The 57671-nt window shown below is 32.0% G+C and carries 55 protein-coding genes, 1 tRNA gene and 1 pseudogene (2 of these 57 only partly in view); 32 read left to right on the plus strand and 25 right to left on the minus strand.

What is annotated here, in order from left to right:
* A protein-coding gene (locus LW133_RS00685; protein ID WP_233075504.1) for a menaquinone biosynthesis decarboxylase crosses the window boundary here: on the plus strand, positions 1–1101 show its 3' portion. It extends 750 nt beyond the left edge of the window; 1101 of the gene's 1851 nt are visible here — the last part of the coding sequence; the start codon falls outside the window, past its left edge; its stop codon occupies positions 1099–1101.
* Positions 1101–1781 carry a YggS family pyridoxal phosphate-dependent enzyme gene (locus tag LW133_RS00690; RefSeq protein ID WP_233075505.1) on the plus strand — a complete coding sequence of 227 codons (681 nt, stop codon included), beginning with the start codon at positions 1101–1103 and terminating at the stop codon, positions 1779–1781. The genes LW133_RS00685 and LW133_RS00690 overlap by 1 nt, the downstream gene beginning before the upstream one ends.
* Before the next feature lie 537 nt (positions 1782–2318).
* On the opposite strand, the gene LW133_RS00695 is transcribed toward LW133_RS00690, so the two are convergent.
* From LW133_RS00695 to LW133_RS00740, 10 genes are read right to left on the minus strand one after another with little or no spacing between them, the layout of a single operon-like run.
* Entirely contained in the window at positions 2319–2540 is a 222-nt protein-coding gene (locus tag LW133_RS00695; protein WP_233075506.1) for a hypothetical protein, read from the minus strand.
* Positions 2527–2907: a flagellar export chaperone FliS gene (fliS, locus tag LW133_RS00700; RefSeq protein WP_233036941.1), complete on the minus strand. Its 381-nt coding sequence runs from the start codon at positions 2905–2907 to the stop codon at positions 2527–2529. The genes LW133_RS00695 and fliS overlap by 14 nt, the downstream gene beginning before the upstream one ends.
* A 9-nt stretch (positions 2908–2916) precedes the next feature.
* On the minus strand, positions 2917–4953 hold the full coding sequence (fliD, locus tag LW133_RS00705) for a flagellar filament capping protein FliD (protein ID WP_233075507.1): 2037 nt from the start codon (positions 4951–4953) through the stop codon (positions 2917–2919).
* Positions 4954–4967: 14 nt separating this feature from the next.
* Positions 4968–5327 (minus strand): FlaG family protein, encoded by a 360-nt coding sequence (locus LW133_RS00710; protein WP_269843698.1) that lies wholly within the window; start codon positions 5325–5327, stop codon positions 4968–4970.
* Between the two features lie 48 nt (positions 5328–5375).
* Entirely contained in the window at positions 5376–6575 is a 1200-nt protein-coding gene (locus tag LW133_RS00715; protein ID WP_233075508.1) for a murein hydrolase activator EnvC family protein, read from the minus strand.
* Between the two features lie 2 nt (positions 6576–6577).
* Positions 6578–7387: a cell division protein FtsX gene (locus tag LW133_RS00720; protein WP_233075509.1), complete on the minus strand. Its 810-nt coding sequence runs from the start codon at positions 7385–7387 to the stop codon at positions 6578–6580.
* Positions 7374–8045 (minus strand): cell division ATP-binding protein FtsE, encoded by a 672-nt coding sequence (locus LW133_RS00725; protein WP_233075510.1) that lies wholly within the window; start codon positions 8043–8045, stop codon positions 7374–7376. The genes LW133_RS00720 and LW133_RS00725 overlap by 14 nt, the downstream gene beginning before the upstream one ends.
* Complete coding sequence (gene trmB / locus LW133_RS00730; protein WP_233075511.1) at positions 8046–9191, minus strand: tRNA (guanosine(46)-N7)-methyltransferase TrmB; 1146 nt, start codon at positions 9189–9191, stop codon at positions 8046–8048. It abuts the gene before it with no gap.
* Positions 9192–10451: a hypothetical protein gene (locus tag LW133_RS00735; protein ID WP_233075512.1), complete on the minus strand. Its 1260-nt coding sequence runs from the start codon at positions 10449–10451 to the stop codon at positions 9192–9194.
* Positions 10408–11388, minus strand: coding sequence for an RluA family pseudouridine synthase (locus LW133_RS00740; protein ID WP_233075513.1), 981 nt, complete (start codon positions 11386–11388; stop codon positions 10408–10410). The genes LW133_RS00735 and LW133_RS00740 overlap by 44 nt, the downstream gene beginning before the upstream one ends.
* Before the next feature lie 56 nt (positions 11389–11444).
* On the opposite strand from LW133_RS00740, the gene LW133_RS00745 reads away from it, so the two are divergent.
* Positions 11445–12611: an FtsW/RodA/SpoVE family cell cycle protein gene (locus tag LW133_RS00745; RefSeq protein WP_233076165.1), complete on the plus strand. Its 1167-nt coding sequence runs from the start codon at positions 11445–11447 to the stop codon at positions 12609–12611.
* Positions 12573–12649: transfer RNA gene (locus LW133_RS00750), tRNA-Ile, on the plus strand. The genes LW133_RS00745 and LW133_RS00750 overlap by 39 nt, the downstream gene beginning before the upstream one ends.
* 33 nt (positions 12650–12682) lie before the next feature.
* Here the strand turns inward: LW133_RS00750 and LW133_RS00755 are convergent.
* From LW133_RS00755 to recG, 5 genes are read right to left on the minus strand one after another with little or no spacing between them, the layout of a single operon-like run.
* Positions 12683–13855, minus strand: a complete 1173-nt coding sequence (locus tag LW133_RS00755) for a GDSL-type esterase/lipase family protein (protein WP_233075514.1) — start codon at positions 13853–13855, stop codon at positions 12683–12685.
* A gap of 16 nt (positions 13856–13871) precedes the next feature.
* On the minus strand, positions 13872–14786 hold the full coding sequence (locus LW133_RS00760; RefSeq protein ID WP_233075515.1) for an SGNH/GDSL hydrolase family protein: 915 nt from the start codon (positions 14784–14786) through the stop codon (positions 13872–13874).
* Positions 14786–16180, minus strand: a complete 1395-nt coding sequence (locus tag LW133_RS00765; protein WP_233075516.1) for an MBOAT family O-acyltransferase — start codon at positions 16178–16180, stop codon at positions 14786–14788. The genes LW133_RS00760 and LW133_RS00765 overlap by 1 nt, the downstream gene beginning before the upstream one ends.
* Positions 16180–16464, minus strand: a complete 285-nt coding sequence (locus LW133_RS00770; protein WP_233075517.1) for a hypothetical protein — start codon at positions 16462–16464, stop codon at positions 16180–16182. Before LW133_RS00770 ends, LW133_RS00765 begins: the two co-directional genes overlap by 1 nt.
* Positions 16465–16517: 53 nt before the next feature.
* Complete coding sequence (gene recG, locus LW133_RS00775) at positions 16518–18389, minus strand: ATP-dependent DNA helicase RecG (protein WP_233075518.1); 1872 nt, start codon at positions 18387–18389, stop codon at positions 16518–16520.
* Between the two features lie 46 nt (positions 18390–18435).
* Here recG and queF point away from each other — a divergent pair, with 46 nt between their 5' ends.
* The 9 genes and pseudogenes from queF (at position 18436) to LW133_RS00820 (ending at position 28509) form a co-directional block, all read left to right on the plus strand.
* A complete protein-coding gene (queF, locus tag LW133_RS00780; RefSeq protein WP_233075519.1) occupies positions 18436–18912 on the plus strand; it encodes a preQ(1) synthase in 477 nt (158 codons plus the stop codon).
* Between the two features lie 158 nt (positions 18913–19070).
* Positions 19071–19340: pseudogene (gene groES, locus LW133_RS00785) on the plus strand (co-chaperone GroES); the annotation flags it as partial.
* A gap of 29 nt (positions 19341–19369) precedes the next feature.
* Entirely contained in the window at positions 19370–21007 is a 1638-nt protein-coding gene (gene groL, locus LW133_RS00790) for a chaperonin GroEL (RefSeq protein WP_233036918.1), read from the plus strand.
* A gap of 88 nt (positions 21008–21095) precedes the next feature.
* Entirely contained in the window at positions 21096–22517 is a 1422-nt protein-coding gene (locus LW133_RS00795; RefSeq protein WP_233075520.1) for an MBOAT family O-acyltransferase, read from the plus strand.
* Complete coding sequence (locus LW133_RS00800; protein WP_233075521.1) at positions 22492–23322, plus strand: hypothetical protein; 831 nt, start codon at positions 22492–22494, stop codon at positions 23320–23322. The genes LW133_RS00795 and LW133_RS00800 overlap by 26 nt, the downstream gene beginning before the upstream one ends.
* A gap of 140 nt (positions 23323–23462) precedes the next feature.
* Positions 23463–23966 carry a Rieske 2Fe-2S domain-containing protein gene (locus tag LW133_RS00805; RefSeq protein ID WP_233075522.1) on the plus strand — a complete coding sequence of 168 codons (504 nt, stop codon included), beginning with the start codon at positions 23463–23465 and terminating at the stop codon, positions 23964–23966.
* A gap of 9 nt (positions 23967–23975) precedes the next feature.
* Complete coding sequence (locus LW133_RS00810; RefSeq protein WP_233075523.1) at positions 23976–25208, plus strand: cytochrome b; 1233 nt, start codon at positions 23976–23978, stop codon at positions 25206–25208.
* Positions 25208–26125 (plus strand): c-type cytochrome, encoded by a 918-nt coding sequence (locus tag LW133_RS00815; protein WP_233075524.1) that lies wholly within the window; start codon positions 25208–25210, stop codon positions 26123–26125. Before LW133_RS00810 ends, LW133_RS00815 begins: the two co-directional genes overlap by 1 nt.
* 185 nt (positions 26126–26310) lie before the next feature.
* Complete coding sequence (locus LW133_RS00820; protein ID WP_233075525.1) at positions 26311–28509, plus strand: NADP-dependent isocitrate dehydrogenase; 2199 nt, start codon at positions 26311–26313, stop codon at positions 28507–28509.
* Positions 28510–28779: 270 nt separating this feature from the next.
* Here the strand turns inward: LW133_RS00820 and LW133_RS00825 are convergent, their stop codons facing one another.
* Both LW133_RS00825 and LW133_RS00830 read right to left on the minus strand, forming a co-directional pair.
* The gene (locus tag LW133_RS00825; protein ID WP_233075526.1) at positions 28780–29538 is read right to left on the minus strand and encodes a HugZ family heme oxygenase; all 759 of its coding nucleotides are present in this window, start codon (positions 29536–29538) and stop codon (positions 28780–28782) included.
* 70 nt (positions 29539–29608) lie between these two features.
* Positions 29609–31822, minus strand: a complete 2214-nt coding sequence (locus LW133_RS00830; protein ID WP_233075527.1) for a TonB-dependent receptor — start codon at positions 31820–31822, stop codon at positions 29609–29611.
* Between the two features lie 283 nt (positions 31823–32105).
* Here LW133_RS00830 and LW133_RS00835 point away from each other — a divergent pair, with 283 nt between their 5' ends.
* The 4 genes from LW133_RS00835 to LW133_RS00850 are packed head-to-tail and all read left to right on the plus strand — an operon-like array spanning position 32106 to position 36454.
* Positions 32106–34151 (plus strand): carbon starvation CstA family protein, encoded by a 2046-nt coding sequence (locus LW133_RS00835; RefSeq protein ID WP_233075528.1) that lies wholly within the window; start codon positions 32106–32108, stop codon positions 34149–34151.
* Positions 34138–34332 carry a YbdD/YjiX family protein gene (locus LW133_RS00840; protein WP_233036899.1) on the plus strand — a complete coding sequence of 65 codons (195 nt, stop codon included), beginning with the start codon at positions 34138–34140 and terminating at the stop codon, positions 34330–34332. Before LW133_RS00835 ends, LW133_RS00840 begins: the two co-directional genes overlap by 14 nt.
* Positions 34333–34375: 43 nt before the next feature.
* On the plus strand, positions 34376–35185 hold the full coding sequence (gene proB / locus LW133_RS00845) for a glutamate 5-kinase (RefSeq protein ID WP_233075529.1): 810 nt from the start codon (positions 34376–34378) through the stop codon (positions 35183–35185).
* Positions 35186–35203: 18 nt separating this feature from the next.
* A complete protein-coding gene (locus LW133_RS00850; RefSeq protein WP_233075530.1) occupies positions 35204–36454 on the plus strand; it encodes a glutamate-5-semialdehyde dehydrogenase in 1251 nt (416 codons plus the stop codon).
* Between the two features lie 33 nt (positions 36455–36487).
* Here the strand turns inward: LW133_RS00850 and LW133_RS00855 are convergent, their stop codons facing one another.
* The 8 genes from LW133_RS00855 to tgt form a co-directional block, all read right to left on the minus strand.
* Complete coding sequence (locus tag LW133_RS00855) at positions 36488–37351, minus strand: damage-control phosphatase ARMT1 family protein (RefSeq protein WP_233075531.1); 864 nt, start codon at positions 37349–37351, stop codon at positions 36488–36490.
* On the minus strand, positions 37348–37809 hold the full coding sequence (locus LW133_RS00860) for a DUF3972 domain-containing protein (RefSeq protein ID WP_233075532.1): 462 nt from the start codon (positions 37807–37809) through the stop codon (positions 37348–37350). The genes LW133_RS00855 and LW133_RS00860 overlap by 4 nt, the downstream gene beginning before the upstream one ends.
* Positions 37809–38585 carry a flagellar motor protein MotB gene (gene motB / locus LW133_RS00865; RefSeq protein ID WP_233075533.1) on the minus strand — a complete coding sequence of 259 codons (777 nt, stop codon included), beginning with the start codon at positions 38583–38585 and terminating at the stop codon, positions 37809–37811. The genes LW133_RS00860 and motB overlap by 1 nt, the downstream gene beginning before the upstream one ends.
* A gap of 3 nt (positions 38586–38588) precedes the next feature.
* Positions 38589–39359: a flagellar motor stator protein MotA gene (gene motA, locus LW133_RS00870; RefSeq protein WP_233075534.1), complete on the minus strand. Its 771-nt coding sequence runs from the start codon at positions 39357–39359 to the stop codon at positions 38589–38591.
* 659 nt (positions 39360–40018) lie between these two features.
* A complete protein-coding gene (locus tag LW133_RS00875) occupies positions 40019–40720 on the minus strand; it encodes an energy transducer TonB (protein ID WP_233075535.1) in 702 nt (233 codons plus the stop codon).
* Positions 40686–41069 (minus strand): TonB system transport protein ExbD, encoded by a 384-nt coding sequence (gene exbD, locus LW133_RS00880; protein WP_233076167.1) that lies wholly within the window; start codon positions 41067–41069, stop codon positions 40686–40688. The genes LW133_RS00875 and exbD overlap by 35 nt, the downstream gene beginning before the upstream one ends.
* A complete protein-coding gene (exbB, locus tag LW133_RS00885) occupies positions 41056–41484 on the minus strand; it encodes a TonB-system energizer ExbB (protein WP_233075536.1) in 429 nt (142 codons plus the stop codon). The genes exbD and exbB overlap by 14 nt, the downstream gene beginning before the upstream one ends.
* Positions 41485–41805: 321 nt before the next feature.
* Entirely contained in the window at positions 41806–42930 is a 1125-nt protein-coding gene (gene tgt / locus LW133_RS00890; RefSeq protein ID WP_233075537.1) for a tRNA guanosine(34) transglycosylase Tgt, read from the minus strand.
* Positions 42931–42987: 57 nt separating this feature from the next.
* On the opposite strand from tgt, the gene LW133_RS00895 reads away from it, so the two are divergent.
* The 15 genes from LW133_RS00895 to atpA form a co-directional block, all read left to right on the plus strand.
* Positions 42988–44427, plus strand: a complete 1440-nt coding sequence (locus tag LW133_RS00895) for a COG3400 family protein (protein WP_233075538.1) — start codon at positions 42988–42990, stop codon at positions 44425–44427.
* On the plus strand, positions 44417–45463 hold the full coding sequence (gene aroB / locus LW133_RS00900; RefSeq protein WP_233075539.1) for a 3-dehydroquinate synthase: 1047 nt from the start codon (positions 44417–44419) through the stop codon (positions 45461–45463). Before LW133_RS00895 ends, aroB begins: the two co-directional genes overlap by 11 nt.
* Positions 45460–47052 (plus strand): mechanosensitive ion channel domain-containing protein, encoded by a 1593-nt coding sequence (locus LW133_RS00905; RefSeq protein ID WP_332908882.1) that lies wholly within the window; start codon positions 45460–45462, stop codon positions 47050–47052. The genes aroB and LW133_RS00905 overlap by 4 nt, the downstream gene beginning before the upstream one ends.
* On the plus strand, positions 47052–48299 hold the full coding sequence (mtaB, locus tag LW133_RS00910) for a tRNA (N(6)-L-threonylcarbamoyladenosine(37)-C(2))-methylthiotransferase MtaB (RefSeq protein ID WP_233075540.1): 1248 nt from the start codon (positions 47052–47054) through the stop codon (positions 48297–48299). The genes LW133_RS00905 and mtaB overlap by 1 nt, the downstream gene beginning before the upstream one ends.
* The gene (locus LW133_RS00915; protein WP_233075541.1) at positions 48286–49866 is read left to right on the plus strand and encodes an AAA family ATPase; all 1581 of its coding nucleotides are present in this window, start codon (positions 48286–48288) and stop codon (positions 49864–49866) included. Before mtaB ends, LW133_RS00915 begins: the two co-directional genes overlap by 14 nt.
* Before the next feature lies 1 nt (position 49867).
* The gene (locus LW133_RS00920; protein ID WP_233075542.1) at positions 49868–50323 is read left to right on the plus strand and encodes a hypothetical protein; all 456 of its coding nucleotides are present in this window, start codon (positions 49868–49870) and stop codon (positions 50321–50323) included.
* Between the two features lie 423 nt (positions 50324–50746).
* Positions 50747–51808, plus strand: coding sequence for a GTPase ObgE (gene obgE / locus LW133_RS00925; protein ID WP_233075543.1), 1062 nt, complete (start codon positions 50747–50749; stop codon positions 51806–51808).
* On the plus strand, positions 51808–52710 hold the full coding sequence (gene fmt / locus LW133_RS00930; protein ID WP_233075544.1) for a methionyl-tRNA formyltransferase: 903 nt from the start codon (positions 51808–51810) through the stop codon (positions 52708–52710). Before obgE ends, fmt begins: the two co-directional genes overlap by 1 nt.
* A gap of 13 nt (positions 52711–52723) precedes the next feature.
* Positions 52724–53338, plus strand: coding sequence for a biotin--[acetyl-CoA-carboxylase] ligase (locus LW133_RS00935; RefSeq protein ID WP_233075545.1), 615 nt, complete (start codon positions 52724–52726; stop codon positions 53336–53338).
* Between the two features lie 15 nt (positions 53339–53353).
* Positions 53354–54145: a ParA family protein gene (locus tag LW133_RS00940; RefSeq protein ID WP_233036873.1), complete on the plus strand. Its 792-nt coding sequence runs from the start codon at positions 53354–53356 to the stop codon at positions 54143–54145.
* 2 nt (positions 54146–54147) lie between these two features.
* Positions 54148–55011 (plus strand): ParB/RepB/Spo0J family partition protein, encoded by an 864-nt coding sequence (locus LW133_RS00945; protein ID WP_233075546.1) that lies wholly within the window; start codon positions 54148–54150, stop codon positions 55009–55011.
* A gap of 62 nt (positions 55012–55073) precedes the next feature.
* Positions 55074–55499, plus strand: coding sequence for a F0F1 ATP synthase subunit B family protein (locus LW133_RS00950; RefSeq protein WP_233075547.1), 426 nt, complete (start codon positions 55074–55076; stop codon positions 55497–55499).
* A gap of 13 nt (positions 55500–55512) precedes the next feature.
* Positions 55513–56019 carry a F0F1 ATP synthase subunit B gene (locus LW133_RS00955; protein WP_233075548.1) on the plus strand — a complete coding sequence of 169 codons (507 nt, stop codon included), beginning with the start codon at positions 55513–55515 and terminating at the stop codon, positions 56017–56019.
* Positions 56020–56550 carry a F0F1 ATP synthase subunit delta gene (locus LW133_RS00960; RefSeq protein ID WP_233075549.1) on the plus strand — a complete coding sequence of 177 codons (531 nt, stop codon included), beginning with the start codon at positions 56020–56022 and terminating at the stop codon, positions 56548–56550.
* 17 nt (positions 56551–56567) lie between these two features.
* Positions 56568–57671, plus strand: partial view of a F0F1 ATP synthase subunit alpha gene (gene atpA / locus LW133_RS00965; protein ID WP_233075550.1) — the 5' portion only. It continues 408 nt past the right edge of the window; the window shows 1104 of its 1512 coding nt (coding positions 1–1104); the start codon lies at positions 56568–56570; its stop codon lies beyond the right edge, outside the window.

A 57671-nucleotide genomic window follows, 5' to 3' on the forward strand; every position in this document is an offset into this window, starting at 1 on the left:
CAGGTGGCACAATGTTTTAGCAATCCTTTGTATGTGCCTAGCGATGTAGATATTGTGATTGAGGGCTGGGTAGATCCTAATATTATGCGTTTAGAAGGACCTTTTGGGGATCATACAGGGTTTTATACACCTATTGAACCTTATCCGGTTTTGGAGGTCAGTGCGATTACGATGAAAAAAAATCCAATTTTTCCTGCTACGGTGGTAGGAAAACCACCTTTGGAGGATAAATATATGGGGGCATTAACTGAGCGGATTTTTCTTCCTTTGTTGCAAAAAACTGCTCATGGTTTGCTGGATTATTTTATGCCAGAAAATGGAGTATTTCATAATTTAATTTTTGCAAAAGTTGATGCTAAATACACAGGACATGCCAAGCAATTAATGCATAGTTTTTGGGGTGTAGGACAAATGAGTTTTGTAAAGCATGCAATTTTTGTAGGTAAGGACGCTCCTAGTTTTAGTGACTATGAAGCATTATCAATGTATATTTTAGATCGTTTTGATGTGAAAAATTTGATAATTAGTGAAGGAGTGTGTGATGCTCTTGATCATTCTTCTAATGATTTTGCTTATGGTGGAAAGCTTGGTGTAGATGCTACACAAGGTATATGTAAGCGGGATTTTATTCTTAGAGATTCACAAGATTTATTATTTGCATTGCAGAAAAATATACCTGAGGTTATAGATTTGCAGCAATATTTTATTGATAGCAATACGCCTATTTGTGTAGTGGGAATCAAAAAAGATCAAGTGAGTGTTTTAGAATTGTTAAAAAAGATTGATCAAGAAATCTTATATTCCCTAGGGATTGTGTTTTTTGTAGATTATTATAAAAATGATTTAAAGAATCCTTATATGTTGATTTGGCGGATTACAAATAATATTGATGCAAAGAGGGATTTGCAAATTATGGAAAAAACCTTGTTTGTTGATGCGACAGATAAAGGAGTTATGGATGGATATCATAGAGAATGGCCTAAGGAGACGGATTGTACACCTAGTGTATTGCAAAATTTAAAATCCTATGGGGTGTTAGAAGGGGTTAGTGAGAAAATGCTAAAAAAATTCCATATTTGCGGATTTAAAAAGGAAGAATGATGCAGGGATTGAGAGAAAAATTAGACTTTGTTTTACAAAAAATTGAGCGTGCTAGAATTGCGTATAGTCGACATCATATCATTAAACTTGTGGCAGTTTCAAAATATAGCGAAGTAGAAAAAATTACAGAGCTTTATCATTGTGGTCAAAGAGCTTTTGGGGAAAATAAAGTTCAGGATTTAAGAGATAAAAAGCAAGAAATGACACTTTTTCCAATTGAATGGCATTTTATTGGAAATCTTCAACGCAATAAAATTAATCTCTTGCTAGATCTTAATCCTTTTTTAATACATTCTGTAGATAGTTTAGAATTGGCACAAGAAATTGAAAAAAAATGTGCTTTACAAAACAAAAGTGTTCGTATTTTATTACAGGTTAATAGTTCTTATGAAGAAAGTAAAAGTGGTGTGTCACCAGAAGAATGCGTGGAGGTTTATCATCAGATTTTGCAAAAATGTCCACATTTGAAATTAGAAGGATTGATGTGCATGGGTGCACATAGCATAAAGATTGATGCAATTGAAAAATCTTTTAAAATCACCAAAGATTTATTTGATTCTTTACAGGGTGTTGGCGCAAAGACACTTTCTATGGGGATGAGTAATGATTATGAAATTGCCATTGCTAATGGTGCAAATTTATTACGTATCGGATCTGAAATTTTTAAAAGTTCATTTTGAATATTAAACAGCTAAAAAGCCTTCTTTTTTAGAAAAAACAAAAGAGACAAGAAACGGCATAGTAGAATGTAATTAAAGATTTGAAGGAATTTGGATTAATCTACAAGCAATTAGTAGAATAATATAGGGTGTAATAGAGATAGTATTAATACTATGGCAGGAAAAAGTGATAATGAATTAAGCGGGACTATTAAAAAAATCTATCAAACTCTATAGGGAAGTTTTAATCTTTAACAACAATTATAAAATACTCAGATGCTTAAAAATGCAATTAAGGTATCACTCACAGATGAGTAATATAAAGAAGAAACCATAAGATAGGATATTAAAATATCCTTCTAAATATAAAAATATTGATTAAGGGATTGGAGTTGTTAATAAGCTAATAAAATGTAATTATTATGGCTTAATGATTCTATTTATGATATTAAGATTATATTTTTTAGAGCACTTGGCAAATACTTAGAGTAGTAAACATTAAAAGGCTTGAAAAATTAAAAACTAGCTATGAAAAAAGCTTGTTAATGGGTTTAGATTTTAATCTAAAAATTTTTTTGCAAGTTTTATTCTCAACATTTGTTTTTGTAATTCTTCTTTATCTTTTTCTAAAAGCTCTATCCCTTGAGAAATTAGTTCTTGTGCGCTTAGGAGATCTTCCATTGTCGTGAGATTTTCTGTAGGTACTTGAGTGATAAGATCAAAGGCTTTTTGGGTGTTTTTTTCTAAAATAGCAATTTTTAATTGATCATGCCAATTCATTATTATGAATTTCCTTCCAAGCTTCTAAAAGACCGCGTGTAACATTGACAACAGTTTTAATTTTTTCAGCATCATGTTCTACATTTGCTTGAGTTAGGAGTTTGATTTGATGTGTGTATAATCCCGTGAGATATACTGCAACCTCTCCTCCTTTTTCATAATCTAAAATGTTTAATAATTCCGTAAAAATATCTGTGATTCTATTGATATAATAGATCTTCCCTTCAATATCATCAGATTCTATAGATCTTTGCACAAGACCTGAGAATCGTAAAATTCCCTCATAAAGCATCTCAATCAATTTAGCAGGAGATTCGATAGCGACAGAATTTTGTTGATATAAATTATAAGCATTAGCAATTTTCATAGATTACCTTTATTTCTTTTTTCCATTTCCAGCTGCTTGATCAATCATCATTTGTACAGCATTGAAGGAGTTGTTTGCTTTAGCAATTTGTTCATCATAGGCAGCAAATCGCCCCGCCATAATATCATAGCGACTTTTTAATCTTTCATTAGCTTGCATTTTATCTTTATCAAGATTTTTTGCATCTCTTGATAGAGAGTCTTGATAAAGCGTTAATTTTGCGTTACTACCATCCACAAGAGATTTGATAAAGTTATTGAAATTTACAAAGATACCATCCACATGTTCTTCTTGTCCAAAACGATTTTTATTATCAAAACCATAAAATGCATCGATAGCTTTTTGAGAATCTTGAGAAAGCATGGAATCTAGTGTTGATTCATTTAATGACATCTGGCTTTTTTCATTGATCGTAAGACCAAAATCAATAAGACTGTGGCCTGCACCTACGCCAATAGGGCGCGAAAAAAGAGCATTGAGTTGTGATCTAATAGTTCTAATATCTCCCACTCCATTAAAGATGCCTGCAATTTTTGTTTCAGGGTCAAAACGCGTAACTTCATCAAGTTTGGGGACAAGTTCATTGTAAGCTTTTACAAACTCCCGCACTTGTTCTTTGATGGCCTCTGTATCTCTACCTACACTGATAATAGCAGGTTTATCGGGCTCTGTAGTATGGATTAGTGTAAGGTTTACACCATTAATAACATCATTAATTTCGTTTGTAGGGCGTGTGATACTGACGCCATTGTAGGAAAATCTTGCATCACTGGCTTTTTGTAAACTTTTAAAATTAAAAATTTGTTCTTGTAGTTTTATATAATTCTGGAACAATCCACCTTTCATATCCATAGCGCTAAGAAATGCTTCACCTTTAGCATCATTAGCAGTGATTTTGACTTCACCAATTTCAGAAGTAATGATGAGTTTACCATTAGCATCTGTTTTGGCATGCAATCCAGCAATATTATCAATTGCTTGTGCAATAATTTTTGCATTTTCTTCACTAGTGTTGTTTTTATTTGTCATTTTTGCAAGATCTAGAGTAATGGTATCAATATTAATACTACCTTCAATTAATCCCGCAGTAATCGGTTTTTTTGTATTAAAAAGACCATCTTCTTTGGAGCGTGCAGAGGTAATACCTAGAGTGGAGAGTTTATTGCCTTCTAGCTTGATACCATAACCCCTTCTATCATTAAGAATAATTCTTTTCCCATCTTCTGAAAGTCCTATATTGATTTCTTTTTCTAAAAGTTCTTCTGTAAAATCATCATTTTTTAATGCCTCTGTGATTGCATTTTTAAGTGTTTCTGCTTTGTTTTGACTTTCTGCGGCTTGTGCGTCTAATTTAACACTAATTATTCTTTCATTGTAGTTAGAATCTCTTACTATAATATTAAAATCTCCTTCATCAAGCTCTGTGAGATTTGCAATAGATTCTGTAGAGAGGGTGGAGCCTAGATAGATTCTACTGCCCTCACCTGTACCTTTTGAGTTAATCATAAGTTGATAGGGTTTTTCCCCACCTGTTTTCATTACAATTCCCATAGCATTGCCATCAGTAGTATCCGTGATTTGCTGTGCTACATCATTTAGTGTCATGCCTGCTTTAATATCAATCGTGTAGAATTTATCTTTTGTATAGATATTGAGTTTTACATCTTTGGAGCTAAAAACATCATCTCTAGAAGAGAATTTTTTTCCCACTTCGTTAATATCACCTTGAGCAAGAGACTCTACATCCACTTTAATATCTTGAATCGGGATACCAGAACTTACAGTTGCTTTAATGGCATCACTAGAAACATTAGAGGTTCTGCCTAAGTAAGTGGAGTAATCTGCAAGTGTAGCTACAGGGGATTTTAGGGTATTTATAAGGCCTGTGATTTCTGTGAGTTCCTTTTGTTTTTCAATGTTTTCCTTCATTTTGCGTTCAATAGGAGCAACGACAGCCCTTTCATCAGCTTTTTTTAACTTATCGATAACATCATAATTTAAAACCCCGCTTCCCATACCAAGCGAGCTAAGTTGTCCCATTGCCATTATTTAACCCTCTATCAACCCTTTTTATCAAAAATTAATCCAGTAATAATGCTATGCATTTTTTTCATAAGTTCAATTGCTTCTTTTGAGGGAATTTCACGAAGAATTTTGCTTCCATTATTGTCTTTCACAGTTACAACCAGACCTTGAATATCATCGTTATATTTAAAGCTAATATCTGTATTGATTCTCTTCATTTCTTTATTGAGTTCAGAACTTGCTTCGTGGAGCTGCTGTTTTAATTCTTGTGTGATTTGACTTCTTTGCAACTCTTCTTTTTGACTAGTTAAAGGACTTCCCGCACTAGAAGCGATGTTGATTAATTCTTTTTTTAACATCAAATTATTATCAGTGTTATGAATATTTTCAATCATTTTTACTCCTTTATGAATGTAATATCGGTTAAAAAGAGTTTTTTTAATTTATTTTTGGAAAATTTCCAGTGGATTGATATGTTTGTCTTTTTGTGTAACTTCAAAACTTAGTTTTTGTTCGACACGACCAATAATATATCCTTTTTGTACTTTTAATCCGACTTTGATTGTTGGTGCAATTTTATCTAATTGTGAATAAATTGTATGAATGCCATTAGCATTTTCAATAATAATTACTTTTTTTAAAATCGGAACTTCTTTGGCATATACAACTTTTCCATCAAGTATATTACGCACAACTGCATTTGGAGTTTTTGAAACCAAAATTATAGATTCGTTAAAAACTTTAAGTTTATAGACAGGGTCAAAATAGGGACCAAATTTTTGTTCAATTGTAAAACTTTCTAGGGGAGCAATTGTCTTTGGACCTTTGTATGTAGCAGTAGAGAGAGTCTTATAGGAACTTGCAATTTGTTTAACTTCCAGCGGTGCTTCAAGAGCATTTTGTCTTTTTTGTTCTTCTTCAATTTCTTTTTGTGTTTTTTGTTTGAGGATATTAAGATTACTCAAGATAAGGTCGAGACTTTTGCGTTCTGCATTGATGGTTTCTAGTTTCTTGTTATAGATTGCAAGGTCTTTTTTTAGAGTTTTGATAAGATTTTTTTGCTCTTTTAGCATTAATTTTAATGTATCTCTTCTGTTGGTTTGGGCAGCAATGCTACTGTTGAGATTTTCAATAGTTTGTTTGGTGTCCTTAATTTTTTGATTAATAATTGCCTCTTGCTGTGAGAGAAGAAGAATTTTTTCTTGACCTTGTTTGTTAAGAAGTCTAAAGATTTCTTGCAAGATAATATCATCTGGTGAAACAGGGTTATTTTGATTAAGAATAATTAAAAAAGAAGCATCATTAATAAGCATTTTAGTAATTTTTTGTCGAATTTCCTGCTTTTTGTCTTGAAGATCTTTAAGAATATTTTTATATTGCACGAGTGATTTTTCTTCATTGAGATTTTTATTTTGATTATTACTAATATTATGTTGTAAATGTGTAATTTGAAGATCTATATTTTGTATTTTTTTATATTTTTCATTGATCTGAATTCCAAGTTTTTGCAAGAGATTTGTAATTTGGTTTTTTTCATTTTCTTTTTTCTGTATTTTTTTTTGATTTGCGCTGATGTCTTTATTAATTTGTTGTAAATTAGCACCAAGTAATAAACAAGGAAAAACAAGTAAAAACTTTTTCAATGTTATACCCTTTTTTGTGAAAAAACAACAAATAAAACCGACAAAAGTGAAATGCTAATAGCAAACGAAGTCAGCAATATAAAATCGTCTTTGATATGGAAAATATTATTTTGTATGCCCAGGAGTTCAAAGAATTTTTGAGTGCTAGGGTGTGTGGAGCTATAAAAACTTCCTAATGTGATAACACAAGAAGCAATAAAAGAATCATAGAAAGCAAGTTTAAATAATATTTTGTGTTTCATCCATGCTTTTGCACCTAATAAATCCATAATTTGCATTCTTTTTTGGTGTTCAAAACGCCATATTTGCACTTGACGCATCATGAGAAGTAGGCTAAAAATTGCGAGCAGTGCAGCAAAAACTATAATGATCTTTTTAATAAAATAAAGGAGGTTATAAACTTGGTTATGTGTTTTTGCAAAGGTTTCAATTTTGATGATATAGGGTAGTTTTTTAATATCGTTTTCTAATGCTTCTAGTTGTTTTTGATTGGGAAAAGATTCTAGCTTTATGGAATAAAAATAAGGAAGTTCTTTTTGAATGAGTGTAAGATTTTGCTCATCATTAAAATCTTGCAATCTTTTAAGCAGGGATTTTGTATCAATACTCTCAATACTTTTGATTGCAGGATTGATTTCTTGTATTTGATCAAGAACAATTTCTTTGTTCGAAGCAATTAAAATGGAGTAGCTCTGCAAAAGCTTATCCTCTTTGACAAAAATAGCACGCTCAATTAAAAGATAGCTTTGGAGGCTAAAAAGTAGCGCCAAAAGTGGAATGATTAATGTCAAATGTCTTTTAAGAAAATTCATAAACCTCACCTTCTTGAATATTTAATTTGCGATAAAAAATATTTAGATGTTCGGGGATTCTGTGTGTTACAACAATGATTGTGATTCCTAAATGTTTATTAGCACTTTTTAATAAACTCCAAATCAGTTCACTTGAATAATCATCAAGATTTCCAGTAGGTTCATCTGCTAAAATAATATCAGGTTTATGAGAAATAGCTCTAGCAATAGCTACGCGTTGTTGCTCTCCACCACTCAACTCTAGGGGATATTTATTGTTTTTATGTAATAAATTAATGTGTGAAAGTAGTTCTTTTGCTTGAGATTTGCAAAGATTTTTATTGTAGCCATTAATTAGCATGGGAAGCATAATATTATGTTCTATATCCCATTCTTCAATAAGTTTGTAATCTTGAAAAACAATCCCAGTATGTCTGCGTAAAGCAGCAATCTGACCTTTTGTGGCATGGTGTATAGGGATGTAGTTTACTTCAAGTTCACCAGATGAGATTTTAAGATCTCCATATAGAGATCTTAATAACGTGCTTTTTCCACTACCACTTGCTCCAGAAATAAAAACAAAATCTTTTTTATTGATGCAAAAATTAGCGTCTTTGATGATATTCTCATTTTTTTTATAGCCCAAACATAAGTGACTAGCTTTGATGATTTGCGTCATTTAGCCTCCAAGAATAGCTTTTAATTTTTGATAGGCTTTGATATTGCAAAGCGTTGGAAGGGGTGGATTGCCTACAAAAAAAGTTTGTTTTTTTTGATGATCTATAAGAATAAATTTTGTAGTTGGCCAATTAAAATCCCCAAGATTTACATTTATAAGTATACAATTATTGTTGGTATAAATAGCATTGATATGCACAAAAAAATCATTTTCAATATGTTTTTGCTTTTGTATTTTAGTAATATAGGTGTAGGGGAAGCTAAAATTTTCATTGAACTTTAGTGTAGAATCTATTTTGAGAGAAGTATAATAAATATCATAAATATTTTTTTGTTGTCTTAGCCATCTTGCTTCATATTTACTCACTACTTTTTGTGTTAGATTTTTTTGGACTTTAAAGTTAGATTGTTTTTCATCGAGTGCAAGTTTTAAGGCATCTTGAAAATATTCTTCATCATCGGTGCGAAGATGAAGAATATGATCTGGTTTTAAGATTCTTAAGGCCTGATGCAAAAATTCTTTAGTAAGCACGCGGCGATGAGGTTTTTTATTCCATGGCACAGGAAAGTGCAAAAAGATTCCTTTAGCACTATTGGATTTTAAAATATTTGTAAGAATTCTTGCATCAAGTTTAGTGATATAAAGATTACTTAGCCCTAAAATTTCTATTTGTCGTAAGACTTGTTCAATTGAAGGTGTGTGTATTTCAACCCCGATAATAGGTGTTGTAGGATTTTCTTTTGCGAGATTAAGAATATGTCGTCCCGATCCAAAACCAATTTCTAAAAAATAAGAATCAAAATCTTTGCAAATAAAATCATTGCTTTTTAGAAAATAAGGTGAGAGAACACATTGTTTAGGAGTATTTTTTGAAAGATTGTGGGAATATGTATCACAATGTTTATTTAAAAGCATTAAAGCATCTTTTAAGATTCCTATAGGGTTTGGTTTTGTGGCCTTATGTGCCTTAAAAAGTGTGCCATTTTTGTGTGTAGTTTTGATGATGAAAAATGGCTCATGTTTGAAAGTGGTAAAAATAAGGCTTTGGTCTTTAAAATCTTGATGAATAAATTCTGCATGAAAGGTGTAATCACCTTCAGTAAGGGGAAATGTGAGATTGTGATTTGTGGCAATAAAATGTGGCATTTAAAAACCTAGAGATTGAATAGGTGTAGGAAGAGATTCTAAATTATATTCATCGACACTTCTTACATCATATTGATATTTGATATTGGGTTGCATTTCTTTATCTATGAATTCTTGTTGCATAATATTGTCAAAGCAAATTTGATTTTTATTGTTTTCGCTGCGACATACTTTAAAATTTATAATATTTCTTGTGTCATCTTCTATTTCCCATTTTAAGACTGCCTGATTGTTTATTATGGTTGCGGAGAGGATTTTTGGTGTAGGGGGTGGGGGTAGAGCATTTCCTTGTATTGCACCAATATTCATCTCGCTCTCGATACCATCGGCATCAACACTAATTACCTTATAGTAGCGTATTTCGCCATCTTTTAGATTAAGTACTTTATAGAAATTATCTTGTGTTTGAGCTAGAAAGGAAAATTTTCCATTTAGGGTATGAGAAGTAAAAATTTTGAAATTTTTGATAGAAACATTCAGATTTTCTGGAAGATTCCAAGTAATAAGAATGCTTTTTACAAGATTTGTAGATGCTTGGAGGTTTTGTACACCAAGAGGTTTTTTTCTTGTACTGCCTGTAACTACAGCGCTAGGAAGTGACTTTGCATTTTCATAGCTTTCAGAAATTACACGATAAGAATAAACTTTTCCATCTTCTAGATCTTTGTCAAAAAATTCCACATAAAGTCGGTGTGGCACGATTCCAACTTTTAGAAATTTGCCTTCTTGTGTTTTGCGTTCAATAATATAGCGTTTGATGCTAGGATTATTGTGCGGACTCCAAAAGATTTTAATTTGTTTAGGGAGATCTTTGCTAGCAAAAATATTTTCCACAGGATCGATATAGGAGGTTTTAATATTAATAGGTGGGGATTTTATAGAGATTGTATTATTTTTGCCCAGACTAGCAATTTGGTAGCTGTAGTCAGTTTGTGGTTTGAGTTTTTGTATATAGTAGTGTGTGGCAAAAGGGTTTTTTATTATGGCAATAATTTTTGATTTTGCGGAATTCTCATTTTTCTTTATGGTGTTTTCATAAATTACATATCCACCTATTTCTTCGAGATTTTCAGGCATTTTCCATTCTAATCCTATGGAGGTCACATCATTAATTGTGCGGATTTCTTCAGGAACAGGTAATGTATTATCAAATTTTCTTTTTGCAATATCACTGGTTAAAATCCCGCAACCTTGCAGGGCAATAAGGCCAATAAGACTAAAATAAATGTAGCAAATTTTTAGGATTTTGCAAAAACCCATTAATTTTTTCCTTGTCAAATTTTTTTTCGAGTAATTCTAACATATCATCAAAAACAGGAGCTTGAAAAAGTAGTTTTTTTTGACTTGTAGGATGTGTAAGATAGAGTAAAAATGCATGCAACATAATTCTACCTTGGAAACTTCCTTTGTATCCATAGAGCGTATCTCCTAAAATATGGCGCGATATGCTTTCTAAATGTACGCGAATTTGATGTGTTCTGCCTGTAAAAAGCTTGATGGCAACAAGTTGTAAATCTTGGTTTTTACTCAGAGCTATGGGGATAAAAAGGCTTTTAGAAAATCTGCTTGTTGGAAATCTTTGTGGATTAAGTTTTGACATTTTTAGGCGATTTTTGGGATTTCTGCCCATGTGACATTCTATAAAGGTATTTTCTTTGATAGGGGGATTTATGATTGCAAGATAATAGCGCCCCATTTCACGCGATTTTAATTGTTCTGCTAAATGATTGTGTGTATAATTATCTTTTGCAACAACAATACTACCAGTTGTATCTTTATCAAGCCGATGAACAATTCCATAGCGTTGTTTGCCACTTAGCGTAGAGAGATTGTAATTTTTTGCTTGTAGCCAATCTACTAAGGTTTCTTCTTTGACGCTTGGAGCATGATGAACTACAAGATTTTGGGGTTTATTAAGGACTAAGAGATTTGTATCTTCATAGAGAATCTGGATATGGAGGTTGGTTTTTTTTATAAGGGGTTTTTGCTCTGTTTGTGGAGCAAGAATAGTGATAATATCTTTTGGTTTTAGAGCAACGCCTCCTTTAGTACAAGGTTGCTGATTAAGAAAAACTAAAGAATTTTTGATAAGCTGTAAAACTTGATTTTTAGGGATATTTAGTTGTTTTGCCAAAAAAGAATCTATTCTTTTTTCCGCAGCAATGATTATGATTTCTTGTGTGGCTTGGTTCTGCATTTTTTCCTTATTTTTTTATGCTATGATTGCACAATTAAATTTAGATTTTGGTTTTTTTGATGATTGATAGACGCATTTTAACACATTTTGACTTTCTTTTGATTTTTTTGATTATTCCTCTTATTATTTTGTCATTTTACTTAGTAAATGGTTTTGACGCAGGTAAAGGGGTACGAGAGCTGATTTATATTGGTGTGGGCGTTGTTTTATTTTTTATATTCTTTTTGATTCCGTTTAGAAAACTAAGTCGCAGCATTACGATTTTTTATTGGATTTTTATTGGTATGTTATTGATTATTGATTTTTATGGGGCGGTGCGTTTAGGAGCGCAAAGATGGATTATTATTCCAGGGACAGGAATGTCTTTTCAACCAAGTGAACCAATGAAAATTGCTTTGATTTTAATGCTTGCAAATTTAATTTGCCATAATCCTCCTCCTAGAAATGGTTATCATTTAAAAGATCTTGCAATTTTTAGTTTTTATATTTTATTACCTGTATTTTTGGTCGCTAAACAACCAGATTTAGGAAGCGCAATTGTAATGTTTGTTATGGGGTATGGAATCTTATTTATTGTAGGTATACAAAAGAGAATTATTTTTTGGGTATTAGGACTTTTTATTGTTTCTGCTCCTTTGCTTTATTCTTCCAATATACTTACAAGGTGGGAGTATCAGGCAAAAAGAGTACATGATTTTATTTCTACAACTCCATCACATCAAGTGCAACAATCACTAATAGCAATTGGATCTGCAGGATGGGTTGGTAAAAGCAAAGAAGATATTACGCAAACTAAATTTGGTTTTTTGCCTATTCCTATTACTGATATTATTTTTTCTTATTATGTGGAGAGGTTTGGATTTTTGGGCGCTGCGGCTTTGTTTGTAATTTATATTATTTTGATTTTACATATCCTTTCATTTTGTCTTTTAGATAAGCGAGATTATTTTTTGCAGGTGGTTGCAGGAGGGGTTGCAATTTTGTTGTTTGTGTATATGAGTGTAAATGTTGCAATGACTGTTAATTTGGCTCCTATTGTTGGGATTCCTCTTCCTATTTTAAGTTATGGGGGGAGTAGTTTTGTGACTTTTATGGTTTTGTTTGGAATTTTAGAAAATCTACTTGCTTTTAAATTCGATTTTGAGTATAATTCAAGCCCTATTAACAAAATTCGGGGCAAAAAAGGACCCTTAGCTCAGCTGGTCAGAGCACTCGGCTCATAACCGATTGGTCGTAGGTTCAAATCCTACAGGGTCCACCACTATATTTTACTTTCTACTTTTAATAATATTTTTTATGGTTCAAGTTTTAATAATTCCAAAAGGCTTTTATATACAGAATTTGCTACTAGTCTATATCCCTGTGGCGTGAGATGTACATCTTTTTTTGATAAGACAAGTTTAATCCATTCTTCTTTTTTTCCTGTTTTCCGCATTAATTCATCAAGATCAAAAAACAATAGATTTTCTTCTTCTGCAAGAGTGTAGAGGGCTTTTTTGACAGGAATAAAATTTGGTGTGATAGCATAACTTTGATTTTCTTGTTTGTTAACTACAGTAGGAGGTCCCATAAGCAAAATAACAGCATTTGGGTTATATCTTCTAATTTTCCGAATTAATGATTTGTAATTATATAAAAAACTTGTTTCATCAAAATGGGTGGCAATAGCATCGTTGGAACCATAAGAAAGGATAATGAGATCATATTGTAAAACTTGCATTTCTTTACCAAAAATATGTTGATTCCATTTTAGCCATAAATCACTTCTTGCTCCGTTGATTCCCATGTGATCAATAATATTATTGTCTTCTTTGTTGTAGATAAAATATCCTCCTAGCATACCATTGCGTATAAGAGATTTGATTTGGATAGGAAATGTAAGTTCATATTCTTTGCTGATTTCCCAAAAACCAGGATTTTTGGAACTTAGATGGATGTGGTGTTTTTGGGAATCAATAATCTCAAAGGTTGCAAGTTCATTGGCAGTTTTATAAACAAAACGCATAAAATATTTTTTTTGCGATAAGGTGGTGTCGATTTTGATAAAAGCTCGATTATTTTGTGCTCGTGCGATAATACCTCCCATAGGATAATCATCATAAGGTTTTTTTAAAGAATTAAAAAGTTCAAATCCTTTGCTTTGATAATTTAATAAAATATTTCTATGATAGTTTGGAAATAAGGGATAGGTAAAACCAATGGCATTGGGAGTAAAGATAAGCTTTCTTAGTTCGTCAGAAAAAATATCTGCAGCAATGTGAGAATCACCAAAAATATGGATTTTTAGGTTTTTGTTTTCTTGTATTTTTTTTCTTAGTACAGCAAGATTTTCAGCATTGAAATTGCGTATATGAGATTGCTTGATAATTTTTAGAATAGGTTTTTCATAGTGTTGTAAATTTTCATGAAAAAATAAACTTTGTGCGTGAAGTATTGGTAAAAATAGCAAAAAATAAAAAAACTTCATTATTTTCCTTTGGAGATTATTGCTGTGGGGGTTGTAAATCATTTTTGTCATTATTTGATAATGAAGAATCTAGCTCAAGATCATCTTCTTCCTCATCGGGCAAGATTTCAAGACGCTCTAAAAGGAGATTTGCTAAAATTTTTGCCCCCGATCTTGTAAAATGTATTCCATCGTTTGCACGTAATGAGATACTTTTATTTTCTTCTTGTAAAAAGGCAATATAATTTCCATCTGGTGCAAAGATTTGATTGGTTTGTAAGAAAAGATTATTGCTAGATTCTACATTTTGTTGATAAAGAGAGTTAAGGTAGGGTAATCTTGCGCTAAGTTTTTTATTTTTTACAAGTGGGACTTCATACCATACCACAAGTGCTTGATGATATTTGGCTGATTGTAAAATGGATTGGATTTTGTCTGTGTAGATTGCATTCCATTCTTCTGTTTTAAAATAAATATTACGCTTGATAGTCCAGGGGTCATTTGCACCTATCATTACTACAATAATGTCAAATTCTCTTTCTTGCAATTCTTCTTCTAGTTTTTTAGGCCAGTTGAAAAAATTTGTATAAGTAAGACCTGTGCTTTGTTTTGCTATATTGCTAACTTGCATATTCAATTTTTTGAGCTGTGGGACAAGGCTTATTGCAATGCCTTGCATCATAGAATCTCCGATAAGTAAAAATGAGGTTTGTGGTTTTAAAATAATTTTACCATCTTTGATATGGGGGTATTTTGGTGCAGGTGGAATATCTTGAAGACTTTGTGTTTCTTGGGTCAGTGAGATTTCATTTGATGAATTAGATGGAAAAAATGTAGCTAAAATATTGATGTGGTATTTTTGTTCGATGTAGTTATTGAGGCTTTTGTGAAAAGTGATAATGTTAAAAACAAAAACAACAACAAGAGTTAAGAAAAATCCAAGAAATCTCATTAAAAACTCGCATAAATAAAATTAGGGATACCATTTGGCATGTACTTGAAAATAATAAATAAAACACATGCTATAAAGGCTGGTTTTAAGATATTAGGAATTTTTTCAAGAAGTTTTACACAATGATTTAAGAAATTATCCATAAATTGATAGATGATAAAAAGACAAAAACCAAACAATAATAGATAAATTTCAAAAGTTTCTATTAGTGCGACATTTTTAAAAGATTCTAAAAAGCTAAGTGCATTTGTAAAGTCGGGATAGTAAAAAAATATCCAGCAAAATGTTACATAATTAAAGGTGAGTATTTTGGGTAATAAGGGGATGTTTTTTAGGTGGATATTGTAATATTTTAGTGCGTTTAGTATGACAATTCCAAAGCCATGCAATAATCCCCAAATAAGAAAATTGATTGTATTGCCATGCCAAATTCCAGAGATTCCAAAGGCAATTAAGACAAAAATTTGTGTGGCAAAAAAGCCTTTTTTATTACCACCGAGTGGGATATAGATAAAATCACGGATAAAGGTAGAGAGGCTAATATGCCAACGATTCCAAAAGTCTTTGAGATTGCGCGCAATGTAGGGCATATTGAAGTTTGGAGGTAGAGTGAAGCCAATCATCAATGCAAAGGCACTTACAAGGTTGATGTATCCACTAAAATCACAGTAAATTTGCAGAGAATAACCATAAATTGCTAGAAGGAGTTTTATGGTGCTAAAATCTTGAGGACTTTGTAAAATAGGGGATGTGTAATTTTCAATATGGCTGGCAATGAGAATTTTTTTGACAATTCCAAAAAGTAAAAGTATAAAAATAAGATTAGCATAAGAATTGTTCCATATTCTTTTGGCGCGGAGTTGGGTAAAGAAAAATTCACTACGCATGATGGGGCCAGACACAAAAGTAGGGAAAAATGAAAGGTAAGTAGCTAGATTTTCAAAGCTCTCAAGATGTATATTAAAACCTTTGGTTTTATTATCATATACAGATTTGAGATAGGTGATGGAAGCAAAAGTATAAAAGCTGATTCCAAGAGGGAGAATAATGTTTGTTTGATGAGATAGGTGGATCCCTATAAAAGATAAAATATCTTCTAAAAAGTCTTTTAAGTCAGGATAGTATTTGAAAAAACATAAAATAAGCACAGAAAAACTGATACACATAAGTAAAAAGAATTTTGTCTTGAAATGATTAATAAAAAGTGCGCAAAAATGAATAAAGATGCTATAACATAGAAGCGTAATAGCAACATTAATTCCACCGAATAAAAAAATAATAATATAGTTAAATAAAAGAAGTAGAGTATTTTGCACTACAAGATTTTTGAGATTCCAATAAACTGCTAGAAAAATCAAAAAAATAAGGCTAAATTCTATAGAAAAATAATTCATTAATCTTCCAAATTAATAATTCTGTATTGAAAGCGTAGGCTTTCTAGTTCTTTTTTGAGAAATTTATTTTCTTCATAGAGAAGACTATGTCTTTCTTGGAGTTTTGTAATCTCTCGGCTGGAATAATAAATATGATTTACTAAGAAAATTTTGATTGAAAAAAAGATGACAATACTTATAAAAATACAAAAAGCAAGAAATAAGCTTGCAGGGCTTAAGCCAACAAAATGCAATTCTTCTGCTGCATCAATTGCATCAATTAAAGCCTGACTTTCTTTTTCCATATTACCTCTTTAGTTTCTTTATATACCATAATTATGGGAATTATAGCACAATTTTAGGTATTAAGAATGTTTTGTGCTTCTTGAAGAATCTGCTCATCTTGCTGTAAATCAAAAAAAACAAAACTTGCACCACTTTGTTTTTTCCCAGAGAGTAAGTCCCCTCCACTACGATACTTTAGGTCAATTTCTGCAATATCAAATCCACTAAGATGTGCAGCAAATTCTCGTAATTTTGTAGAACTAGGGGTATTAGTACACAAAAAACAATAGCCTTTTAATCCATTTCTACTTACTCGCCCTCTTAGTTGATGGAGTGTGGCAAGTCCCATTCTCTCGGGTGCAACAATTACAATTGTGCTTAATCTTGGCAAAGAGATTCCCACTTCGATAAGAGTTGTTGCTAATAAAATATTGCCATCATCTCTAAATTTGGCCAATACATCTTCTTTTTCTTTATCTGCCCCAAAAGTTACATAGACTTTTTTAAATCTTTTTTGCCAAAATGTTGCACTTTGTGATAGTGGACGATAGTTTATGTTTTCACTTTCTTCCACAAGTGGATAAACAATAACACTTTGATGATTTTGTTTGATTTCATTTTCTATGTGTTTTATGATAGGAGAGAAATTGTTTTTTTCAATGATAATAGTATCAATATCTTTTTTGTAAGGGAGGTCTTTTATAAAACTAAAATTAATCATATTTGCATTAATCATGCTTAAGGTTCTTGGAATCGGGGTGGCAGAAAATTGTAAATAGTGTGGTTTCTTGGTATTTTTACTCAGAGAATCTTCAGAGGAGACTTCTGCCATTTTTTCAAGATAATGGCGTTGATTTGTGCCAAACCTATGTTGTTCATCTGTCATGATTAATGCGAGATTCTGGCTATCAATTTGGCGATGTAGTAGGGCTTGTGTGCCAATAATAAAATGAAAATTTTGAAATTCTTGTATTTTACTTTTTCCTGTGATGCAAGTAATTTGTATGTAATCTGGAAGGAATTTTTTTGCTTCTTCAAAAATTTGTTGAGCTAAAATTGTAGTTGGTACCATTAATAAAGATTGGTAGGGATATGCCATGACTACGCTTGCAAGAATTACGATTGTCTTACCACAACCTACATCGCCCATAATAATACGTCTTGCCGCGGTATCACTTTGTAAATCTTGTGCAATTTCTGCAATCGCTTGTGCTTGTGAGTTTGTGAGTGTAAAAGGTAGGGATTTTATAAAATCATTATAAGGGGTTTTGCAAATAAATTTTGGTGAAAAAAAATAGCGTTTTTTAGATATTTTTTGAATGTATTGATAGATTTCAAGAAATTTGAGCGCAGTAATGCTTTCTTTTGGGAAGGTTTTTTTTGTATGGAAAAAGTGTAAGAATTTTTTATTGGGGTGAAAAATATCAATAATAGGGGTGATAAATTTTTGTGGGATCTTATGTTTTATGAGATTTTCTGCAGTGATATATTCTTGTGTAATTTTTTGCAATGTGGCACTTTTGATTTTTTGTGTTTTGAAATTTAGTTTGATAATGTCTGTTTTGGTGACAATTTGTGGTTGATTCATAAAAAGTGTGCGATTATAGTTTTGCATTTGTATTTTGCCATAAACAATAAGTTCTTTTCCTGTTTCAAATAAAGATTTGTGAAAAGATTTATAATTAAAAATAGTAAGAGAGAATTCCTCATTATTAAAATCGGGAAGAGAGGTGATAATTTTAAGAATAGGGGTTTTGGAATAAAAGGTGGATGTGATAATTTTTTGTGATTTGACAATAATTTTTAGCGTACCAATGGAATCTAATTTTAGTTGTGTAATAGGTGAGAGATCGGTGTAACCTTTAGGAATACAAAGGCACAAGTCCAAAAGGCTATTGATGCCTATTTTTTCAAGTTTGCTATAATCTTCTTTTGTAAAAAACATGAAAAATATTATAGCATAAACCCAAAAAAATATTAAGGTACTCAATATGAATAAAACGCTTACTTTATTGGGAAATAAGGAGATTAATTATGAGTTTTCTTATAATCCAAAAATTTTAGAAGTTTTTGAAAATAAACACAAAGACAATGATTATTTTGTGAAATTTAATTGTCCAGAATTTACTTCCTTATGTCCTATGACAGGACAACCAGATTTTGCGACAATTTATATCAATTATATTCCCAATGAAAAAATGGTGGAATCTAAATCTCTAAAGCTTTATTTGTTTTCTTTCAGGAATCATGGGGATTTTCATGAGGATTGTATTAATATCATTATGAAAGATTTGATCGAGTTAATGGAGCCAAGATTTATTGAGGTATGTGGAAAATTTTTGCCTAGAGGTGGGATTAGTATTGATCCATATGCAAATTATGGAATCCCAAATACAAAATATGAAAAAATGGCAGAATATAGGTTGTTAAACCATGACTTATTCTTTGAAAAAGTTGATAATCGTTAGAATATTATAAATAGGAATATTAAAAAACTTTAGTGTATTAAACTAAACTAATATAATGCTTTATTTATAAATGTATTGACTTGTTTAATTAAGTAAATTAAAATTCTGTCACTTAAAGATTTAAGTGCTAAAGTATAAAAAAGACGAAGGAGTTGGTTATGAATTTTAAACCACTAGGCAAGAGAATTTTAGTAGCAAGAATGGAAGAAGAAACAAAAACAAGTTCAGGAATTATTATCCCAGATAATGCAAAAGAGAAGCCTTTGATGGGTGTAGTAAAGGCAATTAGTACAAAAGTTGCTGAAGAGTGTCAATGCGTAAAAGAAGGTGATACAGTTGTTTTTGGCAAATATAAGGGTAGTGAAATTAAGCTTGATAATGAAGAGTTTATTGTTTTAGATTTGGAAGATGTTTTGGGAATTATCAACAAATAATAAAATTAAATAAGGAGTAAAAAATGGCAAAAGAAATCAAATTTAGCGATAATGCAAGAAATAAACTTTTTGAAGGTGTTAAACAGCTTAGCGATGCTGTAAAAGTGACAATGGGGCCAAGAGGACGCAATGTTTTGATACAAAAATCTTATGGTGCACCTACAATTACAAAAGATGGTGTTTCTGTGGCAAAAGAAGTAGAATTGACAGATCCTATTGCAAACATGGGTGCACAACTTGTAAAAGAAGTGGCTAGTAAAACTGCTGATGCAGCTGGTGATGGAACAACAACAGCAACTGTTTTGGCTTATAGCATCTATAAAGAAGGTTTGAGAAATATTACTGCAGGAGCAAATCCTGTTGAAGTAAAAAGAGGAATGGATAAAGCAGTAGAAGCAATTATTGCTGAGCTTAAAAATGGTAGTAAAAAAGTTGGTGGAAAAAGTGATATTGCACAAGTTGCTACAATCTCTGCAAATTCTGATGATAAGATTGGAAATTTGATTGCTGAGGCAATGGAAAAAGTTGGCAAAGATGGCGTAATTACCGTAGAAGAAGCTAAGGGGATTAATGATGAATTAAGTGTTGTTGAGGGTATGCAATTTGATAGAGGTTATTTAAGCCCTTATTTTGTAACAAATACTGATAAAATGACTACACAACTTGAAAATCCTTTTATCCTTTTGACAGATAAAAAAATCTCTACAATGAAAGATATTTTACCTTTATTAGAATCTACAATGAAAAGTGGTAGACCATTGCTTATTATCGCTGAAGATATTGAAGGTGAAGCATTGACTACACTTGTTGTAAATAAGCTTCGAGGTGTATTAAATGTGGCTGCAGTTAAGGCTCCTGGTTTTGGTGATAGAAGAAAAGAAATGTTAAGAGATATCGCAATTCTTACAGGCGGTGAGGTAATTAGTGAAGAATTGGGCAAGACTTTAGAATCTGCTAGTATTGAAGATTTAGGACAAGCTGCAAGAATTGTAATTGATAAAGACAATACGACAATTGTAGATGGAAAAGGTAGCGCTGATGCAGTAAAAGAAAGAGTAGCGCAAATTCGTACACAAATTGAAAGCACAACAAGTGATTATGATAAAGAGAAACTTCAAGAAAGACTTGCAAAATTAAGTGGTGGTGTAGCAGTAATTAAAGTGGGTGCTGCAAGTGAAGTAGAAATGAAAGAGAAAAAAGATCGCGTTGATGATGCACTTTCTGCAACAAAAGCAGCAGTGGAAGAAGGTATTGTAATTGGTGGTGGTGCGGCATTGATTCGCGCAGCTCAAAAAGTAAATCTTACTTTAAGTGGCGATGAAGCTATCGGATATGATATTATTAAAAGAGCAATTAAAGCACCTTTAGCACAAATTGCTACAAATGCTGGTTTTGATAGTGGTGTAGTTGTAAATGAAGTAGAAAACAAAAAAGATGCTTTTGGATTTAATGCAAGTACAGGAGAATATGTAGATATGTTTGCTGCAGGCATTATTGATCCATTAAAAGTTACAAGAGTTGCATTGCAAAATGCAGTATCTGTATCAAGCTTACTTTTGACTACAGAAGCTACAATTCATGAAATCAAAGAAGATAAACCAGCTCCTGCAATGCCAGATATGGGTGGAATGGGCGGAATGGGCGGAATGGGAATGATGTAATCCCCCTCCCCATTATTTTAGATTTTGTTAAGTATTACTCCCTTTTTTAGGGGGTATATTATAATGTTTTTAATTTTTTAGGTTTTTGATGCTTTTTAATAGTTTTGCTTTTGTTTTTTTAGTGATAGCAACTTTGCTGGTTTTTTATTCTAAGAGGTTTATAAAATATCAAATTTATATTCTTATAACAGCAAGTTTTATTTTTTATGCTTATAGTCAGCCTTATTTATTTCTACTCTTATTTTTTTCTGCCTCTTTAAATGCTTTTATTAGCTATCAAGTGTTTTGGTTAGAGGACATAAAAAAGCAAAAGAGATATGCTATTTTTGGTGTCATGCTTAATCTTTTTGTTTTGATACTTTTTAAATATTCCCCACTTTTTGGTGAGGTGATGAAAGTGTTTGTACAAAGGGATTTTATAGAAAATTTACTTCTTTTGCCTTTGCCAATTGGAATCTCTTTTTATACATTTCAGGGTATTAGTATTGTTGTGGATTTGTATAAAAAACAAAATTTATGTCAGATTCCCAAAAACTTTTTTCAACATTATTTGCACACAATGTTTTTTATTGCATTTTTTCCAGCACTAATTGCGGGACCTATTATCAAAGCACATCAATTTTATCCACAAATTACTCCGAAATTTTTAAAAAATGTTGATTGGTATGGATGTATCAAAATACTTATACTTGGGTATTTTTTGAAAATGGTAATTGCGGATAATTTAAAAACACAGACTTTTTGGATGGCTTATCCATACTTTGAAATTTATAATTCTTTTTCATTAGCAGTATTTTTGTTTGGTTATAGTATGCAGATTTTTGCAGATTTTGCAGGTTATAGTCTAATTGCTATAGGCGTGGCAAAGCTTTTTGGTTTTGATTTACCAAAAAATTTTAATTTTCCCTATATTGCAAAAAGTTTTTCAGAATTTTGGACTCGTTGGCATATTTCTCTTTCTACATGGCTGAAAGAATACCTCTATATCCCATTAGGTGGCAATAAAAAAGGAAAACTTAGAACTTATTTTAATCTCATGGTGGTAATGGTTTTGGGAGGGTTGTGGCATGGAGCTTCTATGGTGTATTTATTTTGGGGATTTTATCATGGCATCTTGCTTGTAGTGGAAAGAATTTTCCGATATATATATATATATATATATATATTCAAAGAAAATTTCCTTATAAACATTTTAAGAATTTTTTTCGTTTTTTGTGCTGTTAGTTTTTCTTGGCTCTTTTTTGTTTTGAAGGATATGGGGGAGATTGTAGCATATGCAAAGATTTTATTTTCTTTAGAAGGAATTTTTTCTAATGGAATGTTTGCGAAAACGCAAATTGTAATGATCTTTTTATATTCCTTGCCAGTGGTGGTTTATCATTTTAATTATCTTCTTAGTCTTAAAATTTCAAAAAATCTTTTGGATTTTCCTTTGTTTTATGCCATTTTATTGTTTTTGATTTTTACAAATTCAGGAAGTGCTCATGCATTTGTTTATTTTCAATTCTAAAAAACTTTCATCCTTGTTTTTGTTTTTTGTGATTATTTTTGGATTTTATAATGGATTTTTGTATTTTGTGCAGCCAAAAATTAGCGCCTATTCAAGTCAGGATTCTGAAAATATTGCTAGAATAGAGGAGTATTTTTATGATAAAAAATATAAAAAAGTGCTTGTAGGGACTTCTATGTCTTTTAGGATGGATAGAGAAATCTTGCAGCAAAAAGGGATTTTTAACCTTTCTCTTGCTGGAGATAGTGTCTTGACAGGTTTAAGTGTGATTAAAGAATCTCAAAATATTCCAAATGTAATTTATGTGGAGACAAATTTGATTTTTAAGGAATTAAATAAAGAGATGGAAGCAAAATCATCTGAAATTAAAAAATATATTCCTGCATTACAGGAACGATATCAGCTTATTAATATATTTTTTACCATACTTAAAAATCGCTTAAAAGAGCATATTATAAGAAGTGATATTAGAAATGAAAAGGTCTATGAATTGGCTTTGTGTGAAAAAATTAAAGAATATAAGGATTTTAATATCAAATACAAAAAATCTTTAACACAGCTTAGGGAATTATTTGAATTTTTTCAAAAAAAAGGCACCAGGATTGAATTTTTTGAAACTCCTATTGATGAAAAATTGGAAAATAGTTTTTTTATGAAAAAGCAAAGAGAGATTTTAAAAGCAAACTTTGACTTTCCTTATTTGTTTGTATTGGATCAACATACATATTTAACTGCAGATGGGACACATTTACTACCAAAAAGCGCTCGGGACTTTACAAAATTTTTTATAAAACATATAGAGTAGAAAACTTTTTGTGTTGCATATCTTGATTAATTTTTAAAAAATACGGCATATATTTCAGAAAATTTTATACTTAAATATAGTAGAATAGACGAGATTTTGTTTTTTCTAAAATCATAAAACGCATAAACAAGGAGAAGGCAATGGCCGAAATTAAAAGAAGGGACTTTTTAGGAATGACTCTTGGAGGTTTTACCGCAGCTGGTGCGGTAGCTTCTTTGATAGCTATGAAAAAGACTTGGGATCCTCTGCCTAGTGTCGTTTCTGCTGGTAAAACCATTGTGGATATTAGCGGAATGAAAGATGGTGATTTTACGACAACTGAATGGAGAGGAAAGCCTGTTTATATTATTAGAAAAAAAGCGGGTGCAGATTTCAATGAGGCAAGAGATTTTAAAATTGGCGATGGTGTTTTTACACTTGGTATTCAAATTTGTACACATTTAGGATGTATTCCAATTTATAAAGCGGATAAAGAGGAGTTTTTGTGTCCTTGTCATGGTGGAAAATTTGATATTGATGGTGTAAATGTTGCTGGAACTCCGCCACCTAGACCATTTGATATTCCAATGTTTAAAATTGATGGAAATACACTTGTTTTGGGCGAAGCTGGTCCAGAATATGAAGCAATGATCGCAAAAGCATAAGGAGAGAATATGGCAAATATTAGAAAATCAGAGGGCGTAATGGATTGGTTAGATCAACGCCTTGGAGTAAAAAAACTCATTGAAGTAATGATGACAAAATATTGGATTCCAAAAAATATTAATTTTCTTTGGGCGATGGGAGTGGTTTTATTAACTCTTTTTACTCTTTTGTTTGTATCGGGACTATTTTTGTTGATGTATTATAAGCCAGATGCAAAGCTTGCATTTGATAGTGTAAATTACACAATTATGCAAGAGGTTGCATATGGGTGGCTTTGGAGGCATATACATGCCGTGGCTGCTAGTATGGTATTTGTAATTATTTATATCCATATGTTTGTAGCAATCTATTATGGCTCTTACAAAAAAGGCCGCGAGATGATTTGGATTGGTGGTATGCTTTTATTTGTAGTGTTTTCTGCAGAGGCATTTAGTGGGTATATGCTTCCTTGGGGGCAAATGAGTTATTGGGCTGCGGCAGTTATTACAAATCTTTTTGGTGGAATCCCTTTTATTGGTGCTGATGTTGTTGAGTGGATTAGAGGAAATTATGTTGTAGCAGATTCTACGCTAACAAGATTTTTTATGCTTCATGTATGTTTATTGCCGATTGTAATTATTGCTTTGATTGCATTCCATTTCTATTCTCTTAGAATTCCTCATGTAAATAATCAAGAGGGTGAGGAGTTGGATTTTGAAAAAGAGCAAGAAAAGTATCTTGCAGGGAAGGCAAAAGAATCTAAAGTAATTCCTTTTTGGCCAGTTTTCTTGTCAAAAGATATTTTTGTAGTATCAGTATTTATGATTTTCTTCTTTTATTTAGTATGCTATCACTTTGAATTTGCAATAGATCCGATCAATTTTGAACCAGCAGATAATCTTAAAACCCCTACACATATTTATCCAGAGTGGTATTTCTTGTGGAGTTATGAAGTGTTAAGAGGAATCTATTTTAGTGCAGATTTAGGATTGATTGCATTTGGTATTGCACAAGTAGTATTTTTCATTTTACCTTGGCTTGATCGAAGCAATGTAGTAGCACCAGCACATAGAAGAAAGGGCTTTTTTGTATGGTTCTGGCTATTAATTATTGATTTGATTGTATTGACAATTTTTGGTAAATTGCCACCAGAGGGAATGAATACATATGTAGGTTTTGCTGCTTCTATTGGTTTCTTATTCTTAATGTTTATTGCATTGCCTCTAATTACGATTGCAGAAAGAAAAAAAGGAGGTCTATAATGAGAGAGATTAAGATATTAGCAATTTTAATCATTGTAATTGGCACAATTTATTGGGGTGTAGAGCCTTTGGCACATTCTGTTATGCATCCTAAAGTAGCACCAGCAGATTTTAATTTTGAAGATTTAAAAGCTATTGATCTGTCAAAGGCTGATGCACAAAAGGGTAAAGAGTTGACAATGAATAATTGTGCAGGTTGTCATGGAATTAAAAATGCAGGAATGGAAGCGCCGATGGATGCAGAAAGCGCAGCATCTAGTTTTGGCGTAGTGCCTCTAGATCTTTCTAGTGCAGGAGCAATTTTTGATGAAAAATATCTTGCAAATTTTATTGCAGATCCTGTAAAAGCAGCAATTTTGGAACATAAATTTAAGGTTTCTTGTGAGGGGTTAGATGATGCAAATGCAAAAGAATGCGAAAAGTCCAATGAAGGTAAAGCGGATTATCCTATGAGTGCATTTAAAGGAGTTTTAAGTGAGAGTGAAATTGCTGATATTGTTGCCTATCTTAAATCTATTGCATCAAAAGATTTGAGTGATAAGGAAGTATTTATGAATGCTTGCCAAAGATGCCATAGCATGAAATATGATGGTGTAATGGCTGCAACTCCAGATGAAAATTTGAAAAATTATCTTGGCACAAAAGCTCCTGATTTATCTATGATGATTAGAAGCAAAGGCGAAAATTATCTTGATATTTTTATTAACAATCCTCAAAAAGAGCTTGCAGGAACTCCTATGCCTAGAGTCGGGGTTACTCAAGCAGCACAAAAGCAGATTATCCAATATATTGAACAAGTTGGCGATAGTAGTAAAAATGAAAGAAATGCATTGGGAATTAAAATCATGATTTTCTTTGTAGTGCTTTCTGTATTGGCCTATGCTTGGAAGAGAAAAATTTGGAAAGATTTACACTAATTTTTTTAAAATTTTGCTTCGTAACATTTTGAGATGTTGCGAAGTTTATTCTCCTTTATTTTTCCTTTTTATTTTTATTTTGTAAATTTATTGTGATATAGTTTTTTAAAGAGGTTTTCATAGAAACTTTAAATATTTTTTAACATTTCTAGGATAATCTCAAAAAAACTCTATAAGGAATCACAATGAAAATCACTTACACACTCACAGATGAATCTCCGGCATTGGCTACCTATTCTTTTTTACCTATTGTGAAAGCTTTTTTAAGTAATGCAGGTATTGAAGTAGAGACTGCAGATATTTCATTAGCAGGTAGAATTATTGCACAATTTCCACAATTTCTTACTCCAGAACAGCAAATTCCCAATGTGTTGGAGGCATTAGGAGAGCTTGTTAAACGCCCAGAGGCAAATTTGATCAAAACACCAAATATTTCAGCGTCTATTCCCCAACTTAAAAATGCAATCAAGGAATTGCAAGATAAGGGATATAAGATTCCAGACTATCCAGATAATCCTAGCAATAAAGAAGAAGAAAATATCAAAGAGAGTTACCAAAAAATCTTAGGTTCTGCGGTGAATCCCATACTAAGACAGGGGAATTCTGATCGACGCTCTACTAAGGCGGTAAAAAAATATGCACAAAATAATCCCTATAAAGTTGCTAATTTTAATCCAAATTCTAAGAGCATGGTTTCATATATGAAAGAAGGGGATTTTTTTAGTAATGAAAAAGCGGTGCTTATTAAAGAAAATACGGAAGGAAGGATTGAATTTGTTGATGCAAATGGAAATAAGGAAGTGCTAAAAGAGGGAATTAAGCTTGATAAAAATGAAATTTTAGACGCAACTTTTATGAATGTAAAATTACTTGAGAAATTTTATGAAGAACAGATTGCAAAGTGTAAAAATGAAGATATCTTATTTTCTTTACACCTTAAGGCTACAATGATGAAAGTGAGCGATCCAGTGATTTTTGGTCATGCTGTGAAGGTATATTTTAAAGAGCTTTTTGAAACTTTCAAAGAAGAATTTGAAAAATTAGAAATTAATCCAAATAATGGAATTTCTGAGTTATTGAACAAAATTGAGAAATCGGACAAAAAAAATGAAATTTTAAAAAAATATCAAGAAATTTTAGAAAAAAGTGCCAAAATTTCTATGGTAAATTCTGATAAGGGGATCACAAATTTGCATGTTCCAAGTGATGTAATTGTAGATGCTTCTATGCCTGCAATGTTGAAAAATGGGGCAAAGCTTTGGGATAGAGAGGGAAAAGAGTGCGATGGTAATGCGGTAATTCCTGATAAAACTTATGCCACAATTTATGAGGCAGTTTTAGAGGATATGCGTAAAAATGGTGTGTTAAATCCTAGTAAGCTTGGTAGTATGGCAAATGTGGGATTGATGGCAAAAAAAGCACAGGAATATGGATCACATGATAAGACTTTTATTGCTAAAAAAGATGGTGTTTTTAGAATTCTTGATTCTAATGGGGCGATTTTATTAGAACATCAGGTGCAAAAAGGAGATATTTATCGTGCAAATCAAGCTAAATATGATGCAATAATAACTTGGATTGATTTGGGAATTGAGAGAAGTGAAATTAGTAATACTCCAGCAATTTTTTGGCTAGATGAAAAAAGAGAAAGTAATAAAATTATGATTTCTTTGGTACAAAAAAGATTGGAGGAAAAAGGTAAAAAAATAGATATTTTAGAACCAAAACTCGCTTGTTTGAAGAGTTTGGAGATGATTAGAGAAGGTAGAGATGTAATTTCTATTACTGGTAATGTATTAAGAGATTATCTCACAGATTTGTTTCCAATTTTAGAGCTTGGTACAAGTGCAAAAATGCTTTCTGTAGTGCCTATGTTAAATGGTGGGGCAATGTTTGAAACAGGTGCGGGAGGATCGGCTCCAAAGCAAGTAGAACAGGTACTTTTGGAAAATCATTTGCGATGGGATAGTTTAGGAGAATTTTTGGCATTGCAAGCAAGTTTGGAGTTTTTTGCACAGAAAAATAGTAATGCAAAAGCAAAAATTTTAGCAGATGCACTTGATGGAGCAATTGGTAAATGGCTTGATAATAATAAGACTCCATCTCGCAGGGCTAAAGAAGATGATAATAGGACAAGTCATTATTATTTAGCAATGTATTTTGCAGAAGCTTTGGCAGAACAAAATAAAGATTCTTCTTTAAGAGAAAAGTTTATTCCTATCACAAAAGAATTGCAAGAAAATGAGTTAAAAATTAAAAAAGAATTTTTAGATAAAGAAGGTGTTGGGGTTGATTTGGGGGGATATTATAAATTTGACGATAAAAAAGTAGAAAAAATTATGCGTCCAAGTCAGACTTTTAATGCAATCATAGATAAGATTTGATTGCATGATGCATGAGTGCAAGAGGTGATATAAAAGAATTGTGGCAGTACAATGCAAAAAAGTAAATGTAATACTTAGATATTTGGTTTTATTTAAATAATACTAAATAGAAGTTAGAAAATAATTATAGGTAAGGGGGTGGGTATGTTTTTATGTAGATTTTATAGTTTAGATCTAGTTGATTTTATTGAAAAGTTTTATTAGAAAATAGTAAAAAATGATAAAAATATTTGGAGCAAAATTTAAAATATTTTGCTCCTTTATTATGCTTTATTTATGTGCACGTTCGTGTGGGTTCCCTGTGATTCCAATATGTGCTATTTCACCGCTGTCAGAAATCATATAGGCTTGACCAAATCCCTTAACAAACCTACCGCTTTTAAATTTTAATTCTATAAGATGGAAATCTGTAAAATTGCGAATAGTTTTAATTCCACCATCTCCCTGCATATTTTTTTCCAAAGTATCTAGAGCATCTTCAAATTCTTGAGAATCTCTAGGGATAAAAATCGCTTCTGCTTGATAACGCAATCTTTTTCTTAAGATGATTGATTTTGCTTTGCACTCATCTTCTAAAAACATTACTTCTATTTTTTTAGGATTATTTTTGATGTTGTCAAAATGTTCCGCAGTCGCGCTGATGTAGATATAGTTTTTTGTCGTAGTTTGAATAAGAGGTGCATATGAGCTAAGCGGAAATCCTTCTTGATTAGCTGTAGCAAGGATACAAGAACCAAAAGATTTGCGAAACTCTTTGATTTCTTCTTTCACTTTTTCAAATTCCAGTGTTTTTGGGACACTTTGGCATAGCTCAATAATTGCTTGTTTAATAGTATTTGCATCTGCTTTTTGTGGAAATTCTATGCGTAAGGTTTCTTTGTTGTTATACAAAAGATCAATACCGCCAAAATCTACACTCTGCATAATTACTTCACTGACATTTTCCGCATTACCAAATTTTTTACATAAGCCAATCATTTCGGCTTTGTGATGTTCATTCATGTGTTTTAAAATATTTGAAAAATCCATTTTTTACTCCTTTAATTATTTTTTTGCCTACCACCCACCCAAAAGATCAATAAAAACTATTTAATTAAAGTTAAAAAGCATATCGTCCCTCTAGGAAAATACTGCGCCCTTGTGCGTATTGATAATTAAATCCTGTTGTATAATCCGTGGTACTTGAATTATAATAGCTAAAATAGAGCGTGTCAAATAGATTGCGGATTCCAGCCGTGATGGAAAAATGTTTGATTTTATAATCTATACCAATATCTGTTAAAGAATAGGCTTTAATATTTTTTTGCGCAAAATCCTTTTGTGTTCCTATAAAAGAATTTTGTGTCCAAAGTTTTAGATTTTCTAAAATTGCATAGCTAAGACCAAGGGTAACTTTATAATTACTTACATAAGGAATTAAATCCCCTTTTTGATAAGTTGCATTTTTTGGTGCTTTAAGGATTCTAGCATCAATATAAGTGAAGCTTTGATTGAAAGATAGGGCATTGTTAAAAAAACTTTGCTCGCTATAAAGTTCAATACCGGTGCGTTGTGTGAGATCATAATTTCCTACACTTATGCCACCAACAGCATGCGCTGTTCCATTAGTGTAAATTTCATTTTGTGTTAGAGTGTAAAAGATTGCGCCTGATAAAAATAAATGCTCGGTTATATTAAGTTTGGTTCCTAATTCTAAAGTATGGTAAGTTTCTGATTTTACATTACTAGCGCTATAATTATTGTTTGTGTCTCTTTGAGTAAGTTTATCGGGATTTGGAGAGAGAAAACCTTTTTCATATTTTGCATACAAGTCCCCTCCTCCTAGGACATTTTTAAAATCAAAAGAGTATTTTGGTGTAAGTTCTAGAGCAAAATTATTTGTAATTTCATTGATATTATAAGTCCAAGGACATCCTTCTTCTGGTTTGCAAAATGGTTTGGTTGTGATGGTGCCCATATTAGGAGCAGTTGTGTATCCACTTCTATCACTTTTTCTATTGCCTCCATATTTTGCAATTTCATATCTAGCACCTGCGGTTAATGAAAAAGATTTACTAAAGTTGTATTTTTCTATCGCAAATAAAGAATTGCTAAATTTATAAGGGATAACCTGTGTGATAATTGTATGATCAAGATCTAAGTAGGGGGGTTGTGAAACAACATAATTAAGATTGAGTTTTCTATTACCTTGATTGAAGATAGAATCTATCCCAATAATAAATAAACCGTTTTTGTGATTGTGGTTGATTTTGGTTTGAAAGCCTAGTTTTTGATCGATAAAATAACTTCCATTTTGCGAGACATCTTGAATATAGCTCACACCTCTTCCTGAGGCATTAAACCAAATATCTTGTATATTTTTAGCATAGTAATTTTTATAGTAATGATAGAATAATTTGCTTTGTATGCTAAGATTTTGATATTGATAATCATAACTTAGGGTTGCATCTAAGCGATCTTGTATAAGATGAATAATCCCCTCACCCGCATTATAGCGTTTGTCTTTTGAAGGGAGATTGTTATTTAGGTTGGGAGAAGTGCCACCTATACTCATTAGAAGTGGTGGAGTAGTGTTAATAAAGCCTTTAAAATAGCTTGCTTCAAAGCTAAGAGAGTGGTTAGGGTTGATATCATAAGTAATAGAAGCACCGATATTAAAGGTATTGCTTTCATCTCCTTGTCGATATCCTTTTTTATAAAAATATCTTCCGCTAAGTGTGTAATATAAATTAGAAACAATTTCTCCTCCAAATCTTGCATCAGTAGAGATTTGAGACCCAAAAGCATCGGGACTTTGTGGAACACCGCTATAATTAATGCCTAGATTTGGGCTAAATTTTTTATATCTTTTTTTGGTGATGATATTTACTACTCCGCCTCTTGTTCCATTACCATACATTACTGCACCGCCACCTGGTAGGATTTCAATACTCTCAATATCGCTTGGATTGATAGAATTAATAGGAGTGACTCCATGAGAAGAATCTAACATGTTAAGCGAGATACCATTAAGTAGAATTTGAGTATTGACATTAGCACTATTGCCTTGACCTCTTAGATCGATATTGCCTCCAAGACCTGTATTGCTTATGCCTACAAAAGGCGTATAAGCAAAAATATCTTCTGTGTTTTTATAGCCTTTATTTTCAATCATTTCTTTGTCGATGAGATAGACATTGCGATTTAGCTCATCAAGTTTAGATTCAAATCCGTGAGTTATAATTTTATCAAGCTTTTTTACTTCAGAGACATTTTGTTCTTCTGCAAAGATTGAAGAACAATAAGCTAAGCATAATAAAAATATTTTTTTCATTATTGATTCCTTAATAAATAATATAAATTTTTTCGCGGATTTTAATATATTAAAGCTTAAATTATAATAATAGTTATTATAATTGAAACTATAAGTTATTTTAAAAACTTGTTGTATGCAACTCAAATCAATACAATCAAAACTATTAAAAATATATTTTTTTAAGATTAAGGTGGGTATTTATGTAACATATTTTATTTTTAATGTAACAGAATGGATAAAAATATTTTAAAAATTTTGTTTTTTTCTTAAGATTGGTGGCCTATAAATTAAGGAGAAAGATGTGTTAAAAAAAGTATTATGGTTTGTGGTTGCCTTGATAGGTGCTTGGTGCTTTTCTATTTTGGCATTGCATAGAGGTGAGAGTATTTCTGCAATTTATTTAGTAGTTGCTGCAGTGTGTATTTATGTAATTGCTTATAGATTTTATAGCTACTTTATTGCCTATAGAGTTTTAGAGCTTGATGAAAAAAGAATTACTCCTGCACAATATAACAATGATGGTAGGGATTTTGTTCCTACAAATAAATTTATTTTATTTGGTCATCATTTTGCCGCAATTGCTGGTGCTGGACCATTGGTAGGACCAATTTTAGCAGCTCAAATGGGGTATTTACCCTCCATGATATGGATTTTGGTAGGTGGTGTATTAGCAGGTAGTGTACATGATTTTGTTGTGCTTTTTGCTTCTTCTAGAAGAAATGGTCGTTCTTTGGGAGAGATGATTAAAGATGAATTAGGCAAGGGTGCAGGATCTATTGCAAGTCTTGCAATTTTTGGCATCATGATTATTATCATTGCGATTTTAGCGATGGTAGTTGTAAAAGCATTAGCAGAATCTCCTTGGGGGACATTTAGTATTTTTATGACAATTCCTATTGCGATTTTTATGGGGATTTATATGCGTTATTTGCGTCCTGGTATGGTGGGTGAGGCAAGTATTATTGGGTTTATTTTATTGATGATTGCTTTGTATTATGGGCATGTAGTTGCTAAAGATCCTGTATTAGCAGCATTTTTTACCTTTGATGCTCCAACTTTGGCGATTATGATTATTGCTTATGGATTTATTGCTAGTATTTTACCCGTATGGCTTTTATTGGCACCAAGAGATTATTTGAGTACATTTTTAAAAATTGGTGTAATTGTGGGAATGGCACTATCTATTTGTATTGTAATGCCAGATTTAAAAATGCCAGCATTGACAAAATTTATTGATGGAACTGGGCCTGTGTTTGCAGGAAGTATTTTTCCATTTTTATTTATTACTATTGCTTGTGGTGCAATCAGTGGATTTCATGCGTTAATTTCTAGTGGAACGACTCCAAAAATGTTAGAAAAAGAAACTCATGCTAGAATGGTGGGATATGGATCCATGCTTATGGAATCAGCGGTTGCAATTATGGCATTGATTGCTGCTTGTATTTTAGAGCCAGGAGTTTATTTTGCTATCAATAGTCCAATGGCAGTGCTTGGTGGAGATGCGTATTCTGCAAGTGCAGCGATTGCAAATTTTGGTTTTGTGGTGAATCCAGAGGATATTATGCTTTTGACAGAGCAAATTGGCGAGAATACGATTTTATCAAGAACAGGTGGAGCACCAACTTTTGCAATTGGCTTAGCATTAATTATGCATCAATTAATTGGTGGCGAAGCAATGATGGCATTTTGGTATCATTTTGCTATTTTATTTGAAGCACTTTTTATTTTGACTGCGGTAGATGCGGGAACAAGGACTTGTCGCTTTATGATTCAAGATATGTTAGGAAATATTTATAAGCCACTTGGTAATACAAAATCTCTTTTTGCGGGATTATTTGCTACAACTTTGTGTGTTTGTGCATGGGGATATTTTCTTTATCAAGGAGCAATTGATCCACAGGGCGGAATCTTTACTTTGTGGCCATTATTTGGTGTGAGTAATCAGATGTTAGCATTAATGGCTTTGATGCTTGTGTTTGTGATTCTTTTCAAGATGGGGAAGATGAGGTATGTTGCCGTAGTTGCTTTGCCGGCAATTTTTCTTTTTGCAGTAACAATGAGTGCGGGTATGCAAAAAATATTACCAAGCAATGGTGATAATATACGCGATAAAGTAAGCCATGTTGCTGTGGCTCAAAATATTGCGAAAAAATTAGATTCTATGGATGGGGTAGAAAAAAGTAAGGCAAAAAGTCGCATGATAAATAATTTGATTAATGCAATTTTGTGTGGGTTTTTTATGCTTGCAACTTGTGTAGTAGTTTTCCGATCTTTATGGCTTAGCAGGGAATGTTTTTATGGACGATGCAAGATTTCTTTGTGCGAGGAAAAATATGAAAAAGTTTAGAGAGATTTATAAGAAATTAGAAAGGTTTTTCCATCTTTTGGTGGGAATACCTAGTTATGATAAATATTTAGAATATCATTATAAGTATCATCCTAATTGTCAGCCTAAAACAAGAAGAGAATTTTTTTTGGAAGCACAAGAAAAGCGTTATGGTAATGATGGGTCAAAAAAATGCTGTTGATTTTTCTTTTTGGCTATAATTTTGTCAAATTTTAGGGATTATAGTGGAAAGAGAAAAGATCAAAAATGCAAAAAGAATTGTGCTAAAAGTCGGTACAACTTCTTTGATTTATGAAAATGGAAATTTAAATTTTGAGCGAATTGAAAAAATTTCTCAAGTTTTAAGCGATGTGTTTAATAGCGGTAAAGAAGTAATTTTGGTGACCTCTGGAGCTATTGGTGTAGGTAGAAAAAAAATGCATTTTAATACAAAACCCCAAAGCGTGCAAGAAAAACAAGCTTGTGCATCGGTGGGGCAAGTAGTTTTGATGCAGATTTATTCTAAAATGTTTGGTGAGTATGGATATGGTATAGGGCAGATTCTACTTACAAAAGATGTGGTAGAAAATCCGCGAAGCAAAGAAAATGTTCGTAATACTTTCGAAACACTTTTGCAACATAGAATTATTCCCATTGTAAATGAAAATGATAGTGTTTCTATTGATGAAATTAAAAATATTTCAAGATTTGGAGATAATGATAGTTTGGCTGCTGTGGTAGCACTTATTGTTGAGGCAGATTTGTTAATTATTCTTTCTGATATTGATGGTTTTTATAATAAAAACCCAAAAATATATAAAGATGCGGTGTTGTTAGATTGTGTTAAGGAAATTACAGAGGATATTAAAAAAGCTGCAGAAGGGAGCGGAAGTGATTTTGGTACAGGGGGAATGCGTACAAAAATTGAGGCTGCACAGATGGTGGTAAATCATGGGTGTGATATGATTCTTACAAGTAGTGAAAATCCAAAAGCAATTTTAGAGATACTTAAAGGCGCACCTGTAGGGACATTATTTGTAGCAAAAGATAAGTGAAAATCTTTGAGGATAGAGATGCAAAAGGATCAGGAAGAAATTTATCAGCAAGTTTTAGAAGCAAAAAAAGAGGCTTATAACCTTTTAAATGTCACAAGTGAGGAAAAAAATTTTGCATTAGCAAAAATAGCACAAGCACTGTGTGAAAATAGAGTGCAGATTATAAAGGCAAATCAAAGGGATTTAAAAGAACAAGTAGGAAAATCGCAAGCGTTTTTGGATCGTTTGAGTTTTGGAGAAGAGAGGATTTTTGCAAGCATTAAAGGGATTGAAAAAATTATTTCTCTTAAGGATTTTATTGGTAATGTAGAGAATCTTAATATTATGCCAAATGGTTTGCAAATTGGTCAAAAAATTGTTCCGCTAGGAGTGGTAGGGATAATTTATGAAGCGCGTCCAAATGTAACTTGCGATGCAATAGCTTTGTGTCTAAAAACATCAAATGCAGTAATTTTAAAAGGTGGTAAGGAGGCATTAAATACAAATAAGGCAATTGTAGAAATTGTTAAAAAAGCCTTAGAACAAACAAAAATTCCTAAAAATTGTGTGCAATTGATTACAAATACAGATAGAGAGGGTACGAAGTTTTTGATGGGGTTGTATGGGCTTATTGATGTGCTTATTCCACGCGGTGGAAGTGGGCTAATAAAAAGTGTAGTGGAAAATTCTAAAGTACCAGTGATTGAGACGGGTGTAGGAAATTGTCATATCTTTGTTGATGAATTTGCAGATTTTGAGATGGCAAAAGATATTGTTATTAATGCAAAAACAAGTCGTGTTTCTGTGTGTAATGCTGCAGAAAAGCTTTTAGTGCATAGAAAGATCGCACAAGATTTTCTTCCACAGATTATAGAGAGATTGCAAAAAGAGGGTGTAGAGATAGTGGGGGATAATCAAGTGTGTACTTATGGTAAAAATATTTCATTGGCTACGCAGAAGGATTATTTTGAGGAGTATTTGGATCTTAAAATCTGTATTAAAATTGTAGATGATTTAAAGGATGCGATTTTGCATATTAATACTTATAGCTCTCATCATTCAGAATCTATTATTACAAAGGATTATGCAAATGCGCAGGAATTTTTAAAAGCTATAGATTCTGCTGTAGTGTATGTGAATGCTTCTACAAGATTTAGTGATGGAGAAGAATTTGGGCTTGGTGGAGAGATTGGCATCAGTACACAAAAACTTCATGCAAGAGGACCTATGGGGCTTAGGGCTTTGAGTACGAGTAAGTATATTGTCTATGGTAATGGGCAAATTAGATAATTTGAAATTAAATTTATCGGTATTTTTTAGATTTTAGGCTTTATTTTGTTTGAAAATCATTTTCCCAAGCGGGATTTTAAGAAAATCTGAGACAACCTGACATTTAATTTTGAAAAGAAAAAAGAGGTTATCTTTTTTATGAGATTCTAAACATTCAAAATTACCCATTCCTTTGGCTAAAATTAGATCTGCTTGATTAAAAAGTTGTTGGATATGTTGTGGGGCATCTTCATAGAGAAAGCCAGGTGTTTGCATTGTGCTATCTATTGGGGTGCAAAATTGTGCAATAGGCGTGCATAGAGGATTTTCTGTAATATCTTTAAATGTGAGATCATTGATAATTGGCTTTCCTCTTGTGAGATATAAGATATTAAGACTAGGATAGAGTTTTTTTAAATTTTCAATCAAGATTGCATCAAAGAGATTTTCACCCGCATTGTCGGCTAGATAGAGTAGAGTACTTGTATTTTGCAACCTTTCTTGAAAATTAGGAAGATCAAAAATTGCAAAATCAAGTTTAGAGTCAAAATTATCAAATGAAAATTGTGTTTGTGAACCATAATCAATTACATTTCCTAGAGCAGCAATTTTTATGCTTTCTTCAAGTAGATTAGTTTGTGTGTATTGCTGTAGTTTTTTTCGCAATTCTTGGGTAATTTCATAGGCTTTTTTGATACAAGATTTTTTAATAGGTGCATATATATCTTCTTGTTTTGTGATTTTGGCGAGATTTTTATAAATAGGGTATGCTATTTTGGGAGGTGGACAAGAGGGGGATTGACGCAAAAGCAATGAAGTTTGCTGTAGGATTTTTTGCTCTTCTTGATGTGGAAAAAGTTGCAAGGTGTTTTTGATTTGATTATAAATGCATTCATGGCATTTTGGCATAGCATTCATTCTTTAATCATCCCCATATTTCCTATTTTTCCCCACATTAATTGGTGTTTGCGTTTTAAAAAGCGTATTTCTTCTTCTTTTTGTTCCAACTCTTCCTCTTTTTTAGCAAGCAATTTATCTTTTTTTTGTGCTTCTTCTTGGAGTTCTAAAAGCGTATCTTTTAAAAGAGTATTCTCTTCTTGCAAGACTAAATCTTGTGTTTGAGATTGTGCAATAAGTTGTTCGTATAAAAAAGTAAGAATCTGTAGCGTTTTTTCTAAAAAAATTGGCTCCAGGGTTTTGGAATTCATTTGAATTGCTACGAGTTGATTTTCTATTTTTTGCAAAAAAAGATTAATTCCATCTTTTATAAAAATAAAAGTGCTTTCGTTTTCATTGACAAGATTGGTTTTTTCTTCAATTTCTTGTTTTGTAAGATTTGTAGCTTGGAGAAAGTCCTCTAGTGGCATATATGGCATTATTGTATCTTTCTGTCAAGGATAGATTGTACATTGCGTACACTATTTGGGTCGGCTGATAAAAATATTTCTACACGATTGTTTTTTGCACGATTAATTAGTGTTGTGTTAGGAAATAATGGATCGTTTTTACCGTATGAAGTAAACGAAAGTCTATCTTGGGCAACACCATTTTGTATTAAAGTACGCATAACATTTAATGCTCTTTCTGCTGCTAACACATAATGATCTTTATATTTTGAATTATAAGGAAGAGGGGCATTATCTGTGTAGCCTTTAATGTTGATTTTTACTTGCGGTGGAAATTTTCTAATTATATTTGCCATGTTATGCAAATAATCTCTCGCTTCATTATTTATAAGCTTTGCACTTCCAGATTCAAAAAATAAACTAGATGGTAATTGTAGAGTAATACCTTGTTCAATTTGCTCTAACACGCCACCTTCTTGTACAAGTTGTTCCAATTGAACAATATTTTCTACTGTCTTAATTGCTGTAGAATCTTGAGCTTGTTGTGTTTTTTCCCCATCTTGAAGTTCTGTAGTATCGCCAGGATCAGGAGGGATAGGGGTTACAGGCTGTAATGTATCAGGTTTGGGTGGCGCATCAAAAATCTTGATAAATTCAAGTTTTAAGGCTTCTACTTTTGCTTTATTTTGTGCAGAAATTGCATAGAGCGCAATAAAAAGCGCAAGCAATAAAGAAAGGAAGTCTGCATAAGGGACCGCCCATTTTTCTCCAGCAGGACATTCAGGACATTTCTTTTTCTTTGCCATTACTTACTCAAATTGTGAAATTTTAGGATTTCCAGGTGTGATATAGCCTAGTAGTTTTGCTTCAAGATTTCTAGGATTATCGCCATTTGCAATACCAATAACACCTTCTAGTATAACGGTTTTTTCTTTAATAATATCATGTGAGTTGGCTTTAAGTTTGTTGCCCCAAGGACCAAAAATTGCATAAGCACACATAATCCCCGTAACAGTTGCAGTAAATGCTCCTGCAATACCTGCAGCCATTTCTGCGGGATTGTCAAGTTTTTGGAGGGCAAGCATAAGACCCATAACCGCACCTACAAGTCCAAAAGTTGGAGCAGATTCTCCTGCAACTAGCCAATAGTGTGCGGCACCATGATAATATTCTTCAAGTTGTTCAATTTGGATTTCCATATCTTCTTTTACGGCTTTACTTTCTTTGCCATCAATAATCATAGAAAGTGCTTCACGCATAAAATCATCTTCTACTTGTGCAACTTTAGCTTCTAGTGATAAAATTCCATCTTTTCTTGCTAAATTCGCAAATTCAATGAGTGTTTTAATGGTTTCATTGAGATTGACTTTTGAACCTGCAAATATGAGTTTTATTTCCTTGAATCCTGCTTTGATATATTGGGCATGTGTGCCTGTCATTGCAGAGAAAAGAGCGGTAGGGATAATAATAATAACGGAGCTGATATGGATAAGATGAAGTGGGTTTCCTCCTTCTAAAATATCCCCGACAGCAATAGAAGTTATTGCCAAAAGCATTCCTAAAAGAGTTGATAAATCCATAAAACTACCTAATGAAAATAATATTTTTTCCATTATAACAAAAAAAGTTCTTGTTTATGCTATCTTCCTTGTTGAGATAGAAAAAAATTGTAGTTTAAAGATATGTTAATCAAGTAGTTTTTACATGTTTACCATTAACTGATTTAGTATAATCTTTATTCTTATAAGGGAAGTATTTTTGTGTTTATAGTATTTTAAAATATATTCACTAGGTTTGATTATTATAACACTACCTAGAAAAATAAAATTTATTAAGGTAGTTAAGTTTTTATAGAAGCTATGTTAAGGATAATTTGCTTGCATAGAGAAGTATGATTCTTTACTGATTACGGAAGTAAAATTTTTAAGACTTGCTTTTGTAGTGATCTATATTTTCATGATGTGGTTATAGAAAGTGAAATTTCTTTATCATTAATAATATTTATACTACTAAGCTTTGATTAGTTTCTTGTGTTGATTTTATTATTTTAAATAATAGCTTAATGTTGCAAATATGGTTTGGATAGCAATTCTAAAAGTAGAAGTTTTCTAAAGTGATGAAAGAATATTTTTTCACCTTTTAAAATAATATTGTATAGGGACTAAAAAAATAAAACAAAATTTACCAAGAAAATATTATTAAAACAAGGAATATGTTTAATAATGAAGACTGGGGTAAATTAACCTCTTGCAAGACTATAAATAATAGGCACTTTTATGCGCACTTTTTGTTTAGGTATTGGAAAATATCTTGATGCAGTGTCAACAGCCTTAAGCGCGGTTTTGTTTAAAATTTCTCCCGCAGTGCTTTGTAAGATTTTCAGACCTTCTAAACTTCCATCGATATTAAGGATAAATTCCACAGTAACCTCACCTTCTAAACCCCTGATTCTTGCAATTCTTGGATAAGGATTGTTATTTGAGATTGCTATTCTGATTTTAGATAAAAATTCATCACTAATACCTTGATTGTAGGCTAGAGTTTCAGCATTTGCCCCTTCTTGGGTGACATTAGATGCTTTTTGTTTCTCATCACTTTCTTGAGGATTTGTCTTAGAGATTTCCTCTTTTGGTGTTTCTTTTGGCACTACTTCTTGTTTTTTTGGTTTTTTTTGAGGCTTTTTCTTATGCTTTTTTTTCTTAGGTTTAGGTTTTTCTTGTTTAGGGGGTGCTTTTGAAAAATTTGTTTGATTGCCTCCGCTATTAACGCTCGCAACTTTCATGGTGATTGTATGATTGCCATTTTCTTGAACACTGATAACTTTTGAAGCATTAAAATCAAAAAATACAAGAAAAATAGTAAGATAAATTGCCCCTGCGCAAATAAATCCTATGATATTTGGTTGTTTAATCTTTTCTTGTAGAAATTGCAAAATTTTCATGATTTTTTTCCTTCAAGATATCTAGAATTTTGACAAAAATTTCAAATTTAGATTCCTTATCACTTTTAAGTTCAATTAAAGTTTTGGCATCTACTGTTGCTATAGAATCTTTGAGTTGATGGAATTCTATAGGTTTATCATCGAGATAAATAAAATTATTTGAATCTACTGTGATTACTACGTGTTTTTCTTCTTGAGATTGTTGTGCAGAATCTGCTTGTGGAACTTCCACTTTAATTTTTCCTTGCGCAATAAAAGTAGAAATGCTAAGCACAATTGCTAGCAAAACAAGCATAATATCGATAAATGGAACGATATTTAGCCCTTCACCTCTTTTAATTTTCATGATGTATTGCCTTGTATTTATTGATAATAAGATCAATTTTTCTTAATAGAATATTATAAAGCATTAATGCAGGTATAGCAACCAAAAGCCCCGCTCCTGTCGCTTCCAGTGCCAAAGAGAGATCAGCCATAATTTTTTTAGCATCAATATCACTTCCTAAACTCATACCATAAAAAGTTACAATAATTCCACCAACAGTACCAAGTAATCCGATATAAGGGGCATTAGAATAAATAATATAAATTGCAGTCATATGTTTTGTGAGGGATTCTTCAAGGGAATCTAGGGATTTAAAAGCTTTAAGATCAATTTTTTTGAAAAATAAAAAACGCTCAACGCTAAACCAAATAACAATAAAACCCATAAAACCAAGTATAGAAAAAATAATATAGTCTAGATAAAGTCTCAAAAATTCCATATTGAAGAATCCTAATTAGTAATTTTAAGAATAATTCTAATGATTATAACATTTTAAGAATAATTTTTAATATTAATTTTTAAATCTTTTTGATTTGAGGAATAGATAAATATTTTTTTGTGATTATAGTTAAAAATTAAATTAAGAGGGGCGAAGTAATGCTTCTTGAGGTTTTTTAAAAGCTGAAACTTAGTAAAAATAAGCAAGGATTTATTATTTTTGTGTTCCAATATCTTGGAAAAAATAAACAATAAGTAGAAGATGTGATTTGTAATTTGAATAAAACTATGAGTAATTATAAAAATAAAAAAAAAGATTGTCTTAAAAAGAAGACTCTCTTTTGGCATAAAATGTTTTTTTGAAGTTTTGGTATTTTTCTTGCAAAATCGCCTCTCTTGCTTCTTTCATTAAGGTAAGGTAATAATGGAGATTGTGTAAGGTTGCTAAACGAAAATAAGTGATTTCATTAGCACGATAAAGATGGTGTAAATAAGCACGAGAAAAATTTTGGCATGTGTAGCATGTGCATGCAGGATCTAAAGCAATATCTTGTGTTTTGTATTGTGAAGATTTGATATTTAATCTTCCAAAACTTGTAAATAGACTACCATTTCTTGCATTGCGGCTAGGCATTACACAATCAAACATATCTACCCCGCGATCAATAGCTTCAATTAAATTTTCTGGTGTGCCTACACCCATAAGATAGCGTGGTTTATGGATTGGTGTGTATGCGTTGACATATTCAATACTTGCATACATTTCTTCAGCACTTTCACCTACTGCAAGCCCCCCGATTGCATAACCATCAAACCCTTCCATGGCACAAAGTTCTTTAGCGCTTTGTTCGCGCATTTCTTTGTCGCTACCTCCTTGAATAATTGCAAAAAGATTGTTTTGTCTATCTGTATTTTTTTTAATAGTTTGATGATATTCTAAGCTTTGTTTTGCCCATCTGGTTGTGGTTTTGATAGATTGGAGGATTCTATCTTTTGGTGCAGGAAGACCAATGAGATCATCAAGCACCATCATAATATCGCTATTAAGGTTATATTGAATATCTAAGACTTTTTTGGGTGTGAAAAAATGCCTGCTACCATCAATATGGGATTTAAAAAGTATGCCATCATCTTGTTTTTTTGTATCCCCAAGACTGAAGGCTTGGAATCCGCCACTATCTGTAAGGAAGCTGTTTGGGTATTTATTAAAATGGTGCAGCCCTCCTAAATCCCTAATAATTTTATCCCCTGGTCGAAGGTAAAGATGATAGGTATTTGCTAAAATAATTTTGGTTTGGAGATGTGTGGTGAGATCTATAAAATCTAACCCTTTTACACATGCTTGCGTACCTACGGGCATAAAAATTGGAGTGAGTATCGTGGAATGTGCAGTTTGTATTGTGGTAGCGCGTGCAGAATTATCTATTTTATCAATTTTAAAATCCATATTAAAAACCTTGACTTTGGTATAATATATTCTATTAATTTTACTAAGGGGTTTTTGGTGAAAAAAGTTGTCTTAATTTTAGATGGAATTGTAGCAAAAAATTTTTTACAAGTTGTGTTGGAAAAATATTTTAGTAATAATACTTATATTATTGTTAGCAATGATGAAACAATGATTCCAGAAGAAATCCCCAGTAGTTTTAGTTTTCATATTTTTGATGCAACTTCATCTTTTAGGCTTTTGGGTGTTTTGGATCCTGAGGTGAGCGATTGTTTTATTTTAATGCAGGATCTTAAAGAGCGTAAGGTGGTTTATGATATTGTGCGAAATGCATATAAGGATATGAGAATTATTGTAGATGTGCGACATAAAGAAGAAGCTAGGGATTATGATCATGAAAAAACTTTATTGATCGATGAATCTGTTTTGATTTCTGGTGCAATGATTGCAAAATTGCCCAATGTTCCCTTGATACCTCAGGGATTTGGACTTGGTGTGGGTGAAGTAATGGAGATTAATGTGCCATTTGGCAGTGCTTATGCTTATCGACACATCGGTTCAATTCATCAAAAAGATTATCGTATCGCAGGGATTTATCGTCATAATGAATTTATTTTGAGCAATTATTCTTTGACAATCCAACCCACAGATACTTTGCTTGTAGTTGGGGATCCAAAGGTGCTTACTACGGTATATCGTCAAGTAAAAAGTGATATGGGGCAGTTTCCAGCTCCATTTGGAAAGGATATTTATCTTTATATCGATATGATTAAACAGGATTTTAATGAATTGATGCATGATATTTCTCAAGCTATTTATTTGCACAATCAATTGCGAAATACGCGATTATATATTTATGTGTTACACCCAAGTGATATGGATATTATACGAGAGATAAAGGCAGTGGATACAAAAGATGTGAGTGTAATTTTTAATTATCAAGGGGAAGATTTTTGTGAAGCTTTTAAAAAGCACCAAAAGCTAAAAATTGGCTTATTAGTTATTAACCCTAAACTTTTTAGACAAAAGAAGGTGAGGAGAGTATTATTTGCAAGTGGAGTGCCTGTATTTAAAACAAGCTATAAAGATATTGCACATGCTAAAACCAGTCTTGTGGTGCTTAATGAAGATATGAATCAAGGAGAAAATCTTTCTTCTGTGATTTTTGATATTTCCATGCAAATGAATCTTGATATTACAATTTATGATTTTGAGCCTGATAAAAACCATCAAGATGAAATGGTAAGAGAGTATCAAAATCTCTCAAGAATTTACGATAAAAAAGTTTTGGTTAATAAGACGAATACAAAAAATCCTATTGTGTATCTTAGGGAGCATAAAGAACCAGTTTTGCATTTTTTACCTTTTGAGCGTTGTATTGCAGGGGGTATGAATTTTATTAATTTTCTTTCCACAAGGATAGAAAAAATTTCTTTTATGTCAGAAGAACATCCGCAAATTTTCATCCCTGTGTTGGAGAAACTAGATGAGCACTAAAATTGAAATAAGCACACAGACAGAAAGATATGTAATCAATTTTGGTATATTAGAAAAACTAGAACTTGGTGAATATAGTAAAGTTTTGTTGGTGACAAATCATGTGGTAGGGGGATTGCATCTTGATAGGGTTATGTCAAAAATTACACATCAAGATCTTAGTATATTGCTTTTAGATGATGGGGAAGAGAATAAAAATTTTGTTACTTTGCAAAAAATCATAGATTTTGCCTTACAAAAACAATTAGATCGTAAATCTGTAATGATTGCACTAGGGGGTGGGGTGATTAGTGATATTGTTGGATTTGCAAGTGGAATTTATCAAAGAGGCATTGCATTTATTAATATTCCTACAACGCTTTTAGCGCAAGTTGATGCTTCTGTAGGGGGTAAAACAGGGATAAATACTACATATGGTAAGAATCTTGTAGGGCTTTTTCATCAGCCAAGTGCAGTGTATATTGATACAGATTTTTTACAAACTTTGCCTACAAGAGAATTTATATCAGGAATTGCAGAGATTATTAAAATTGCAGTATGTTTTGATTTTGAATTTTTTGCATTTTTAGAAAAGTGTGATTTGAAAAATCCACAAGATTTGCAAAAAGCTGTACAAAAAAGTGTAGCCTTAAAAGCTAAAGTTGTTGCTAAGGATGAAAAAGAAAGAGGTGTGAGAGCAGGGTTAAATTATGGACATACTTTTGGTCATGTGATTGAGTTAGAGACAGAATATAAAAAATATTTACATGGTGAAGCAGTGGCTATGGGTATTTTGATGGCAAATGTTTTGGCATATAAAGAAGGGTTGCTTACATTGCAAGAAAAAGATCGTATTTTTCAATTATTGCAAACTTATGGTTTGGCCTTGCATTATGAAATTAAAAACACAGAGCTTTTTTATCAAAAGTTTTTTCTTGATAAAAAAACACAAAATCAAAAATTACATTTTGTATTGCCTGATGGAATTGGCAATGTGCGGATTTGTAATGATATTGCAAAAGATAGAATCATGGAAGTTTTGGGAGAGTTTTCTTGAAAAAAATAGTATTTACAATAATGGTATTGGGGAGTTTTTTGTTTGCACAGGATACTAAGCAAAAGCAAGAACGATTAGAAGAACTAACAAGGCAGATTGAGAATTTTGACAAAGATATTCAGTTTAATAATAATATTTGGATTAAAAAATATGCAAATTTTGAAAACTATAATAAGGTGGGTGCACAAATCAACGATCTTGAAAAGGAATTAAAAAAATACAGAAATTTGCCAAATTCTCGTGATAATGGTTTTAGAATCCAACAGATTGAAACACAAATTGAAACTTTGCAACAACAATTAGCTTTGCTTAGTGCCTTTAAAGATAATCCCTTTAAAGATCTTTTGAAAAAGCCAGAGATTCCAGAAATACCCGATATTACAAATCCAATTGCAATTATAGGAGGGTTTGGGTTTGTAAAGAATTTAGAAAATCAAGAAAAAAATCTTACAAGGCGTTTGCATAGTTTGCAAGGAGCATTGGAGATTTTGAAGAAAAAATTTGATTTATTGCAAGAGGTATATCACTTGGATTCTAAGGCAAATAAAAATCAATATTATCAATTGCAGACAAAAATCTTAGAATTGCAATCTGCTGAAGATATTTTAGAAACAACAATTGATGTGTATACAAAAGAGAGTGATGAAATCTCTTATAAAATTTCCTTACAAATCAAAGGACAAATTTTTAAGGTAATTTATATTATTGTTGCGATTTTAGTCAGTATAGGAATAGCGATTACCTTCAAGGTTTTTACGCGTAAATATATCCAGGATAATGAGCGTGCTTATGTAGCATCAAAAATTATTAATTTTTTTAATATCACGGTAATTATCTTAATTTTACTTTTTGCATATTTAGAAAACGTTACCTATTTAGTAGCGGTGCTAGGATTTGCCTCTGCGGGTCTTGCAATCGCTATGAAAGACTTGTTTATGAGTATTTTAGGATGGTTTGTTATCACAATTGGTGGAAGTGTGCATGTAGGTGATAGAATTCGTGTAACTAAAGATGGAAGTACATATGTTGGCGATGTTTTGGATATTTCAATCCTTAGGATTACACTTTATGAAGATGTCACACTAACCACCTTTCTTGATACAAGGCGCGCAGGAAGGATTATTTTTGTTCCTAATAACTATATTTTTACGACAATGTTTTCAAATTATACGCATGGTGGGATGAAAACGGTTTGGGATGGTGTAGACTTTACTATTACTTTTGATAGCAATATTGCTAGGGCTTGTGAAATTGCAAACGAGGTGGCTACAAAATATTCCAAAGGATATGCAGAAATTACAAGAAAGCAGCTTAATAAAATGCGCAATCGTTATTCTTTGAGAAACGCAAATGTTGAACCTAAAACTTTTAGTCTTTTAGAAAATAATGGTGTAAAAATTTCTGTTTGGTATCAAACTAACGCTTATGCTACTTTAGGACTTAGAAGCACGATTTCTATGGAGATTGTGGAGAGACTTTTAAAAGAGCCTGATATTTCTATCGCTTATACAACAACAAAATTGGTAAAAGATGGTACAGATGGTTTTGGTAATAAAAAAGCGGATAAATATCCAATAGAGGTGAATTAATGAAAGTATATTTTAAAACTTTTGGATGTAGGACAAATCTTTTTGATACACAGGTGATGCGTGAGAATATTAAAAATTTTGTGGTAACAGAAAATGAGGATGAAGCAGATATTGTAGTTGTGAATTCTTGCACAGTTACAAATGGTGCTGATGCTGGCGTGAGAAGTTATGTAAACAAGATTTATCGTAGTGGAAAAAAAATTTATTTTACAGGGTGCGGTGTAAAGACACAAGGAAAACAACTTTTTGATAAAAATCTAATTTTTGGAAGTTTTGGACATACATATAAAGAAAATATCGACAAATTTTTACAGGAATCTCAACGATTTTTTTATGAAGAATCTAGCAATGCAAATCATATTGATAAAACTTTGGTGAGTGAGTTTGTTGGCAAGGTGCGTGCTTTTATTAAGGTGCAAGAGGGTTGTGATTTTGCGTGTAGTTATTGTATTATCCCTGCGGTAAGAGGAGTGGCACGCAGTTATATGCAAGATAAAGTTTTACAACAAGTAGAAGTTTTGGCACAAAATGGGGTAAGTGAGATTGTTTTAACAGGTACAAATGTTGGGAGTTATGGCAAGGATTTGGGAAGTAGTATTGCAAAGCTAATTAAAGAGATTGCTAAAATTAATGGTATTAAGCGTATTCGTGTAGGAAGTTTAGAGCCAAGCCAAATTGATGAAGAGTTTTTAGAACTTTTGGAATCTGAATTTTTGGAGCGTCATTTACATATTGCATTACAGCATTCCTCAGATCAAATGCTTAAAATTATGAATCGTCACAATCGTGTAAAAACCGATAGAGAACTTTTGGAAAAAATTGCAAATAAGGGTTTTGCTATTGGGACAGATTTTATTGTGGGGCATCCTGGAGAGACAGATGATGTATGGAATGAAGCATTTTTAAATTTACAAGCCTTGCCTTTGACACATATTCATCCTTTTATTTATTCTGTGCGTGATAATACTCCATCTGCAAAAATGAAAAATACAATTCACGGAGATGTGGCCAAGGCACGCTTGCATCAGATTAATGATTTGATTATGCAAAAAAATTTGGAATTTAGAAAAAAAATGATTGGAAAAGAATTGCAAGTTTTGGTAGAAAGTGGAGAGGGCGGAATCTATAATGGTTTGGATCAATTTTTTAATAGAATTAAAATAAAAAGTCAGCAATACTTAAAGAATAATTGGATAAATTTAACCACATATGAGATAGGAATAAAGGGAAATAGTGCAGAAATCTAAGAGTTTATATATCGGAATTGTTGGCATCGGTATTGTGATTTTGTTGTTTGCGATATTGTTTTTACGCGATCGTAGTATTTTGGTGAGTGCAAAAAAATTTCAACAATTGGTACAAATGGATTTAGTGCTTGATGCGCAAATGGATTCTAAATATCTCTATTTTCAGGTAAATAAAAAAATGTACCATGTATATAAAGAAGTTTTAGATACAGAAACATTAAAAAATTTAAGAATCTCAAGTAGAGGGGATTATCAAGGAGTGTATGTAATTTTTCTTGTTTTTGTAGTGGTTTTAGGTGGAGTTTTGTGGAAAAAAAGAAGGAGAGAAAAAAAAGATTTCGTACAATTAAAAAATAAAGAAGAGGATTATAATAAAATCAGACCTATAGAATCTGATGTGAGATTTGAAGATGTAGCTGGTGTGAGTGCGGTAAAAGAAGAGTTTTTTGATGTAATTGATTTTTTAAAAAATACAAAAAAATATCAAGATATGGGAATAGTGATTCCTAGAGGTGTTTTATTGGTAGGACCACCGGGGGTAGGAAAAACCTTGATTGCAAAGGCTGTGGCAACAGAAGCGGGAGTTCCATTTTTTTACCAGAGCGGCACTTCTTTTGTGCAAATTTATACAGGAATGGGAGCAAAAAGAGTGAGGGAGCTTTTTTCTGCTGCAAAAAAAAATGCTCCTGCAATTATTTTTATTGATGAGATTGATGCTTTAGGAAAGGCTAGAGGTGGGGCTAATCGAAGTGATGAGCGAGAATCTACACTAAATGAGCTTTTGGTACAAATGGATGGCTTTGATAAAAATAGTGGCATTGTGGTGATTGGTGCTACAAATAGAGTAGAGGTTTTAGATGAAGCACTTTTAAGAAGTGGGCGTTTTGATAAAAAAGTATTTTTGGAATTACCTAACCTTGAGGATCGAAAAAAAATTTTGTTTGTGCACTTGCGAGATAAAAATCATGAACTTGATGTTGATGGGATTGCTAGAATTTGTGTGGGATTTAGTGGAGCTACTTTGGCATCTCTTGTTAATGAAGCTGCGATACATGCTTTAAAACAGAGGAGAGATAAAATCCAACAAGAGGATGTTTTGGCGATTAAGGATAAAGTTTTTTCAGGAAAAAAAATGTATTCTTATACAGATTTGGAACAAAGAGAACTTATGGGGATTTATCAGAGTTCAAAAGCTTTGGGTGCCTATTTGCTTGAATTGGAGTATGAAAAAGTGACATTGATAGGAGACTTTTTGATTTTAAATGATAGTTCGATCTTATCTCAAAGTTATTTGAAGAAAAAAATTAAATTTTATTTGAGTGGTATGCTTGGGCTAATGCTTTTAAAGAATGAGCGCTATACACTTGGAGATATAGACTTAGGGCATGCAAAATCTATTATTAAAGAAGCAGAAAAATATCATATGGATTTGGAATTAGTGCAGTGTGAGAGAGAATTTTTGGAAGAATTAAAACCTTATAAAGATGTAATAGCAAAAATCAATCAAAGACTTTTGGAAAAAGAAGAGTTGGATTTTGAAACATTGCAAGAAATAGTGCGGAGCTGAAGTGTATTTTAGTGATTTTTGTTTGCAGGGTGAAGAGAGAGTTTTTGATTTCTTAAATCTTGGAGCATATGATATTGCGGGGTTTGGTTATGGTGCCTATGAAGCATTTTGTTATGCATATCAAAGGGTTTTACATGGTTATCGAGTACAAAAATTGGTTTTGATAGCACCATTTTTTGATTCTAAAATCTACTTACATGAAGTAAAAAAAAATTATAAAAATCATATAAGGTTTGCAGAGTTTTTAATACAAGAAAAAGCTCTAGAATCTCCAGATTGGCGTGAGACTGATTTAAAAATTTTGCAAGATTGTGGAGTGGAGCTAGAAGTTTATATTGGAGGTAAAAGTCCGATAGGAGAAAGTGAAAAAGTATTAGAATTTTTTAGAAAATTTGGTACAGTGTATTTTTTAAAAAATTTTTCCCATTTTGTTGATCAGTTTAGTTTTTTAGCATAAAAATGTGGAGTTGTTAAAAGTCTTAGAGGCAAGAGCCCCTAAAAAATGATTTAAGAGTTGTCCCAGATTAGAAGTTTGTTCTTAAAACTTTTTATTTAGTTCGTTAAGAAAAATTATTTTTGTTTATTTTTTATTTAAAAATTTTTGTATTTCACAAAAACTTTCAGAGAAATTATAAAAAATAAAACTTAAATTTTTCTTATAAATACATTAAAGAAAATAAAAAAATAAAAATCTATGAGAAAATATTGATAAATCAATTGGTTGAAAAACTAAAAATAAGAGAGAAAAAGATTTTTGGGAAAGTCATCAAAGACTAAAAACCATGCTTTTAGTATTGAGGCATCTTTATTTTTATTGCTTTTTTGATAAAATTTTAAAGAATAAAACTAGAATTGGAGATTTTAATATTAAGGCCGATAAATGTTTGTAGATTGCGTGGAAATTTTTATTTTTAGTGGAAAGGGAGGAGAAGGTGCTGTATCTTTTCGTCGTGAAAAATTTATCATTAATGGTGGTCCTGATGGAGGCGATGGAGGCGATGGAGGCGATGTATATTTTGTGATTGATAATAATTGTGACACTTTGTCAAATTTTAGAGGAAAAAAGCATTATCGTGCAGAAAATGGTCAGCCTGGTCAACCTAAAAATTGTTCAGGAAAGCGTGGAATGGATCTAGTTATCAAAGTGCCAGCAGGGACGGTTATATATGATGCTTTGAGCAATGAAGTGTTGTATGATTTTACGACACAAAAACAAAAAATTAAGATTTTAAGTGGTGGAAAGGGTGGTTTTGGTAATGCGAGATTTAAAAATTCTGTGAATCAGCGTCCTGATTATGCTCAAAAAGGTTTGCCTGGTCAGGAGTTACATATTCGTTTGGAATTAAAATTAATTGCAGATGTGGGGCTTGTAGGTTATCCAAATGTGGGAAAATCTACTTTAATTTCCACACTTTCTAATGCAAAACCAGAAATTGCTAACTATGAATTTACAACATTAATTCCTAATCTTGGTGTGGTAGATATGGATGGTATATACTCATTTGTGATTGCAGATATCCCAGGTATTATTGATGGGGCTAGTGAAGGGAAAGGACTAGGAATTGAGTTTTTGCGACATATTGAGCGAACAAAATTTTTATTATTTGTGATCGATGTTACTTCTTATCGTAATGCATTGACACAATTTCAAAATCTTAGGGCGGAACTTGAGCGTTTTTCAAGTGATTTGTATCATCGGAATTATGGGATTGTACTTAGTAAAGTAGATGGTATTGTAAACGATGATGTGATAAAAGAATTTTTTAAAACGTTAGGATATGGTTATCAAAAAGAGCAAAAAATGGGATTATCACAGGATTTTGGGGTATATATCAAAGAGGAAAAGGATGAGAAAAATCCATATTTTATTCTTCCAATTTCATCAGCAACAACATTAAACTTAAAAGCATTAAAGCATTTAATTTTTGAGGCATTAAGATAATGAGAATACTTTTTATGGGGACACCTAATTTTGCAAGAATTATTTTAGAATCTCTTTATTACCAGCATGAAATTATAGGGCTTTTTTGCCAACCTGATAGGCCTTTTGGTAGAAAACAAGAGCTTAAAATGCCAGAAACTAAGGCTTTTTGCTATGAAGTAGGGTTGGATATTCCTGTGTATCAACCAGTGGAATTTGACAATGAAGTTTTACAAAATATTAAGATGTTAAATCCAGATGTAATTATTGTTGTAGCTTATGGGAAAATTCTACCCCCTAGTGTTTTAAAATATCGCTGTATTAATATTCATGCTTCATTATTGCCTAAATACCGCGGTGCTAGTCCGATTCAAGAAATGATTTTGCATGATGATAAGTTTTTTGGTGTGAGTGCAATGTTAATGGAAGAGGGTTTGGATAGTGGAGATGTTTTGGGATTTAGTTTGTGTAAGAATGATTTTTGTGTTGGTATTGAAGCTTTAAGTATAAAGCTTGCATCTATGGGGGCAAAACTTATTAATGGGGTGCTTGAGAGATTAGATGAAATTATGCCATTAAAGCAAGATGAAATCCACACAAGCTATTGCAAAAAAATTAAAAAAGAAGCAGGTAGTATTGATTTTAGTGATGCTTGGGAGATTTGTCGTAAATTTAGAGCATTTCAAGGATGGCCTGCAATTTTTTTGTCAAGTGGGCTGAAAATTTTTGATGTGAGTTTGCAAAGTAGTGATGGAGTGTATCAAGAAGGGGAAATTTTGGAGATTTTGCCAGATTGTATTATAGTGGGATGCAAAAAAGGTTCTGTAAAAATTGGTGGATTGCAAGCACCTAATAAACAAAAAGTTAGTGCACCACAATATATTAATGGAAAACGCTTGCAAATAGGGATGCAATTAAAGTAAAAGTAGTAGTGATATGGAGATTATTTTTTATGATTGCTTAGAATCTACACAAAGTTTTTTATTGAATGTATTGAAGAATAATCTTTGTGTTGTAGCATTAAGACAGACTAAGGGGATTGGAAGTCGAGGAAATCAGTGGGATACAGTAGAATCAGGATTATATTTTTCCTTTTGTGTAGAGAAAAAACAACTACCTTGTGATTTAAAAATACAGAGTGCATCTATTTTTTTTGGCTTTATTTTTAAAGAAGTTTTGTATGAAGCAGGATTTGATGTTTGGTTGAAATGGCCTAATGATATCTATCTAAAAGATGCAAAAATTGGTGGTGTTCTTGTGAATGTAAAGCAAGATAAAGTAGTATGTGGTATTGGTTTGAATTTTTTATCTCAAAGTTTTGGGTGTTTGGGAGAGGAGTTAGAGCGAAAAGAGTTTTTGTCACTTTTTTTTGAAAAATTAAAAAACACGCAGGAATGGAAGCAAATTTTCAGCAAATATAAGATAGAATTTTATAAGAATTTGAACTTTTCTTTTCATGATCAAGATAAAGTTATTTCTTTGAAAAAAGCTTTTTTACTTGATGATGGTTCTATAGATTTATGTGGCAAAATTATCTATAGTTTAAGATAAAAATGGGAGAATGAAATGGGCGAGATTATTGCTATTGCTAATCAAAAAGGCGGAGTGGGAAAAACAACTACCGCTGTTAATTTGGCTGCTTCATTAGCATTAGCAGAAAAAAATGTGCTTCTTATTGATTTTGATCCTCAATCAAATGCGACAACTAGTCTTGGTTTTGGTCGTAAGGATATTGATTTTGATATTTATCATGTTTTAATGGGAAGTAAAAGGCTCTCTGAAATTATTCGAGAGACAGAAATGTCGCATATGCATTTAGCTCCTTCTAATATTGGATTAGTAGGATTGGAAAAAGAGTTTTATAAAAAAACTAGTGGAAGGGAACTATTGCTTAGAAAAAGTCTTCAAGAAGTTGAGGAATTTTATGATTATATTATAATTGATTCTCCTCCTGCGTTAGGACCTTTGACGATTAATGTTTTAAGTGCATCGCATTCTGTGATTATTCCTATACAATGTGAGTTTTTTGCATTGGAAGGGTTGGCACAACTTTTAAATACGATTAAATTATTGCGAGAAAATATTAATCCAAATTTAGAGATTAAGGGATTTTTACCAACAATGTATTCTGCGCAAAATAATCTTTCTAAGCAAGTTTTGACAGATCTTTCTATGCATTTTGGGACAAAATTATTTAAAAACTATGGTGATAAAAATCAGGCGTATGTAATCATTCCAAGAAGTGTAAAGCTTGCAGAGTCTCCAAGTTTTGGTAAGCCTATTTTGCTTTATGATATTAAATCAAACGGAAGTGTTGCATATCAAAATTTAGCACAATCAATTTTGCGGAGTAGATAAACATGGCAAAAAAACAAGCATTGGGTAGGGGGTTGGACGCAATATTTGGCGATGTAGAGCAGGCATATAGAAATAATTTAAGTGATCACAGAGAAAAATTGGTGGAGCTTGATATTAATCTTATTAAGCCAAATCCCTATCAACCAAGAAAAATTTTTCAAGAGGAAAGCATAAAAGAGCTTGCAGAATCTATAGAAGAACATGGATTATTGCAACCTATTATTGTATATCAAGATGAAGATGACGGGTATGCACTTATTGCTGGTGAGCGTAGATTGCGTGCTAGCAAACTTGCAGGCAAGGATAGTATCAGAGCAATTATTGCAGATATCGATTTAGCTAAATTAAGAGAATTGGCTTTGATTGAAAATATACAAAGAGAGAACCTTAATCCTATTGATTTAGCAAAATCTTATCAAGAGCTCTTGGAAGATTATAAAATTACACATGAAGAACTTGCACAAAAAATTAAAAAATCTCGAGCACAGATTACAAATACCTTGCGTTTATTAAGTTTAATTCCTGAGATACAGATTGCATTGGTTGATGGGAGAGTGACACAAGGGCATGCAAAAGTATTGGTGGGATTAGAGGAGAGTGATCAAAAAATTCTTCTTAGTTCTATTTTGGGGCAAAAGCTTAGTGTGAGAGATACTGAAGAAATGGTGCAGAATTTCAAAAATAAAGGAAGAGAAAGGAGTGTGGATATTAAAAATCCTAAGAGGAATGGGTTATTAGATTTGCGAGATTTGCAAAGAGAGATAGAAAAAATGGATTTAAGAACAAAGGTTTCGCAAGATAAGATTATTATCGAATTTAAAAATCAAGAAGAAGTGCTACTTTTGGTGCAAAAGTTGCTGAAATAAAATATTAATTTAAGCTTTTTTTGTTAGAATCTCGTTCGATCATTGAAGAATAAGGAGTCGTGATGTCTACTGAGATAAATCTTCGTCTCATGTTTTTGGTATTTGTCGTTTTTATGGCGACTTTATATCTTTTAAATATTTGGTTATTTAAACCCTTAATGCATTTTATGGAAAGGCGTGATGGAGTTATTAATCAAGATGCACAAGAAATTACAGATAGTGAAAAAGAAATTATATATATTCAAGAAGAAATTGAGCAGATTATAAAACAAGCTAAGCTTGATGCAAAACAAATGACAGAAGAGGCATTGAGTGAAGCAAAAAATGTTTATGATTCTAAAATCGCGCGATATAAGGCGGAAAATCAGGCAAAAATTGATGGTTTTATGCAGAAGTTAGAAGAGGAGAAAAAAATGCTTAAAACACAGCTTGTTAGTGATAAAATTGCTCTTCAAGAAGTTATATATACTAAGATAAAAAATATATAATAAGGAAAGGGCAATGCGATTATTTTTATTAATTTTTGGAGCTTTTTCTAGTGTTTTTGCATCAATGGATGTGCAGTTAGCGGATACTGACTTTTTAGAAAGAGCTATTAATTTTATAATTTTTGTTGCAATATTATGGTTTTTGGTAGCAAAAAAAGCAAAGGCTTTTTTTGCTGCAAGAAGAAATAAAATTGCAGAGAGATTGTTGGAGGTTCAGGAAAAGCTTAAGCAGGCAAAAAAGAATAAGGAACAAGCATTAAGAAAGCTTGAAGAAGCAAAAGAAGTAGCTGCAGAAATCATTGCTAATGCAAAAAGAGAAGCTTATATGATTGCACAAAAAATGGAAGAGCAGTCAAGTGTCGATATTGAAAATATGATAAAAAATACAGAAAATCTTATGGAAATTGAACGAAAAAAGATGGAAAAAGAGGTGGTTTCTGAGATTTTAGAGGAAGTATTCAAGGAAAGTAAAATAAATGCTGCAGAGTATGTAAAAATACTTGAGAAAAAGGTGGTTTAAATGTTAGATTCAATTGCAAAACGATATGTGAAAGCAATTTTGCAAAGTTGGAATTTTGAACAGTTGGAAAAATTGCTAAAGGATTTAAATTTATTGCAGATAGCTTGTAAAACAAAGGATTTTCAGGATGCAATGCATTCTCCTTATTTAAATTTTATGCAGAAGCAAAAAATGATTTTTGAATTGGTGGATTCTCAGGATAAGCAGATACACAATCTCTTGTCTATTTTACTACAAAATAATCGTATTGAAATACTTCCTTATATTTATGATTTAATACAGCAGCATATAGCTTTTGAAAAGAAAGTTTATCATGGCGATATTTATTCAAAAGAAGAACTTGATGAAAAAATTGTTGCAAGTATCCAAGATAAACTTGCAAGACATTTTGAAGTAAGTTTAAATCTTGTGCAGCATAGATATGAAAAAGATGGAATAAGTTTAAAAATTGAAGGTTTAGGTGTGGAAATTTCTTTTTCAAAAGAGAGATTTTTTGATGATTTAAAATCTTATATATTAAAAGCAATTTAATTTAATGAGGAGTGAAAGTGACAAAATTAAAACCAGAAGAAATTAGTAATATTATTAAAGAGAGAATTAAAAATTTTGATGTAGAAGTAGATATTGCTCAGACAGGTAAAGTTATTTCCTATGCCGATGGTGTTGCAAAGGTTTATGGAATTAAAGATGTAATGTCTTATGAGATGGTAGAATTTGAAACTGGTGATAAAGGATTGGCATCAAACCTTGAAGAAGGAAGTGTGGGTGTTATTGTTTTGGGTGCTGGTAAGAATATTAAAGAAGGTGTATCTGTCAAAAGACTTGGTAGACTTATGAAAGTTCCTGTTGGCGAGGCCGTAGTGGGGCGCGTTATTAATGTTTTAGGGGAACCTCTTGATGGAAAGGGGCATATTGAGGCAAAAGAATATCGTTTTGTAGAACAAAAAGCCCCAGGAATTATGGATAGAAAATCAGTGCATGAGCCATTGCAAACTGGTATTAAGGCAATTGATGCACTTGTGCCAGTGGGTCGTGGTCAGAGAGAACTGATTATTGGAGATAGACAAACAGGAAAAACAACTGTGGCTATTGACACGATCATTAATCAAAAAGGACAAGGTGTTACTTGTATTTATGTGGCAATCGGTCAGAAAGAATCTACAGTTGCTCAAGTGGTGAGGAAGCTTGAAGAGCATGGTGCAATGGAGTATACAGTTGTTGTAAATGCTTCTGCTTCAGATTCTGCAGCAATGCAATTCCTCGCACCCTATACAGGTGTTACTATCGGAGAGTATTTTAGAGATAATGCGCAACATGCTCTAATTGTGTATGATGATTTAACAAAACATGCTGTTGCATATAGAGAAATGTCTTTGATTTTGAGACGTCCTCCAGGTCGTGAAGCATTCCCAGGAGATGTTTTTTATATTCATTCAAGATTGTTGGAGCGTGCCGCAAAGGTGAGTGATGAGAGAGGCGCAGGATCTTTAACAGCATTGCCAATTATTGAAACACAAGCTGGAGATGTTTCTGCATATATTCCAACAAATGTTATTTCGATTACAGATGGACAAATTTTCTTAGAAACAGATTTGTTTTTTTCTGGTATTCGTCCAGCGATTAATGTGGGCTTGTCAGTTTCTCGTGTTGGT

The organism is Helicobacter anatolicus, assembly GCF_021300615.1.
GTDB classification, from domain to species: domain Bacteria; phylum Campylobacterota; class Campylobacteria; order Campylobacterales; family Helicobacteraceae; genus Helicobacter_H; species Helicobacter_H anatolicus.

Bases quoted from the DNA above. Each gene is read 5' to 3' on its own strand.
- LW133_RS00840 (WP_233036899.1), top strand. From the start codon at position 34,138: ATGAAAAAGTTTAGAGAGATTTATAAGAAATTAGAAAGGTTTTTCCAT.
- LW133_RS00760 (WP_233075515.1), bottom strand. From the start codon at position 14,786: ATGAGATTTCTTGGATTTTTCTTAACTCTTGTTGTTGTTTTTGTTTTT.
- LW133_RS00935 (WP_233075545.1), top strand. From the start codon at position 52,724: ATGGAGATTATTTTTTATGATTGCTTAGAATCTACACAAAGTTTTTTA.
- LW133_RS00815 (WP_233075524.1), top strand. From the start codon at position 25,208: ATGAGAGAGATTAAGATATTAGCAATTTTAATCATTGTAATTGGCACA.
- LW133_RS00735 (WP_233075512.1), bottom strand. From the start codon at position 10,451: ATGGGTTTTTGCAAAATCCTAAAAATTTGCTACATTTATTTTAGTCTT.
- LW133_RS00955 (WP_233075548.1), top strand. From the start codon at position 55,513: ATGCGATTATTTTTATTAATTTTTGGAGCTTTTTCTAGTGTTTTTGCA.
- LW133_RS00950 (WP_233075547.1), top strand. From the start codon at position 55,074: ATGTCTACTGAGATAAATCTTCGTCTCATGTTTTTGGTATTTGTCGTT.
- LW133_RS00850 (WP_233075530.1), top strand. From the start codon at position 35,204: ATGCAAAAGGATCAGGAAGAAATTTATCAGCAAGTTTTAGAAGCAAAA.
- LW133_RS00960 (WP_233075549.1), top strand. From the start codon at position 56,020: ATGTTAGATTCAATTGCAAAACGATATGTGAAAGCAATTTTGCAAAGT.
- LW133_RS00860 (WP_233075532.1), bottom strand. From the start codon at position 37,809: ATGCCATATATGCCACTAGAGGACTTTCTCCAAGCTACAAATCTTACA.
- aroB (WP_233075539.1), top strand. From the start codon at position 44,417: ATGAGCACTAAAATTGAAATAAGCACACAGACAGAAAGATATGTAATC.
- queF (WP_233075519.1), top strand. From the start codon at position 18,436: ATGAATAAAACGCTTACTTTATTGGGAAATAAGGAGATTAATTATGAG.
- mtaB (WP_233075540.1), top strand. From the start codon at position 47,052: ATGAAAGTATATTTTAAAACTTTTGGATGTAGGACAAATCTTTTTGAT.
- LW133_RS00945 (WP_233075546.1), top strand. From the start codon at position 54,148: ATGGCAAAAAAACAAGCATTGGGTAGGGGGTTGGACGCAATATTTGGC.
- fliD (WP_233075507.1), bottom strand. From the start codon at position 4,953: ATGGCAATGGGACAACTTAGCTCGCTTGGTATGGGAAGCGGGGTTTTA.
- LW133_RS00720 (WP_233075509.1), bottom strand. From the start codon at position 7,387: ATGAATTTTCTTAAAAGACATTTGACATTAATCATTCCACTTTTGGCG.
- LW133_RS00770 (WP_233075517.1), bottom strand. From the start codon at position 16,464: ATGGAAAAAGAAAGTCAGGCTTTAATTGATGCAATTGATGCAGCAGAA.
- LW133_RS00690 (WP_233075505.1), top strand. From the start codon at position 1,101: ATGCAGGGATTGAGAGAAAAATTAGACTTTGTTTTACAAAAAATTGAG.
- LW133_RS00725 (WP_233075510.1), bottom strand. From the start codon at position 8,045: ATGACGCAAATCATCAAAGCTAGTCACTTATGTTTGGGCTATAAAAAA.
- tgt (WP_233075537.1), bottom strand. From the start codon at position 42,930: ATGGATTTTAAAATTGATAAAATAGATAATTCTGCACGCGCTACCACA.
- LW133_RS00800 (WP_233075521.1), top strand. From the start codon at position 22,492: ATGCATTTGTTTATTTTCAATTCTAAAAAACTTTCATCCTTGTTTTTG.
- LW133_RS00755 (WP_233075514.1), bottom strand. From the start codon at position 13,855: ATGAAGTTTTTTTATTTTTTGCTATTTTTACCAATACTTCACGCACAA.
- LW133_RS00810 (WP_233075523.1), top strand. From the start codon at position 23,976: ATGGCAAATATTAGAAAATCAGAGGGCGTAATGGATTGGTTAGATCAA.
- recG (WP_233075518.1), bottom strand. From the start codon at position 18,389: ATGTTTTTTACAAAAGAAGATTATAGCAAACTTGAAAAAATAGGCATC.
- LW133_RS00805 (WP_233075522.1), top strand. From the start codon at position 23,463: ATGGCCGAAATTAAAAGAAGGGACTTTTTAGGAATGACTCTTGGAGGT.
- LW133_RS00825 (WP_233075526.1), bottom strand. From the start codon at position 29,538: ATGGATTTTTCAAATATTTTAAAACACATGAATGAACATCACAAAGCC.
- LW133_RS00795 (WP_233075520.1), top strand. From the start codon at position 21,096: ATGCTTTTTAATAGTTTTGCTTTTGTTTTTTTAGTGATAGCAACTTTG.
- groL (WP_233036918.1), top strand. From the start codon at position 19,370: ATGGCAAAAGAAATCAAATTTAGCGATAATGCAAGAAATAAACTTTTT.
- LW133_RS00765 (WP_233075516.1), bottom strand. From the start codon at position 16,180: ATGAATTATTTTTCTATAGAATTTAGCCTTATTTTTTTGATTTTTCTA.
- fliS (WP_233036941.1), bottom strand. From the start codon at position 2,907: ATGAAAATTGCTAATGCTTATAATTTATATCAACAAAATTCTGTCGCT.
- LW133_RS00820 (WP_233075525.1), top strand. From the start codon at position 26,311: ATGAAAATCACTTACACACTCACAGATGAATCTCCGGCATTGGCTACC.
- LW133_RS00855 (WP_233075531.1), bottom strand. From the start codon at position 37,351: ATGAATGCTATGCCAAAATGCCATGAATGCATTTATAATCAAATCAAA.
- LW133_RS00830 (WP_233075527.1), bottom strand. From the start codon at position 31,822: ATGAAAAAAATATTTTTATTATGCTTAGCTTATTGTTCTTCAATCTTT.
- motB (WP_233075533.1), bottom strand. From the start codon at position 38,585: ATGGCAAAGAAAAAGAAATGTCCTGAATGTCCTGCTGGAGAAAAATGG.
- LW133_RS00940 (WP_233036873.1), top strand. From the start codon at position 53,354: ATGGGCGAGATTATTGCTATTGCTAATCAAAAAGGCGGAGTGGGAAAA.
- fmt (WP_233075544.1), top strand. From the start codon at position 51,808: ATGAGAATACTTTTTATGGGGACACCTAATTTTGCAAGAATTATTTTA.
- obgE (WP_233075543.1), top strand. From the start codon at position 50,747: ATGTTTGTAGATTGCGTGGAAATTTTTATTTTTAGTGGAAAGGGAGGA.
- motA (WP_233075534.1), bottom strand. From the start codon at position 39,359: ATGGATTTATCAACTCTTTTAGGAATGCTTTTGGCAATAACTTCTATT.
- LW133_RS00875 (WP_233075535.1), bottom strand. From the start codon at position 40,720: ATGAAAATTTTGCAATTTCTACAAGAAAAGATTAAACAACCAAATATC.
- trmB (WP_233075511.1), bottom strand. From the start codon at position 9,191: ATGCCACATTTTATTGCCACAAATCACAATCTCACATTTCCCCTTACT.
- exbB (WP_233075536.1), bottom strand. From the start codon at position 41,484: ATGGAATTTTTGAGACTTTATCTAGACTATATTATTTTTTCTATACTT.
- LW133_RS00695 (WP_233075506.1), bottom strand. From the start codon at position 2,540: ATGAATTGGCATGATCAATTAAAAATTGCTATTTTAGAAAAAAACACC.
- LW133_RS00710 (WP_269843698.1), bottom strand. From the start codon at position 5,327: ATGATTGAAAATATTCATAACACTGATAATAATTTGATGTTAAAAAAA.
- LW133_RS00740 (WP_233075513.1), bottom strand. From the start codon at position 11,388: ATGCAGAACCAAGCCACACAAGAAATCATAATCATTGCTGCGGAAAAA.